This window comes from Streptomyces sp. NPDC036822 (genome assembly GCF_055609145.1).
Window position 1 is genome coordinate 225,863 of record NZ_JBVJPY010000006.1, and the last position, 54,491, is coordinate 280,353.

Genomic DNA, 54,491 nt, shown 5'->3' on the forward strand with positions numbered 1-54,491 from the left:
CATGATCGTGGTGGCGCCCAGCTCCATGCCGCCGGTGGCGATGCACACCAGGTGGGAGGAGAGCCGGTTGAGCTCCATCAGCAGGACGCGGATGACCTCGGCCCGGTCCGGGATCTGGTCGGTGATGCCGAGGAGCCTCTCGACGCCGAGGCAGTACGCCGTCTCGTTGAAGAACGAGGTGAGGTAGTCCATGCGCGTGACGAAGGTGGTGCCCTGCGTCCAGGTCCGGAATTCGAGGTTCTTCTCGATGCCGGTGTGGAGGTAGCCGATGCCGCAGCGGGCCTCGGTGACGGTCTCGCCGTCGATCTCCAGGATCAGCCGGAGCACCCCGTGCGTGGACGGGTGCTGGGGACCCATGTTGACGATGATCCGCTCGTCGTCCGCCTTGGCGGCGGACGCGACGACCTCTTCCCAGTCGCCACCGGTGACGGTGTAGACGGTGCCCTCGGTGGTCTCCCGGGCGGAGGCGGAGGATGGGGGCGTCCCGAAGGGAGTCGACGAGGGGCGGTGGCCGGGTGACGGGAGGGCGTGTTCGGTACTCATCAGCTGTACGACCTCCGCTGGTCAGGAGCCGGGATCTGGGCGCCCTTGTATTCGACGGGGATGCCGCCGAGGGGGTAGTCCTTGCGCTGCGGGTGGCCCTGCCAGTCGTCCGGCATCATGATCCGGGTGAGGGCGGGGTGGCCGTCGAAGACGATGCCGAAGAAGTCGTACGCCTCCCGCTCGTGCCAGTCGTTGGTCGGGTAGACCGCGACGAGCGACGGGATGTGCGGGTCGGCGTCCGGGGCCGTGACCTCCAGGCGGATCAGCCGGCCGTGGGTCAGCGAGCGCAGGTGGTAGACGGCGTGCAGCTCGCGGCCCTTGTCCCCGAGGTAGTGGACGCCGGAGACGCCCGTGCACAGCTCGAAGCGGAGCGCGGGGTCGTCCCGCAGGGTGCGGGCGACCCGGACGAGGTGCTCACGGGCGATGTGGAAAGTGATCTCGCCGCGGTCCACGACCGTCTTCTCGATGGCGTTGGCGGGGAGGAGCCCCTGTTCGTCGAGGGCGCCCTCGAGCTCGTCGGCCACCTCGTCGAACCAGCCGCCGTAGGGACGCGTGGCCGGCCCCGGCAGGCGTACGGAGCGGACGAGGCCGCCGTAGCCGCTGGTGTCGGCCCCGCTCTGGGCGCCGAACATCCCGCGCTGGACCCGGACCTCCTCGCCGTGGTCCCCGCGCTGACCCGGCAGGTTCTGCGCGCTGAGTTCCTTGTCGGGGTTGGGTGTCTCGTCACTCAACGGAGCAGACCCTTCATCTCAATGGTCGGCAGGGCCTTGAGCGCCGCCTCCTCCGCCTCGCGGGCAGCTTCCTCCGCGTTGACGCCGAGCTTGGAGGTCTGGATCTTCTGGTGGAGCTTGAGAATCGCGTCCATCAGCATTTCCGGGCGCGGCGGGCAGCCCGGCAGATAGATGTCGACCGGCACGATGTGGTCGACGCCCTGCACGATCGCGTAGTTGTTGAACATTCCGCCCGAAGACGCGCAGACCCCCATGGAGATGACCCACTTGGGGTTGGGCATCTGGTCATAGACCTGCCGCAGGACGGGCGCCATCTTCTGGCTGACCCGGCCCGCCACGATCATCAGGTCGGCCTGGCGCGGCGAGCCGCGGAAGACCTCCATGCCGAAGCGCGCCAGGTCGTACCGGCCCGCTCCGGTCGTCATCATCTCGATGGCGCAGCAGGCCAGGCCGAAGGTCGCCGGGAAGACGGACGACTTACGCACCCAGCCCGCGGCCTGCTCGACCGTCGTCAGCAGAAAACCGCTCGGCAGCTTCTCTTCGAGTCCCATGAGTGTGCTCCCAGCCCCTCAGTCCCATTCCAGGCCGCCGCGCCGCCACACGTAGGCGTAGGCGACGAAGACGGTGAGCACGAAGAGCAGCATCTCCACGAGCCCGAAAAGCCCCAGGGCGTCGAAGGTGACCGCCCAGGGGTAGAGGAAGACGATCTCGATGTCGAAGACGATGAAGAGCATCGCCGTCAGGTAGTACTTGATCGGGAAGCGGCCTCCTCCGGCGGGAGTGGGCGTCGGCTCGATGCCGCACTCGTACGCCTCAAGTTTTGCCCTGTTGTACCGCTTTGGGCCGATTAGCGTGGCCATGACCACGGAGAAGATCGCAAACCCTGCCCCGAGGGCGCCGAGCACGAGGATGGGCGCGTACGCATTCACGCTCCTCGCTCCTTCCAGTCGTCCTTGACCGTTGGACCGCAGCGGGCATCCGGATCGCCGCCTCGAAGATCGCGTACATGTGAGGCAGTTCACAAGCCCGATTGACTCGCATCTTATGCCTGTCGCTCTGTGATCTGCGACACGGGGTACGGCAAGGACTTTGTGATCTCCACCACGAGTCGAAGGATCATGAATTCGGATGAACGGTGATCTTCATACGAGAAGTAGCCAAGTGAGCACGAGACGTGACATCAGCGGGGATTGCCGCTGGTCGGAGCCGCCGCGCTCTATCAAACGATGGCGACTACAGGCAAATTCGCGATGGACTCGCACGGGTGATAGAGGGCTCACCCCACCCGGCCGAGCGGTCCCGCGGAGCGAAGTGGACGCGCGCCGGCCGTCACGAAGGGCCCGCGTCGCCCGGGAGTTGCCCGCTTGTGACCTGCGTCACGTTACCTACACCCCGTCAACTACAGGGCTTGGCCAACCGCGTGAAGAGGTGGTAAGCGCCGGTCAATTCGGACGTTTCGCGGAAAACACGTGATCACGGGCCTGAAAGCCTGTGCCCGATTTGCCCGTTACGGCGTCAATAAGGGCGCCAGGGAAGCGGATTGGGTAGTTCCGGTCGTAACTGTGGCGCAACACACGTTTCTTGATGGGAACCGTGAACCCCTGATAGCGGTTGTTCTCATGTCCCAGACCGCTCACATACCCAGCCACCGGAAGCCCCGCCGCAGCGCGTCCAAGCTCGCGCTCCGTGCCGGAGTTGCCGGTGGCGTCCTCAGCACCATCGCGGTGGCGGGTGCTGCCGGGCCGGCGAATGCCGAGCCGGTGACCGAGACCATCGAGATGCCCACGCTCGGCGCCCTCGACACCGACCTGGCGAGCGCCGTCTCCGCCTCGGCCGAGGCGTCCCAGCAGGAGGCCCTCGACCTGAGCCTGCGCGCCCAGGAAGAGGCCGCCCACCGCAAGGCCGCCCAGGAGGCCAAGAAGGCCAAGGCCGAGGCCGACCGCAAGGCCGAGGCCGAGCGCGCCGAGAAGGCCCGTGAGGAGGCCCGTCAGCGCGCCTCCCGGACCGCGGAGCGCACCACGCTCTCGGCGTCCTCCTCCGACGACTCCGCCGGCAGCTCCTCCTCCAGCACCGAGAGCCAGGTGGCCACCGGCTCCGCCGCGGCGATCGTGGCCTTCGCCCGCGCCCAGGTCGGCGACGCCTACGTCTCCGGCGGCACCGGACCCAACTCGTGGGACTGCTCCGGACTGGTCCAGGCCGCCTACCGCCAGGCCGGCATCGACCTTCCCCGCGTCTCCAGCTCGCAGTCGAGCATGGGCACCTCCGTCTCGCTGAGCAACCTCCAGCCGGGCGACATCCTGTACTGGGGCAGCCGCAGCGGCTCGTACCACGTGGCGATCTACGTGGGCGGCGGCAACTACGTCGGCGCGCAGAACCCGTCCACCGGCGTGGTCGAGCGCTCCCTGGACTGGGACACCCCCTCCGGCGCCGTGCGCATCCTCTGATCGTCGCGCCAGCGGACACGCGAAGGCCGTCACTCCTCGGGAGTGACGGCCTTCTCTCATGCCCGCCGATCCGGCGGTCCGTAGAGGACGCCTCCCGCGCCGGGTTCCTTCCTCACTTCCGGAAGGCGTCGATGAGCCGGGCGTAGCTGTCGCCGCCGTGCCCCGCCTCGACCGCGCCCCGCATCAGCTCCTGGTGCAGCCGCGGCAGCCGCCCGTCCACGCCCCGCGCCTCCCCCGCGTGCAGCAGATGCCCGATCGCCGCCACCTGGACGTCGATGGTGGCGTCCGCGCCCGGGTACTCGCCCGCGTCGATCTGCTCCGCGTACCCGCTCATGAACCAGGCGACCGTCCGCAGCCAGCGGTCGGCGACCCTCGTGAAGTCCCGGGCCGTCACCCCGTCGGCGCCGGTGAGGGCAGTGGCGTGCAGCCAGCCGCCGAAGACCGACCACATGAGCCCGAGCAGTCCCGCGTCGTAGAGCGAGGCGAGTCCGGCGTCCCGGCCGAGATCGACCGGGTCGCCCAGCACCGCCAGCGTCGAGCGGTACCGGGCGAACGGCTCGGGCTCCCCGGCGTACAGGATCATGTGGGCGCTGTCGCCGATCCCGGGCGGTGTCGTCATGATGCCGCCGTCCAGATAGCCGATCCCGTGCTCCGCCGCCCACTCCGCCTCCGCGCGGGCCTGCTCGGGCGAACCCGTCGTGAGGTTCACGACCGTCCTCCCGCGCAGCGCCGGCGCCACGGGGCCGAGGAGGGCGCGCACGGCGGGGTGGTCCAGGACGCAGACGACGATCAGCTCGCTCGCCGCGACCGCCTCGGCGACGGTGGCGGCGCGTACGGCGCCGCGGGCGACGAGGGGGTCCGCCTTGGCAGGGGTGCGGTTCCAGACGGTGGTCGGGTGGCCCGCGGCCAGGAAGGCGCCGGCGAGGGCGGCGCCCATCTGCCCGAGTCCGACGACGGAGACGGTGGTGGTGTGGGTGGTGTCGTTCATGCCCTCACCGTTCCAGCGGCGGAAACCGGCCGACAGTGGCAGGACTGACGACGTCCGCACCATTCCCGCCATAGGCTCGGGGCATGAACGCCGGAAGCGCCGGAACCGTCGCCCTCGCCGTCGTGCCGGACCCCCGGGTCGGGACGACCCTGTGGGAGATGTACGAACTCTCCATCGCCGCCACGGTCTTCGGCATCCCGCACCCGGACCTCGCCGACCCCTGGTACGAGCTGCGGCTGTGCGGGGACGGCGACCCGGGCGGTGTCCTGTCGCTCCGTACGACCCACGGCCTCGACGGGCTCGTGGACGCGGACACCGTCATCGTGCCGTCCGTGCCCGACGCGGTCGTGGAGGACGGCGAGGAGGTCCCGGCCGGTCTCGTGGAGGCGCTGCGCGCGGCCGCCGCCTCCGGCGCCCGGATGGTCTCGCTGTGCACCGGCGCCTTCGCCCTCGCCGCCGCCGGTCTGCTCGACGGCCGCCGGGCCACCGCCCACTGGCAGCACACCGCGCAGCTCGCGGCCCGCCACCCGGACGTCGTCGTCGACGACTCGGTGCTCTACACGGACGAGGGCTCCGTGCTGACCAGCGCGGGGGCCACCGCCGCGCTCGACCTCTGTCTGCACCTCGTCCGCAAGGACCTCGGGGCGACGGTCGCCGGGCAGCTGGCCCGCCGGCTGGTCGTGCCCCCGCACCGCGCGGGCGGGCAGGCCCAGTTCATCGAGGCGCCGGTACCGCCCCGCGACGACGACGGGCTCGGGGACGTGCTCCAGTGGGCGGCCGAGCGGCTCGCCGAGCCGCTGACCGTCGAGGACCTGGCGCGGCGGGCCCGGATGAGCCCGCGCACCTTCCACCGCAGGCTCCAGGACGCCTGCGGCACCACGCCCTTGCAGTGGCTGCTGCAGCAGCGCGTGGCCCGCGCCCAGACGCTCCTGGAGTCGACCGACCTGCCCGTGGAACAGATCGGCGGCCGCAGCGGCCTGGGCACGGCGGCGAACCTGCGCCGTCACTTCCTGCGGACGGTCGGGGTCTCACCGAGCGACTACCGCCGGGCGTTCAGGCCTTCGGGGCCACCTTCGAGAGACCGTTGATGATGCGGTCCATCGCGTCGCCGCCCGTCGGGTCGGTGAGGTTGGCCAGCATCTTCAGCGTGAACTTCATCAGGACCGGGTGGGTCAGGCCCCGCTGCGTGGCGATCTTCATGATCTTCGGGTTGCCGATGATCTTCACGAACGCGCGGCCGAGGGTGTAGTACCCGCCGTACGTCTCCTTGAGGATCTTCGGGTAGTTGTGCAGCGCCAGTTCGCGCTGGGCCGGAGTCGCCCGCGCGTGCGCCTGGACGATGACGTCCGCCGCGATCTGGCCGGACTCCATGGCGTACGCGATGCCCTCGCCGTTGAAGGGGTTGACCAGGCCGCCCGCGTCACCGACGAGCAGCAGGCCCTTGGTGTAGTGCGGCTGCCGGTTGAAGGCCATCGGCAGGGCGGCGCCGCGGATCGGCGTCGTCATGTTCTCCGGGGTGAACCCCCAGTCCTCCGGCATGGAGGCGCACCACGCCTTGAGGACCTCGCGCCAGTCCAGCTCCTTGAAGGCGGAGGAGGAGTTCAGGATGCCGAGGCCGACGTTGGACGTGCCGTCGCCCATGCCGAAGATCCAGCCGTATCCGGGCAGCAGCCGGTCCTGGGGACCGCGCCGGTCCCAGAGCTCCAGCCAGGACTCCAGGTAGTCGTCGTCGTGGCGGGGGCTGGTGAAGTACGTCCGCACGGCCACGCCCATCGGACGGTCCTCGCGCCGGTGCAGGCCCATGGCGAGCGACAGGCGGGTGGAGTTGCCGTCGGCGGCCACGACGAGCGGCGCGTGGAAGGTGACCTCGCGCTTCTCCTCGCCGAGCTTGGCGGTCACGCCGGTGATCCGGCCGGTCCGGTCGTCCACGACCGGGGCGCCGACGTTGCACCGCTCGTACAGCCGCGCGCCGGCCTTCTGCGCCTGCCGGGCGAGCTGCTCGTCGAAGTCGTCGCGCTTGCGGACGAGTCCGTAGTCCGGGTACGAGGCGAGGTCCGGCCAGTCGAGCTGGAGCCGGGAGCCGCCGCCGATGATCCGCAGGCCCTTGTTGCGCAGCCAGCCGGCCTCTTCCGAGATGTCGATGCCCATGGCGACGAGCTGCTTGGTGGCGCGGGGGGTGAGCCCGTCACCGCACACCTTCTCGCGCGGGAAGGCGGTCTTCTCCAGGAGCAGGACGTCGAGGCCGGCCTTGGCCAGGTAGTACGCGGTCGTGGAACCGGCCGGGCCTGCCCCGACGACGATCACATCTGCGCTGTGCTCGGAGAGGGGCTCGGTCACGGCGGGGTCTCCCGAAGGGTCGAGGGAAGGTCGGTTGCAGTCTATTGCGGGGTGTTACGGCTTGAAGCCCCGGTGCATGGCCACGATGCCGCCCGAGAGGTTCCGCCAGGCGACCTTCGACCAGCCGGACTTCTGCAGGAGCCCCGCGAGGGTCGGCTGGTCCGGCCAGGACTGGATGGACTCGGCGAGGTACACGTACGCGTCGGGGTTGGAGGACACCGCGCGGGCCACCGGCGGCAGCGCGCGCATCAGGTACTCCTCGTACACCGTGCGGAAGGGCGCCCAGGTCGGGTGCGAGAACTCGCAGATCACGACCCGGCCGCCCGGCTTCGTCACCCGGTACAGCTCGCGGAGCGCCGCCTCGGTGTCCTGGATGTTGCGCAGGCCGAAGGAGATCGTCACCGCGTCGAAGACGTCGTCGCGGAAGGGGAGCCGCGTCCCGTCACCGGCCGTCAGCGGCAGCCAGCCGTGGCGCTTCTTGCCCTCCCGGAGCATGCCAAGCGAGAAGTCGCAGGGCACGACGAAGGCGCCGGTCGCGGCGAACGGCAGGGACGACGTGCCGGTCCCGGCGGCCAGGTCGAGGATCCTCTGCGCGGGCCGGGCGTCGACCGCCTTGGCGACCTCCTTGCGCCAGCGCCGGTCCTGACCGAGCGAGAGCACGTCGTTGGTCAGGTCGTAGTTCGCCGCCACGTCGTCGAACATCGAGGCGACTTCGTGCGGCTGCTTGTCCAGGGAGGCTCGGGTCACGTTCCCATTCAAGCAGCCCGCCCCCGGCCCTCACGCGGTGGCCCGCGGGGGCTTCGCGGGGACGTCCCTCAGCGGCGCCGGAAGACGAGCCGGCCGTCGAGGACGGTGGCGACGCAGGTGGCCGCGCCCCGGCGGGCGAGCTCCGGCTCCGACGGGACGTCGAAGACGGCGAACCGCGCCGGGCCGCCCTCGCGCGGCGGGTGCAGGTGGACCGGGGGGCCGCCCGTCGCGTACGGGTCGAGGGACGGAACGCCGTCGGGCCGCGCGGCCCGCCCCGCCAGGATCAGCCCCGAGCGGCGCACCGCGTCGACGACGGACGGCCGGGACAGCTGTCCCGCCACGGCCACCGTCCCGTGCGCCAGCATCCGCTGGAGGCCGCGCCGGGCGCTGGCGCCCCAGCGGGCCTCGTCCATCTCCAGCCGGTCGAGCGCCGCGCCGGTGAGCGGCTCGGTGCCGAGCTCGGCGGCCTCCCGCGGGTCCGGGTGGTAGCTCTGCTCCAGGAGCTCCGGACCGTAGGGGTTGAGCAGCGGCGGGGTGAGGACGCCCGGCCAGCGGCGCACCCGCGCCGACGGGTACGCGGCGGCCAGCTCGTCGAGGCCGCCCACGGCGAGCAGGGACCGCCCCTCGACCACGACCGTGACGTCCGGCGACGCCTCGGCCGTGTGGATGGTCGGCACGGACGCGTCAGTTGGCGTCGAGGAGCTTCAGCTCCGGGTGCGCCGTGCCGCCCTCGATCGCGATGGACGAGATGTGCGAGACGACCCGCTCGTCGACCGGGTCGTTCGCCGGGTCGTCGTGGACGACGAGGTGCTCGTACGTGGTCGCGCGCTGCGCCGGGACGCGGCCCGCCTTGCGGATCAGGTCGATGATCTCCATGCGGTTGGAGCGGTGCTTGGCGCCGGCCGAGGAGACGACGTTCTCCTCCAGCATGATCGAGCCCAGGTCGTCCGCGCCGTAGTGCAGCGACAGCTGGCCCGCCTCCTTGCCCACCGTCAGCCAGGAGCCCTGGATGTGGGCGATGTTGTCCATGAAGAGCCGGGCGATCGCGATCATCCGCAGGTACTCGAAGATCGTCGCCTGGGTGCGGCCCTTGAGGTGGTTGTTCTCGGGCTGGTACGTGTACGGGATGAAGGCCCGGAAGCCGCCCGTCCGGTCCTGCACGTCCCGGATCATCCGCAGGTGCTCGATCCGCTCGGCGTTCGTCTCGCCGGTGCCCATCAGCATCGTGGAGGTGGACTCCACGCCGAGGCCGTGGGCGATCTCCATGATCTCCAGCCACCGCTCGCCGCTCTCCTTGAGCGGGGCGATCGCCTTGCGGGGCCGGGCCGGGAGCAGCTCGGCGCCCGCGCCGGCGAAGGAGTCGAGGCCGGCGGCGTGGATGCGCTGGACGGCCTCCTCCACCGACACCTTGGAGATGCGGGCCATGTGCTCGACCTCGGACGCGCCGAGGGAGTGGATGACCAGCTGCGGGAACGCCTTCTTGATGGCGGAGAAGTGCTCCTCGTAGTACTCGACGCCGTAGTCCGGGTGGTGCCCGCCCTGGAACATGATCTGGGTGCCGCCGAGTTCGACGGTCTCCGCGCAGCGGCGCAGGATGTCGTCGAGGTCGCGGGTCCAGCCCTTCGCCTTGTCCTTGGGCGCGGCGTAGAAGGCACAGAACTTGCACGCCGTGACGCACACGTTCGTGTAGTTGATGTTCCGCTCGATGATGTACGTCGCGATGTGCTCCGTACCGGCGTACCGGCGGCGGCGCACCGCGTCGGCGGCCGCGCCGAGCGCGTGCAGCGGCGCGGAGCGGTACAGGTCGAGCGCCTCTTCGGGGGTGATCCGGCCACCCTCTGCGGCGCGGTCGAGGACGGACTGAAGGTCGGCCTTCTCGGTCACCGGGTGGTCCCTTTCGGAGGGTGCGATCTGACGGCGTGACGCCGTGGCGCCTCGGTCGCGTGGGTGCTGGGAGGCGGGGCGGGCGGACCGAACCAGCCTACGCCAGCGTCTCTCAGCGCTTGTGCAGGGTGCCGGTCGGGCGGCCCGCCGCCTCCTCGTCGGAGCGGTAGGCGAGGGTGCCGTCCGCGCCGAGGGTGAGGGTGAACGACGAGGTGCCTCCGGTGCACAGGCCCGCGGTGCCGGGGCGGTCCGGGTCGGTGCGGTCGGCGACGCGCAGTTCGGTGGCGGAGGCGGAGGTGAGCCGCCCGATGCCGTGGCACCGCACGGTGGTCCCGAGGACGCTGATGACGTGGCTGGTGCGGACGACGTCCTCGCCGGTCCGGCCCTGGGTGACGACGGCGGTGAAGTCGCCGTGCGGGGAGCCGTTGCGCTCGGTGGTGGGGCCGGTCCAGGTGCCGAGGAAGGCGGTGGGCACGGAGCCGGCGGGCGGCGCGGTGGCGGCCGGCGGCCTGGAGGGGGTCGCGTCCGTCCCGTCGGCGCCGGCGTCGCGGTCGCCGCCCGGCATCAGATCGAGGAGGTAGCCGGCCCCGAGGGTGACGGCGGCGAGTGCCGCGGTGACGGTGAGGGCGACGGTGCAGCCGACGCGGCGGCCTGCGGCGAGGGAGAGCGACAGCTTCCGCACGCCGGCCGGCCCGGCTCCCGTGTCCTCGTCGGGCGTACGGGTACGGGGGCGGGGCACGCCGGTCACGGTGTCCGGTCCGGAAGCGGGGGCGGCGGGGTGGGACGTGGCACCGCCGGGGCCGGCCTCCGTGGTGCCGGGGCCGGGCCAGAGGGCGTGCGGCGGTTCCACCGGCGGGCCGAAGGCGCCGGCGGGGGACACCGAGGGCGCGGTGAAGGGGACGGGTCCCGAGGCGTGCGGGTCGGACGGGCCGTCCGTACCGGCGCCGACGGGGAAGGGGACGGGCCCCGCGCCGACCGGGAAGGGGGCGGGCCCCGGTGAGTGCGGGGCCGGGTCCGCACCCGGCCCCGTGGCGGCCGTGCCCGCGTCGAGTTCCAGGAGGCGGACCGCCGTGCGGCTCACCTCCTCGACGAGGGGGCCGGGGAGCCAGCCGGTCGCCACCAGGCCCGCCGGACCGGCCGGGGCGAGCCGGGCCGCGACGGCGGCCGGGGCGGGGCGGGACGCCGGGTCCTTGGCGAGGCAGCCGGCCACCAGCTCCCGCAGCTCTCCGGAGAGCGCGCCCAGTTCGGGTTCCTCGTGGACGACCTTGTAGAGCAGGGTGGCGGAGGAGTCGCCGGGGAAGGGCGGGGCGCCGGCCGCCGCGTAGGCGAGGACCGCCCCGAGCGAGAAGACGTCGGAGGCGCCGGTCGTCCCCTGGCCGAGGATCTGCTCGGGCGCCATGTAGCCCGGCGAGCCGATGGAGACGCCCGTCGCGGTGAGCGAGGCCGTGCCGTCCGAGGCGCGGGCGATGCCGAAGTCGATGAGCCGGGGCCCGTCGAGGGTGAGGAGCACGTTGGACGGCTTCACGTCGCGGTGGACGAGCCGCAGCGCGTGCACGCCCGCCAGCGCCTCGGCGAGGCCGGCGCCCAGGGTCCGTACCGTGTGCTCCGGCAGCGGGCCGAGGGTCTCGACGGCCCGGGCGAGCGTCGGCCCGGCGACGTATCCGGTCGCCACCCAGGGCACGGGTGCCTCCGCGTCGGCGTCGAGGACCGGGGCGGTCCACCGTCCGCCCACCAGCCGGGCCGCCTCCACCTCGCGCCGGAACCGGGCCCGGAACTGCTCGTCGAGGGCGAAGTGCGGGTGCACGATCTTCACGGCGACGGTCCTGCCGCCTTCGTTGCGGGCGAGGTAGACGCGCCCCATACCGCCGGAACCGAGTCTTCCGAGGATGCGGTAGCCGCCGATGGTCCTCGGTTCCCCTGCTTCGAGCGGCTGCATGTCTCCCCTTCTAGCAGCGCGAAGGCCCCCGTGGGCCGGATCACGGCGATTCGAAACGGTATCGAGCCAACCGATCGCCCCTCCCGTCCCTCCTCCCTTGCGTCATCACCGTCGTGTCGACACGCACCGGAGCCGCACCATGAATCGCCAGCCGACGCGTCCGCCGAAGCGCCTGCCCAGGATCGCCGCCGCCGCCCTCGCCCTCGGCTGCGCGGCCGTTCTGGTCACCGGCTGTTCCGACGAGGGCGACCCGGTCAGCTTCGACACCCCCCGTTCGACGGCGCAGGCGCGCACCCCGGACCATCCCCCGAAGGCACAGGGAAAGCCCGGGCCGAAGGTCCCCGAGACGCTTCTGCCCACCGGCCCGAAGGCGAGCTTCACCACCGCCAACACCCTGGAGGACGGCACCAGGATCGGGGTCACCACCCTGCGGGGCGGGAAGTCCGGTTTCACGGGCAAGGTGTGGGTGTGGGCTCCGAAGCAGTATTTCGACCCGCAGTACGCGGACAGCGGCTTCCCGGTCCTCGTGGCCCTTCCCGGGAGGGAACGGCTATCCGACGAATTACTGGATGGGGACGGACCTCAAACTCCAGTCGAGCATCAGCGCGTGGTCGCGGACCGGAAAGAGCCTTCCGTTCATCGTCGTGATGCCGGTCCTCAACCCGGACGACACGTACTACTACGACGGCAGCGATATTCCGGGGCAGCCCCGAATGGGCACCTGGCTGACCGAGGACGTGCCCGATTTCGTCCGCGCCAATTTCCGCACGTTCGCGTCCCGGGACGGCTGGGCGTTCATGGGCTCGTCGTCGGGCGGCTTCGTCGGGCTGAAATCCGTTCTCCGGCACCCGGAGAAGTTCAAGGCCGTGATCGCGTCCGGTCCCGACACCGTCCCGGACTCGCCGCTGTGGGCCGGCCACGAGGCCGAGCGGCAGGCGAACAATCCGGAAAGGCTCGCCAAGGCGCTCGGCGCGAAGCCGGACACCCGGGCGAACGAGGTGTACCTGGCGTTCCAGATCGGCACCGAGGAATCCGGCATGGCCCGGATCAAGGCGTTCATGAAGAGCTACACCAAGGGGCCGGTGAAGACCCGCCTCCAGGTCATCCAGGGAGGCGGGCACAACGCCAAGAGCTATGTGCGCGGCATGGGGGACGGCTCGATCGCCTGGATCAGCCGGCACATGCAGGGTCCCGTCGCCGCGCCGTAGCGGAACCGGGACCGGGGCCCACGGCGGGAAGCGACCGATGGCCTCCCGCGCGGGAAGCTCCGGGGGCCTCCCGCGGGCCGGGCGCGATCACCGGGCGCCGAGCAGCTCCACCCGGACGTCGGGGGGGAAGCCGGTCGTCGGGCCGGTCCTGCGGGCGAACTCGCGGACGCCCGCCAGCTGCTCAGGACCGAACCGGAAGTCCAGCGTCCGGAAGTACCGCTCCAGCAGCGTCGCGTCGAAGGACTCCCAGCGTGCGGCCTGCTCGGCCACCTTCGCGACCTCCACCAGAGAGAGATCGCGCGAGGCCAGGAACGCCTCGTGCACCTCGCGGACCGTCTCCGGCTCCCGGGCGAGGAAGTCCTTGCGCGCCGCCCACACCGCGAAGACGAACGGCAGCTCCGTCCACTCCTTCCACATCAGCCCCAGGTCGTGGACCTGGAGGCCCAGGCGCGGAGCGTCGTGCAGCGAGGCCCGCAGGGCGGCGTCACCGATCAGGACGGCGGCGTCCGCCTCCTGCATCATCAGCCCGAGATCGGGCGGGCACGTGTAGTACTCCGGCCGGACGCCGTACCGCTCGGCGAGCAGCAGCTGCGCCAGGCGTACGGAGGTGCGGGAGGTGGAACCGAGCGCGACCCGCGCTCCGTCCAGCCGCTCCAGCGGGAGCTGGGAGACGATCACGCAGGACATCACGGGGCCGTCGCATCCCACGGCGATGTCCGGCAGGGCGACGAGGTCGTCGGCGTTGCGGAGGTACTCGACGAGCGTGATCGGCCCGATGTCGAGATCGCCCCGCACCAGACGCTCACTGAGCTTCTCCGGGGTGTCCTTCGTGAGCTCCAGGTCGAGGAGCGTTCCGGTGCGCGCGAGGCCCCAGTAGAGGGGCAGGCAGTTCAGGAACTGGATGTGCCCGACGCGGGGCCGGCTGCGCTGGTGGTCATCGGTTGCTTTGTCCACAACGCGAGGCTAGACCCGTCTCGTACGGTGGACATCGCCGGGGGCCCGACGGCGGCGCGCCAGCCCGTCGGAGGCGTGATTCAAACGTGCGAGTGACGTGATCTTTCCCTCTAGTGCGCACCGCACCCTGCGTGCTAGGCTCGTCCGCAAGTTGCAGTTTGGTTTCCCTTGCAGTACAGAGCCTGCGGAGCATGTGACCCGCAGGCTTTTGTAGTTTTCAGACTTCTTTGCAGGTTCTGGAGCAGGGCAACCCTTTGGCCCAAGGAGGGCTTATGGCTACCGGAACCGTCAAGTGGTTCAACGCTGAAAAGGGCTTCGGCTTCATCGCCCAGGACGGCGGCGGCCCGGATGTCTTCGTCCACTACTCCGCGATCAACGCGTCTGGCTTCCGCTCCCTCGAGGAGAACCAGCTCGTGAACTTCGACGTCACGCAGGGTCCGAAGGGCCCGCAGGCGGAGAACGTCACCCCGGCCTAAGTTGCCCGGGTCGGCGATCGCGCACGGCTAGAGAAGTACCCAAGGAGCCCTGCTCCGTGTCTTCGGGCACGAAGCGGGGCTCCTGCCTTTTCCCTCCCGCCCCTCCCCGTCGCCCCACCGGGCTTCGTACGCTGGAGCCATGACCGAACGCAAACCCCCCGGCGTCAGCTTCGAGTCATTCGTGGACAAGCAGATCCGCGAGGCGGCGGAGCGGGGCGAGTTCCAGCGCCTGGCCGGCTTCGGACGGCCGCTGGACGACGACCGCGCGCCGTACGACGAGCTGTGGTGGATCAAGGGCAAGCTGCACCGCGAGGGCGGCTCCGTCCTCCCGCCCTCCCTCGCCTTGCGCAAGGAGGCAGAGGACGCGGTGGAGGCCGTCGGCCGGGCCGTCTCCGAGTCCCAGGTCCGCCGGATCCTCCACGAGATCAACAAGAAGATCGCCGAGGCGCTGAAGCGTCCCCCGGCGGGCCCTCCCCTGAACCTGAAGCCGTTCGACGTCGACGCGATGATCGAGGAGTGGCGGGAGGGCCGGCCTGACGGGCCGGCTCCGAGGAGCGCCTGACCGGCACGGCGCCCCCCTCCCCCGCCCAGGTGAAACTCGCCCGCCCCGACGCCGTCCCCGGCCGTTCGGCACGGGAGCGGCGCCTCTTCGGTGGCCCACTGGGAAGAGAACACAGCGGCGGCCCGGCCGGGCCGCGCGCGCCCACCGCGGAGGAGTGACCCAGATGAAGAGTGCGGACCTGCTGCTGGACCTGTTCGAGCGGGTGAGGGAAGCCGTGCACGGGGCCGTCGAGGGGCTGTCGGAGGAGGAGCTCGCGACCCGCGTCGACGAGGACGCGAACTCCATCGCCTGGCTCGTCTGGCACCTGACCCGCATCCAGGACGACCACATCGCCGGTGTCTTCGACACCGAGCAGGTGTGGACCGAGGACGACTGGCAGTCCCGCTTCGGCCTCCCCTTCGGCAAGAACGCGACCGGCTACGGCCACTCCAGCAAGGAGGTCGGCCAGGTCCGCGCCTCGGCGGACCTGCTGCTCGGCTACTACGACGCCGTGCACGCGCGCACCCTGGAGCACGTCCGGTCCGTGTCCGACGCCGACCTCGACCGCGTGGTGGACGACTCCTGGGACCCGCCGGTCACCCTGGGCGTCCGCCTGGTCAGCGTGGTGGCGGAGGACAACCAGCACGCGGGCCAGGCGGCGTACGTACGGGGCGTGGTGGAGCGCCGGGCCACGTGAGCGGCTCCGCGCCGGTCACCGCGGGCCCCCGCCGCCGTGGCCGGCGAGGGCGACGACGGCCCAGACCGTCTTGCCGACGCAGCGGCTCCTGACACCCCAGGCGCCGGCGAGGGCCGAGACCAGCAGCAGCCCGTAGCCCCCTTCGTCCGGTACGGAGACGGGCTCGGGCTCCCGCTCGGCACGGGCGTCGGACACCTCGACGCGCACGTGGTCCCCGGCGAGGACCAGCCGCACCTCGAAGTCACGGCCGGGCACGCGGCCGTGGGTGACGGCGTTGGCGGCCAGCTCGGCGACGACGAGCTCCACGGCGTCGGTGGCGGTGACGCCCCAGTCCCGGAGCTGCTGCACGGCGAGGAGCCGGGCGAGACGGGCGCCACGGCGGGTGGCCGACAGACGCTGTGCGAACTCGGCGGGGTGCTCACCGGCCGGAGTGGCGATTTCGGACTTCATGCCCCCGAGCCTGGCCCGGTGGCCCTACGCTGACCAGCAGCGACGCCACGACGCTGAGTAACTGTACGGGTACGCCAAGAAGGCGGTACGCATGTCGGGGAACGAGGAGGAGCGGCCGGAACGGCCCTCCGAAATCGACGGTACGGCGCACTTGTTCCGTGCGCTCGGAAAGATCGTCAAGGCCCTGCGCAAGAACGCGGGCATGAGCCAGGCGGAACTGGCGGACGCCACGCACTGCAGCGAGGACCTCGTCTCGTCGGTCGAGCGCGGGGTACGGACGCCCCAGCCCGACTTCCTCCTCCGGGCGGACCACGCGCTGGGAGCCCGGGGCGTCCTGACGGCGGCGGTCGACGACGTCCGCGAGGCGCTGGCGCGGTCACGGACGCGGCACCCGGACTGGTTCCGGGACTTCGCGAAGGCGGAGGCGGAGGCGGTGGCGTTGCACTATTACGCCGTGCAGGCCGTGCCGGGGATTCTGCAAACGGAGGCGTACGCGCGGTCGCTCTTCGCCCACCGCCGGCCGATGCTGGATGAGGAGACCGTCGAGAAGCGAGTGGCCGACCGTCTGGCCCGGCAGGTCATCCTCGACACGTGGCCCGCGCCGACGATGAGCTTCGTCCTGGAGGCAGCGGTACTCCTCCGCCCCTTCGGCGGGCCGGACGTCCATCGGGAGCAATTGCACCGCATCAGGAACGTGGCCATGCGGCGTACGATCGACCTCCAGGTGATGCCGCAGGACCGGCACGAACACCCCTACCTGGACGGCGCCTTCACGTTGCTGACCCCCCGGGGGCGGCGGGAGGTGGCGTACACCGAGATCTACGGACACGCGCGGCTGATCACCGCCCCGGAAGAGACGCGCACCTACGCCGAGCGCTATGGGATCATCCGGGCGCAGGCACTCACGCCCCATGAGTCCCTGGTCTGGATCGAGAAACTGCTGGGAGAGCGATGAACACCGCGGAACTGGCCTGGTTCAAGAGCAGCTACAGCAGCGCCGAAGGCGGCGAGTGCATCGAGGTCGCCTACGACTGGCGCAAGTCCACCTACAGCGGTGGCGAGGGCGGAGAGTGCGTCGAGGTCGCCGCCCACCCCACCACCGTCCATGTCCGCGACTCCAAGAACCCCGACGGCCCTCAGCTCGCCGTCGCCCCCTCCGCCTGGGCGGCGTTCGTGGTCGTCGCCTCTGCCGTGTAACCGCCGACTTCGCGAGCCCGTCGGCTCCGGCGGAACACCGGCACCGTGAACTCCCCCTCCGCCCGGAAGCCGAGCTCCAGCTCCATGCCGATGCCGAGGTCGGCCTCCGGGACGTCCACGACCTCCGTCATCATGCGGGGGCCCTCGGCGAGGTCCACCACCGCGGCGACGTACGGGACCCGTTCGCCGAACGGCGGGAGGTCGTTGCGGTGGACGACCGACCAGGTGTGGAGCGTGGCCCGGCCGCTCGCGGGCTCCCACTCCACGTCCTCGCTCCAGCAGTGCGGGCAGAACTCGCGCGGGTAGTGGTGGGCCCGGCCGCAGGAGGCGCACCGGCGCAGCAGGAGGCGCCCGTCGGCGGCCGCTTCCCAGTAGGCGCGGGTGAAGGGGTCGGGTTCCGGGGTGGCGGCGGTCATCGGAAGAGTCCGATCGCGTGGTCGAGCGAGACGGTCTGCCACGACATGGCGAAGAGGGCGACGAGGGAGATCAGCGCCATCATCGCGTTCTGTCCCTGCTCGGCCCAGTCGTGGATCATCAGGACCAGGTAGAGGAGATTCAGGAGCAGGCCGCCCACCAACGCGACGGGTGTCAGGAATCCGAGGACGAGACCGAGGCCCACGGCGAGTTCGGCGTACACGACGACGTACGCCATGACCTTCGGACGCGGGGCGACGATCCGGTCGAAGCCCGTGCGCACGGCGCGCCAGCGGTGCTCGGCCGCGACGTCCGCGGCCCAGGCGATGCCCGTGCCGCGCTCGAACCACGCCTTCCTGTCCTTGTGGCGCCAGCTCTCCAGCCACCACAGGCCGAGGCCGATCCGGAGGACAGCGAGCCATTCCGCGCCGGTGAGCCAGATGGTCTGCATCGCTTCCGGTCCCTCCCGAACGGCTTATCTGACGGCACGTCAGTTCAGCGGACTTCACACCGTCCGCGCAAGCCCCTTGCACGCGTGACCGTTTCGCAACCGAACCCCCTCTTGACCGAGACCCAACAAGTGAGCACGTCATTACGCTCAGCGTTCATGGACCACACCCCCCACGACCGCTCGACCGGCCACCCCGTCTACGTCATCGGCGGTGGCCCCGGCGGACTCGCCGTCGCCGCCACCCTGCGCGAGCAGGGCGTACGGGCCGTCGTCCTGGAGAAGTCCGACGCCGTCGGCGCCTCCTGGCGCTCCCACTACGACCGGCTGCGGCTGCACACCACCCGCCGGCTCTCCGCGCTGCCCGGACTCCCCATACCCCGCTCCTTCGGACGGTGGGTCGCCCGCGCGGACGTGGTGCGCTACCTGGAGAAGTACGCCGACGTCCACGCCCTGGAGATCGTGACGGGCGTCGAGGTCTTCCGGGTCGAGCGCGCCGAGGACGGCGAGAGCTGGCTCCTGCACGCGACCGGCGGGCGCCGGCTGACCGGCAGCGCGGTGGTCGTGGCGACCGGCTACAACCACACCCCGCGCCTGCCCGACTGGCCCGGCCTCGACGCCTACACGGGCGACCTCGCGCACGCGAGCGCGTACCGGGACCCGGCCCCCTACGCCGGCCGGGACGTGCTCGTCGTCGGCGCGGGAAACACCGGTGCCGAGATCGCGGCCGACCTCGCCGAGGGGGGCGCGGCGCGGGTGCGGCTCGCGGTGCGCACCGTGCCGCACATCGTGCGCCGCTCCACGGCCGGCTGGCCGGCGCAGCGCACGGGCATCCTGGTGCGGCGGCTGCCGGTGGGCCTGGTGGACCGGATGGGTGCCGTGATGTGCCGGATCTCCGTGCCCGACCTGTCGGAGCGCGGCCTTCCGCGTCCCGACACGGGCCTGTACTCCCGGGTCCGCGAGGGGGCGGTCCCGGTGCAGGACGTCGGCCTGATCGACGCCGTGCGGACCGGGAAGGTGGAGATCGTCGCCGCGGTCGATTCCTTCGACGGTGACGGGGTCGTCCTCGCGGACGGGTCCCGGATCACCCCGGACGCCGTCGTCGCCGCGACCGGCTACCACCGGGGCCTGGAGCCCCTCGTCGGCCACCTGGGGGTGCTCGACGAGCGGGGACGGCCCGTGGCGCGGGGGGCGCGGACGCCGCACGAGGCGCCCGGTCTGTACTTCACGGGCTACACGAACCCGATCAGCGGCATGCTCAGGGAGTTGGCGATCGACGCCAGGAAGATCGCCCGCCGGATCGCCAAGACGGCCGCGCGGTAGGGCCCTGCCCGCCCCGCCCGGGCTCCCTCACACGCTCGTCGGTGCACGACTGTTCCTGACAGGCCGTCAGACTTGTAATCTGACTGTGCGTCAGGTCAGGACGAGGGACGGGCGGAACGATGCTTGGATCGACTCACGGCACCTTCACCACCGATCTCCGCGCCCGCGTGGTCGCCTGCGGGGAGCACGCCGGGACACCCGGCATCGCCGTCCACGGTGTCACCGCCGTGGACGGCGACCGGGACGTCAGCGGACGGCCGCTGCACGCCCCCGTCCCCGATCTCGACCGGTTCTTCCGGCCCCGGTCCGTCGCCGTCGTCGGGGCCTCCGACGCCGAGGGGCGGCCCAACACCGGGATCACCCGGCAGCTCATCGCCTGGGCGGAACGGGTCGGCGCCGATCTGGTGCCCGTGCACCCCACCCGCACGGCCGTCTTCGGGATCCCCTGCGTGCCGTCCGTCGGCGCGCTCGCCGCGACGCTCGCCGAACCCGTCGACCTCGCCGTGCTCCTCGTGGCCGACCCGCTTCCCGTGATCGAGGAGCTGGCGGAGGCGAAGGTGCGGTTCGCGGTCGCGTTCGCGTCCGGCTTCGCCGAGACCGGGCGGGAGGGCGCCGACGCGCAGGAACGGCTCGCCGAGGCCGTACGGCGCTCGGGGATCCGGTTGCTCGGTCCCAACACCAACCTCAACGCCTTCGAGCGCTTCCGCGAGGACCTCGACGGCCCGGCGATCGCGCTGATCACCCAGTCCGGGCACCAGGGCCGGCCGGTCCACACCCTCCAGGAGCTGGGGATACGGCTCTCCCACTGGGCGCCCACCGGCAACGAGGCCGATCTGGAGACCGCCGACTTCATCTCGTACTTCTCCCAGCTGCCCGAGGTCGGGGCCATCGCCTGCTACGTCGAGGGCCTCAAGGACGGGCGCGCCTTCCTGCTCGCCGCCGACCGGGCCGCGCGCCGGGGGGTGCCGGTCGTGGCAGTCAAGGTCGGGCGCACCGAGGCCGGGGCGCGCACGGCCGCCTCGCACACCGGCAAGCTGACCGGCGCGGACCGGGTCGTCGACGCCGCCATGCGCCAGTTCGGGGTGATCCGGGTCGACGGGCTGGACGAGCTCCAGGACACCGCGGCCCTCCTGGCCCGGGCCCGCAAGCCCGTCGCGGACGGGGTCGTCGTCTACTCCATCTCCGGCGGCACCGGGGCGCACTTCTCCGATCTGGCCACGGCCGCCGGGCTGCGGCTGCCGGCCCTGGCGGAGGCGAAGCAGGCCGAGCTGCACCAGTGGATACCGGACTACCTGAACGTGGCGAACCCGGTCGACAACGGCGGCCACCCGGTGGGCGACTGGCGAGGCCGGAAGATCATCGACGCGATCCTGGCGGACCCGTCGGTCGGCGTCCTCGTCTGTCCGATCACCGGGCCCTTCCCGCCGATGAGCGACCGGCTGGCGCGGGACCTGGTGGACGCGGCCGAGGCCACGGACAAGCTGGTGTGCGTGGTGTGGGGCTCGCCGGTGGGGACCGAGGCGGCCTACCGCGAGATCCTCCTCGGCTCGTCGCGCGTCGCCACCTTCCGTACGTTCGGCAACTGCATCGGGGCCGTGAAGGCGTACCTCGACCACCACCGCTTCACCACCGCGTACCGCTCCCCCTTCGACGAGGCCCCGCGCACCCCCTCTCCCTCCTTCCGCAAGGCTCAGGCGCTGATGCGGCCGGGCCGGCGGCTGAGCGAGCACGCGGCGAAGCAGCTGCTGCGGGCGTACGGGATCCGGGTGCCGCGCGAGCAGCTGGTGACCAGCGCCGCGGCGGCGGTCCGGGCCGCCGGGCAGGTCGGCTATCCGGTGGTGATGAAGGCGTCCGGCGCCCAGATCGCCCACAAGACGGAGCTGGGGCTTGTGAAGGTCGGGCTGACCTCGGCGAGCCAGGTCCGGGACGCCTACCGCGAGCTGACCGACATCGCCCGCTACGAGGGCGTCGACCTCGACGGCATCCTGGTGTGCCAGATGGTCGGGCGCGGGGTCGAGATGGTGGTGGGGGTGACCCGGGACCCGCTGTTCGGGCCGACCGTCACGGTCGGTCTGGGCGGGGTCCTGGTCGAGGTGCTGCGGGACACGGCCGTGCGCGTGCCGCCGTTCGGGGAGCGGGAGGCGCGGGACATGCTCGGCGAGCTGCGCGGGCGGGCGCTGCTCGACGGGGTGCGGGGGGCACCGGCGGCGGACGTGGACGCGCTGGTGGAGGTGGTGCTGCGGGTGCAGCGGATGGCGCTCGAACTCGACGGCGATCTCGCCGAACTGGACATCAACCCGCTGATGGTGCTGCCGCGCGGGCAGGGCGCGGTGGCCCTGGACGCGCTCGCGGTGTGCCGGGAGGAGGCGTGACGCGGCGGGAGGAGGTGATGCACCGGGTGGCGCACGGCGTCTCGTGGATCACGCTCAACCGGCCCGAGGCGATGAACGCGGTCACCCGGGACCAGCGGGAGCGGATCATCGCGCTGCTCGGGGACGCCTCCGCCGGCCCGGACGTCCGCGCGGTCGTGCTGACGGCGACCGGGAGGGGGTTCTGCGCGGGCGCGGACCTGCGCGGGGGGCCGGCCGCCGGGGAGCGCGTACCGGGGGATGTGGCGCGGACGATCCGGCAGGGGGCGCAGCGGCTGATCGGGGCCGTACTGGACTGCGAGAAGCCGGTGATCGCGGCGGTGAACGGGACGGCGGCGGGCATCGGGGCGCATCTGGCGTTCGCCTGCGATCTGGTCCTCGCGGCGGAGTCGGCGACGTTCATCGAGGTGTTCGCGCGGAGGGGTCTGGTGCCGGACGGGGGCGGGGCGTACCTGCTGACCCGGCTGATCGGCCCGCAGCGGGCGAAGGAGCTGATGTTCTTCGGCGACGCGGTCCCGGCACACGAGGCGCGGAGCATCGGGCTCGTGAACCGGGTCGTCCCCGCGGAGGAGCTGGAGAAGACGGCGCGGGAGTGGGCCGAACGGCTCGCCCAGGGCCCGACGCGGGCGCTGGCGCTGACCAAGCAGCTGGTGAACGCCTCCCTGGACGGCGACCGGGCGGCGGCCTTCGCGGCGGAGGCGGCCGCGCAGGAGATCAACATGACGACGCGGGACGCGAACGAAGGGGTGTCGAGCTTCGTGGAGCGGCGGCCCGCGCGGTACGAGGGCCGGTAGGCCGTCGCGGTCCGGCCGAGACGTCACCGCCGCGGCCCAGCGGGTTACGTTGTCCCCTCAACGTCCTTTCCACGAGGGGAACATGATGAGCACGTTCGGTACGGGGCCGGTCAGCCGGCGAGGGCTCATACGGCTCGGCGGGGGCGCCGCCGCCGGCCTGGTCCTGGGGGGTGCCACGGCGGCGTCGGCGCAGGCGCGGCCACCGCTGGGGGCCGTGACCGCGGAGGCCGGGGCCCTGGCCCTGCCCGTGTCGCCGGCGTTCGACCTCGGCGACTCCTCGGACGCCCTCTTCATGCACAAGCAGGCGTGGTGTCCGACGGTGATGCAGTGCGCGGGATACGACCACATCAACAAGCACTGGTACGTCGCCCAGGTCATGTACAACCCGGGCGACGGGGTGTCCTACGCGACGCGCAAGCGTGAGGGCGACATCGCCATCACCAAGCTCAGCGCGGACGGTTCGACCAAGCTGGGGCGGATGTACCTGCGCGGGTTCGGGCACGGCGCCCAGATCGGCGTCGAGCCGACGGCGGCGGGCTCGGCTCCGTACATCTGGATCGAGTACGACTCGCAGCCGAACTCGGAGGACACCGGCTTCGGCACGAAGATCTGCCGCATCAAGTACCTGGGCCCGGCCGCCGACCAGCCGCCGCGCAGCTTCCACTGGGACGACGCGGCCGACCGTACGGCGATGAACTTCAAGGACCGCACGCCCGACCCGCTGAAGCTGCCGGGAGCGGGCGCCACGCTGAGCGCGCCGCGGCCGGTCGTCGACATGCAGCACCGCCGGCTCCTCGTCCGCTTCAACCGCAACGGGCAGCTGCAGTGCGCGGTCTGGGACCTGGACACGGCGGTCGCCGCGCCGCTGGGAGCGCCGCTGCACCACTTCGCGGACCTGCCCCGGCCCGTCTACGACGCGCAGGGGTTCTGCCTCTACGGCTCGTACCTGTACATGTACGAGGGCGAGGCGTACGCGGGCGGCGGTCCGACGAACACGGAGGACGTGGGCACCACCCACATCACCCGGGTCGACCTGAACACCGGGGTCTCGGAGCGCGCTCTGACCCGGGCCCTGAAGAGCCTCGTCTTCCGGGAGCCCGAGGGCATCAACATCATGCTCGTCCCCGACGCGGCCCGGCCCGGCGCGTTCCTGCCCCGGCTGGCCTTCGGCTTCGCTTCGGGCGAGTCCGGCGACCGCCGGGTGAACATCGCGTTCAAGGACGCGCTGATCTGACCTGGGGGGGCGCCTCGACCGGGGCGCCCCCGAGGGTTCCCATCTGACGACTCGTCAGTTTCAATGGACGGTGTGATGGGACACGCGGGGATGGCGGCCACCGCCGTCCGGTACCTCAGGTCGGCAGGGACGCCCACGGCCGTCGGGCCCCGCCCCGGGCCACGGCTCCGGGCGGTACGGGACGACGAACGGCTCCCGGTCGATCCGGGAGAGTTCCGGCGCGTGCTGGGCCACTTCGCGAGCGGGGTCACGGTCGTGACGGCCCTCGGCCCCGAAGGGCCGGCCGGCTTCGCCTGCCAGTCCTTCGCCTCGCTGTCCCTGGACCCGCCGCTGATCGCCTTCATGGTCGCCCGCACGTCGACGACCTGGCCGCGGATCGCCCGGGCCGGCGCCTTCTGCGTCAACGTCCTCGGCGCGGACCAGGGCGAGCTGTGCCTGGGCTTCGCGAGGAGCGGCACGGACAAGTTCGCCGGCGTGGCCCACACCCCCGCGCCGGTGACGGGCTCCCCGCGCCTGGCGGGAGCCCCGGCCTGGATCGACTGCGCGATCGCCCAGGTCCACACCGGCGGCGATCACCTGATCGTGGTGGGCCGGGTCGAGGCGCTGGGGGCGGCGGACGAGGGGGCCCCGCTGCTCTTCCACCGGGGGCGGTTCGGACGCTTCACGCCGTGACGGCCCCGTCCCACCGCCGCTCCCCGAGGACGCCGGTGCGGGCGCCTCACACCGCGACGCCGGGCGTCGCCGCCGGCCTGCGGCGGATGACCAGGGCCATCAGGGCCGCCGCCGCGCAGAGGGCGCCGGAGGTGTACCAGACCACGTCGTACGAGCCGAAGAGATCGCGGGCCGCGCCGGCCGCGGAGGCGATCAGGGCCGCTCCGACCTGGTGGGACGCGAGGACCCAGCCGAAGACGATCGCGCTGTCCTCGCCGTAGTGCTCCCGGCACAGGGCCATCGTCGGCGGGACGGTGGCGACCCAGTCCAGGCCGTAGAAGACGATGAAGAAGAGGATCGGCGGCTGGACCGCCGGGGCCAGCAGCAGGGGCAGGAAGAGGAGCGACACCCCGCGCAGCGCGTAGTACACCGCGAGCAGCCGCCGGGACTCGAAGCGGTCCGTGAACCAGCCCGACGCGATCGTGCCGACGACGTCGAAGACGCCGATGACGGCGAGCAGCGAGGCCGCCGCGACGATGGGCATGCCGTGGTCGTGGGCCGCGGGCACGAAGTGCGTCCTGACCAGCCCGTTCGTGGTGGCCCCGCAGATCGCGAAGGTGCCCGCGAGGAGCCAGAACGGGCCGGTGCGGGCGGCCTTGAGGAGGACGGTCACGGCCCGGCGCGCCGCGCCCACGGCCGGGGCGGGCTTCTCGGCGAACACGCCGCCGTACGGCGCGAGGCCCACGTCCGCCGGGTGGTCGCGCAGCAGGAGCCAGACGAAGGGGACGACCGCCAGGGCGGAGAGGGCGACCGTCACGGAGGCGGGGCGCCAGCCGTGGTGCTCGACCAGCCAGGCGAGCAGCGGCAGGAAGACGAGCTGCCCCGAGGCGCCGGCCGCCGTGAGGACGCCGGTCACCAGGCCGCGCCGGGCCACGAACCACCGGTTCGTCACCGTCGCCGCGAACGCCAGGGCCATCGAGCCGCTGCCCAGGCCGACCAGGACGCCCCAGAAGAGGACGAGCTGCCAGGCCGCCGTCATCCACACCGTCAGCAGGGAGCCGACGGCGATCACGCTCAGCGCGACGGCGACGACCCGGCGGATGCCGAAACGGTCCATCAGGGCCGCGGCGAACGGCGCCGTCAGGCCGTACAGCGCGAGGTTCACCGACACCGCGAAGCCGATCGTGCCGCGCGACCAGCCGAACTGCTCGTGCAGCGGCTCGATCAGCAGTCCGGGCAGCGAGGCGAAGGCCGCGGCGCCGATGATCGTGACGAAGGTGACGGTCGCGACGGACCAGGCGCGGTGCACGCGCGGGGTACGGCGCTGGGCGGGCGGCGCGGGGGCCCCGGGCGAGGAGGTCTCGGTTGTCTGGGTCACGTCACACAGCTTCGTGACCCGCCGCCGTCCCCACCATTGGCCCGAATGACAGCTTTCGCAAAGATCGGGCCATCCCGCGGAGGCAGGCGCGAGAGGATCCGGCTCCACCCGGGCCGTCTCACGGAGGCCGCCGCCCGGCTACAGCCGGGGCAGGGTCCTGATCGGCCGAACCACCAGCAACGCCCCCACCACGAGCACCGCGATCCCCGCCCCCGCCAGCAGGACCTCCTCCGTCCCCACCGCCTCCGCCGCCGGGCCCGCGAGCGCCCGCCCGGCCGCCATCATCAGCAGCGATCCGGCCACGTCGTAGGCGTGCATGCGGTTCAGGGCGTCCTGCGGCACATGCGTCTGGACCGAGGTCGACCACATCACCAGCCAGAACGCGAACGCCGCCCCGCCCAGGAACTGGCCCACGCCGAGCACCTGCACCGACGCGCCCGAGCCGAGCAGGACGAGGTTCACCGGGAGGCCGAGCAGGGCCACCGCGCCCGCCGCCAGGGGCCGGCGCGGGCGCAACCGCAGGGCGAGCAGACCGCCGGCCGCGCTCCCCGCGCCGTTGACCGCCATCAGCACGCCGTACGCCGCCGAGCCGTGGTCCCCGGTGACGAGGGTCGCGGTGAGCGGGACCATCGGCCCCGCGACCGTCAGTCCGTACACCGTCCAGATCGCGATGACCCCCCACAGCCAGCTGCGGGCCCGGAACTCCCGCCATCCGACGATCATCTCGGAGCCGAGCGAACCGCGCGCCGCCGTGTCGGCCGGGGCGGCCGGGATCCGCATGAGGAAGAGGCAGAAGGCGCTGACCGCGAAGGTCGAACCGTTGGCGGCGAAGGCCGCGCCCGCGCCGGAGAGCGCGACGAGAAGCCCGGCGACGGCCGGGCCCGCCATGGTCATCAGGGACTCGACGACCCGCAGGACGGCGTTGGCACGCTGCACGTCCGGAGCGATGCGCGGGATAGTGGAGGCGACCCCGGGCTGGAAGAGCGCCGCGCCGACCCCGCTGACGGCCGAGAGCGCGTAGACGCTCCACAGCGGCGGGCTGCCGGAGACGAAGGAGACGGCGAGGACGGCCGCGCCGGGCAGCCGCACCAGATCCGCGATGATCATCATCCGGCGGGCGGTGAAGCGGTCCGCGAGCACGCCGCCGACGACGACGAAGAGCGCGAAGGGGCCGATCCAGGCGCCGAGGGCGTAGCCGACGGAGGAACCGGAGTGCCCGGCGCCGAGCAGTCCGGCCGCGAGGGCGACGGGCACCATGCCCTCGCCGAAGACGGCGGCGGCCCGGGCCACGAAGAAGAGGCGGAAGTTTCGGTTCCATAGGGCCGGCGCCCCGGCCGGTACGGGAATGGCGTCCCGGACCGCAGACTTGTACGGGTAGTGCTCCGATTGCTTGTCCGTCACGGACCCGACTTCTAGCAGCAACTGGTCTGGACCACAAAGGGAATTCTTCGTGCCGCACCGCATCGCCGTCCTGGCCCTGCCCGGCCTGCTCCCCTTCGAGCTGGGCATACCGCACCGCATCTTCGGCCGAGCGAAGGACTCCGGGGGCCGGCCGCTCTACACGATCGTGACCTGCGCCCCGGTCGCCGGGCCGGTCCCGACGGACGCGGACTTCTCCATCCACGTGGCGCACGGACCCGAAGCGCTCGCGACGGCGGACACCGTCGTCGTCCCGGCCTCCTACGAACTCGGGCCGGTCCACGAAGAGGGCCGGCTCACCGACGAGCTGGCCGCCGCGCTCGCCCACATCCGGCCCGGCACGCGGCTGGTCTCCATCTGCACCGGCGGCTACGTCCTCGCCGCCGCCGGCTACCTCGACGGCCGGCCGGCCACCACGCACTGGGCGTCGGCCGCGCACTTCCAGCGGCTGTTCCCGAGCGTACGGGTCGACGCCGACGTCCTCTTCGTCGACGACGGCGACGTGCTGACGTCGGCGGGCGTCGCCGCCGGGATCGACCTGTGCCTGCACATCGTGCGCCGCGACCACGGCACGGCCGTCGCCAACGATGTCGCGCGCAGGACCGTCGTACCGCCCCATCGGGACGGCGGCCAGGCGCAGTACATCGAGCGCCCCCTCCCGGCGCCGGGCACGGCGACGACGACGGGGGCGCGGGCCTGGGCCCTCGCGCACCTGCACGAGCCGATCCAGCTGCGCGACCTGGCGGCCCGTGAGTCGATGAGCGTCCGGACGTTCACCCGCCGCTTCCGGGAGGAGGTGGGCGTCAGCCCCGGGCAGTGGCTGACGCGCCAGCGGGTCGAGCACGCCCGGCACCTCCTGGAGTCCACCGACCTCCCGGTCGACCGGATCGCGCACAGCGCCGGTTTCGGCACGCCCCAGTCGCTGCGCTCCCATCTCCAGGCGGCGATCGGGGTGACCCCCACGGCCTACCGCCGCACCTTCCGCGCGGGCGCGCGGGACTGAAACGGCGGCGGACCGGACGGGGGCCGTCCCGGCGGCGGACCAGGCAGGTGAGCCAGGACCGGGCAGGCGGCGGACCGGACGGGACCCTCCCGGACGGAAACGTCCGACCGGTCAGCGGAAGGTGAGCACCCCCCGGGCGACCCTCCCCTGTTCGGCGTCCTCCGCCGCCTTGGCGAAGTCCTCCACCGGGTACGTCTCGGTGACCAGCTCGTCGAGGAGGAGGCGGCCCCGGCGGTACAGCTCGGCGTAGAGGGCGATGTCCTTCTGCGGCCGGGAGGAGCCGTAGCGGCAGCCGAGGATCGACTTGTCCAGGAACATCGCGGCGGGCGGGAAGCTCGCCTCGGCCGTGGGGGCCGTCATGCCGAGCAGGACCGCCTGGCCGTGCCGGTCGAGCAGGTCGATCGCCGTGCGCACGAGGCCGACGTGCCCGACGCACTCGAAGACGTGGTCGGCGCCGGTGGGAAGGACCTCCCGCACACCGTCCGCCGAGGTCAGGAAGTGGGTGGCGCCGAAGCGGCGGGCCGTCTCCTCCTTCGCGGGGTTGGTGTCCACGGCGACGACGGTGAGCGCGCCCGCGATCCGGGCGCCCTGGAGGACGTTGAGCCCGATCCCTCCGGCGCCGATGACGACGACGCTCTCGCCGCGGTCGACCCTGGCCCGGTTGAGCACGGCGCCGACGCCGGTGAGGACGCCGCAGCCCATGAGCGCGGCGGAGGTCAGGGGGATGTCGGAGGGGATCCGCACGGCCTGGACGGCCTTGACGACGGTCTTCTCGGCGAAGGAGGAGTTCGAGGCGAACTGGAAGACCGGCCGCCCCGACCGGGAGAAGGGCTGCCCGGGCCTGCCGATCGCCTTGCGGCACATGGTGGGCCGGCCGCGGTCGCAGTCGGCGCAGGCCCCGCAGTTGGCGAGGGTGGAGAGGGCGACGTGATCACCGGGGACGACATGGGCGACGCCGGGACCCACCGCCTCGACGACGCCGGCGCCCTCGTGGCCGAGGACGACGGGGGCGGGGAAGGGGATCGTGCCGTCGATGACGGACAGGTCGCTGTGGCAGAGCCCGGCGGCGGCGACGGCGACGAGCACCTCGCCGGGGCCGGGGGCCCGGACCTCCAGGTCGTCGACGACCTCGGCCCGCGTGCCGTCGAACACGACTCCCCTCATGACGTCCGCTCCGTCCCGGCGTTGGGGCGGCCGCCTTGCGCCGCCGCCCGGGCCATCTCCTCCAGGAGCGCCAGCATCGGCATGGGGTCCGTCCCCACCGTGCCCGGCAGGAAGTCGGCGATCCGCTCCGGCGTCCACGCCCCGCCCTCGGCGTAGCCGGCGCGCAGCTCCCTCGGCTGGGCCCAGACCGCGATCTTGGGACCGGCGATCGTGTACACCTGGCCGGTGATGCCCTCCTGCCGGGCCCGGTCGGAGAGGAGGTAGACGACGAGGGCGGCCACGTCCTCCGGTTCGCCGATCTCCTTCAGCTCCATGGGGACGTTGGCCGACATCCGGGTGCGGGCGACGGGGGCGACCGCGTTGGCGGTGACCCCGTACTTGTGCAGGCCGAGCGCCGCGCTCCGTACGAGCGAGATGATCCCGCCCTTGGCCGCGGAGTAGTTGGCCTGGGCGACCGAACCCTGGTGGTTGCCGCTGGTGAAGCCGATCAGCGTGCCGGTCCCCTGCTTGCGCATGACCGCGGAGGCGGCCCGGAAGACGGTGAAGGTGCCCTTCAGATGGGTGGCGACGACCGGGTCCCACTCCTCCTCGGACATGTTGAAGAGCATCCGCTCGCGCAGGATGCCGGCCAGGCAGACGACCCCGTCGATCCGGCCGAACTCCGCGAGCGCCACGTCCACGATCCGCTGCCCGCCGGCCATCGTGGAGATGTCGTCGGCGACCGCGACCGCCGCGCCGCCCGCCGCCTCGATCTCCTTGACGACGCCGAGGGCGACCTCCGAGGTCGGCTCCCCGCCCTCGACGGAGACGCCGTAGTCGTTGACGACGACCCGCGCGCCCTCGGCCGCGCAGGCGAGGGCGACCGCACGGCCGATGCCCCGCCCCGCGCCCGTGACGGCGATGACCTTGCCTGCCAAGAAGTTCCCCACGCCCGGCCCCTTCCCGCACTTTCTGACGGTCCGTTAGATTCGTTCGTCAGCTGGATTCTACGGCCCGTCAGATACCGGAGAACAAGACCCGCGGAGGCCCGGATGTCACTTCCCGACGAATTCCACGACATCGCCAAGCGCGTGAACAACTGGGGGCGTTGGGGACGGGACGACGAGGTGGGGACGCTCAACCTGATCACCGACGCGGTGGTGCGGGAGGCGGCCCTGGCGGTCCGCTCGGGGCGGCGGATACCGCTGGCCCTCGACCTGAAGCAGGACGGCGTGCAGACCGGCATGATCGCCGGCCGGGTCAATCCGCTGCACGTGATGGTCCAGATCAACCAGGAGCTCTTCGGCCCGGGGACGGTCGCCACCAGCGACGACGCGGTGACCTTCGGGCTCCAGGCGGCCACCCACTGGGACGCGCTCACCCACGTCTCGCACTCGGGCAGGATCTACAACGGCCGCCCGGCCGCCACCATCACGCCGCACGGCCGCTCGGAGTTCAGCGGGATCCACACGGCCCGGCACGTCGTCAGCCGGGGCGTCCTCCTCGACGTGGCCGCCGCGAAGGGGCTCGACCGGCTGCCCGGGGACCACGCCGTGACGCCGGAGGACCTGGACGAGGCGGCGGAGTTCGGCCGGGTGACCGTACGGTCGGGGGACATCGTCCTCGTCCGGACGGGGCAGATGCGCTCGTACCTGGCCGGGGACAAGCACGGGTACGCCTTCCCGTCGCCGGGGCTCTCGATCCGTACGCCCGAGTGGTTCCACGCGCGCGAGGTCGCCGCCGTCGCCAACGACACGCTCACCTTCGAGATCTTCCCGCCGGAGATCGAGGACCTCTGGCTGCCCGTGCACGCGCTCGACCTCGTCGAGATGGGGATGCTCCAGGGACAGAACTGGAATCTGGAAAGTCTGTCCACAGCCTGTGCACAGAGCGGGCGGTACGCCTTCCTGCTCTCCGCGATGCCCGAACCCTTCGTGGGCGGCACGGGCACACCGGTGGCCCCGGTCGCGATCCTCTGACGACACAGGAGGGAACGCCCGGGCGCGACGTCACGGGCACGACGTCACGGCAGGACGGCGCGGGACGACGGCACGGGTACGACGCCGCGCACAGGGGGCCGTCACGGCCGGGGTGCGACGACCCGCTCACCTCGAGGCGAGCGCCCCACCGCGAGCCGTCAGTAGTGCGCCACGGAGACCGAGGCGGTCGGGCCGGCGGGGGGCGTGACGACCGGGGCGGCCGTGGGTGCCCCGCGGTCCACCTCGCACCAGATGCTCTTGCCGACGCCTTCGCGCTGCCAGCCCCACCGGTCGGCCAGGCCGTCCACCAGCTCCAGGCCGCGTCCGTTGGTGTCCTCGCCCTCGGCGTGGCGGGGGCGAGGCGGCCGGTCGCTCCTGTCGGCGACCTCCACCCGCACCGTCCCGGCCTCCGGACAGCCCGCGCCGAACAGCATCCGCAGCACCGCCGGGCAGCCGGTGTGCACCACGGCGTTGGTCACGAGTTCGGAGATGAGCAGCACCAGCGTCTCCGCCAGCGGCTCGTCGTCCCCTATGCCCGATCCGGCGAGCCTCGAACGGGCCCATCGCCGGGCGCGTCCCACCTCGGCCGGGTCGGGCCCGACCTCCAACTGAACCTGGAGCACCTGCACCGCTCACACCATCCGAACCGGCGGACACATCGCCTCGCGCCTCACAGCAGCCATCGACGTCCTTACGGAACGTGAATCCCTTGCGAGACAGCATGGTTGACGTACAGTCACCGCAACAAGCGCTTCGGGCATATTCCAGCGCGAAGGAGTACGCATGGCCCATACTGTGCGACGCACGCTGCGGGTAGTCGAACAGGGGCGCGTACGGCGCCTCCATAGGGCGCGAGCGGCGGGCATTCCGGGCGCCGGAGCCGCCGCACGGGCAACACCGGGACGAACCGGGCACACAACCACTCGCATCCCACGGAGGGTACCGGAGCGGGGCCCCGACTCCGGGCCGTGACGGCCCGCTCGAAGGACACAACCCGATATCGACGCTCCGTGAGCGCGCAGCGTCACGACGGCGACAGACGAGCCGCCTCCGCCTCCTCCGCGAGGGCCCTGGGCATCCACCGCTCGGCCCGGACCCAGGCCCGCTTCAGATGCAGATGAACGTCGGACTCCCAGGTGAAGCCCATCCCGCCGTGCACCTGGAGGCAGTCCCGGGCGCAGTCGACGGCCGCCTCGTCGGCGAGCAGCTTGGCCCCGGCGATCTCGACGGGGTCACCGGTCACGGCGGCGGCGTAGACGGCGGCGCGGGCGACCTCAGTTCGTACGAGCATTCCGGCGCACAGGTGCTTGACGGCCTGGAAGCTCCCGATCGGCCGGCCGAACTGCTCCCTGGTCCCGGCGTACGCGACGGCCGCCTCGGTGGTCCGCCCGGCGCTCCCCACCTGCTCGGCGGCGCTGAGGAGCGCGGCGGTCAGGCGCCGGCTCCCCGCCCGGCCGATCTCCTCCGCGGCCGTACGGACGGCGGGGGCGGGCAGCCGGTGCAGGGGCGTCAGCGGGTCCAGCGACCGGATCGGCACGGCGCCCGTCACGTCTCCCACGACCACGTCGGCCTCGTCCAGCCACTCGACGAGCGGCCCGTCGGGCGCCGTCACCACGGCCTCCCCCTCGGCCGCTCCCGCCACCTCCCCCGCCGCCAGGTGCGTCGCGATCAGCGGCCCCGGGAGCAGCACCCGCCCGGCCTCCTCGAAGGCGAGCACCGCCTCCGGCAGCCCGAGCCCCACGCCCCCCGCCGCCTCCGGCAGCCCCAGCGCGAAGAACCCCGCCGCGCCCAGCTCCCGCCACAGCCCGCGGTCCAGGGCCGCCGGGCCCGCGGCGGCCGCCCGGAGCGCGTCGCGGTCGAAGCGGCGCTCCAGAAGCTCCCGTACGCCCTTCTTGAGGGCCTGCTGGTCGTCCGTCAGCCGGAAGTCCACGTCGGCTCTCACCGCCCCTTCGGCAGGCCGAGGATGCGCTCGGCGACGATGTTGCGCTGGATCTGGGAGGTGCCGGCGGCGATCGTGTAGGAGAGCGAGGACAGCCGGTCGCCGTTCCACTCGCGCCCCAGGTCGAGGGCGTCGGGGCCGAGGACGGCGGCGGCCGCATCGTACAGCTCCTGGCGGGCGTGGGAGTACCGCAGCTTGAAGACGGAGCCTCCGACGCCGGGCACGCCTCCGGTCGCCTCCGCCTCGCTGACGTTCCACTGGGTGAGCCGCCACAGGGCGCGGAACTCGGCCGCGAGCCTGCCGAGCCTCCGGCGGTTCGCCGGGTCGTCCCAGCCGCCGTTGGCGCGCGCCTCGCGGGCGAGTTCGCCGAGGACGCGGCGGCAGGCCACGACCTCACCGACGAAGGCGGTGCCGCGCTCGAAGGAGAGGGTCACCATCGTCACGCGCCAGCCGTCGTCCTCCTCGCCGATGCGGTGGGACACCGGGATCCGCACCTCGTCGAGGAACATCTCGGCGAACTCGGCCGACCCGGCGAGGGTGCGCAGCGGCCGGACGGTGATCCCGGGCGTGTCCATGGGCATCGCGAGCCAGCTGAGGCCCCGGTGCCTGCCCGCGCCCGGGTCCGCGGTGGTCCGCACCAGCAGCTCGCACCAGTCGGCGACCTCCGCGTGCGAGGTCCAGATCTTGGATCCGGAGACGACGTAGTGGTCGCCGTCCCGGACGGCCCGGGTCCGCAGGGAGGCCAGGTCGGAGCCCGCGTCGGGCTCGCTGAAGCCCTGGCACCACACCTCGTCGCCGCGCAGGACGGGCGGGAGCCAGCGCGCGCGCTGTTCCGGCGTGCCCTCGGCGGCGATCGTGGGTCCGGCGTGCAGCAGTCCGACGAAGTTGGCGCCGACGTAGGGGGCGCCGGCCCGCTCGGTCTCCTCCAGGAAGATCAGCCGCCGGGTGGGCGAGGCGTCCCAGTGCACGTCCGCGTACCCCGCCTCGTACAGCCTGCGCTGCCAGCCGCAGTCGTAGGCGCGCCGGCCGGGCCAGTCCAGCGGGTCGGGCCTCGGCGGAAGGGCGGGCAGGGCGGCGGCGAGCCAGTCCCGCAGCCGGGCCCGGAACTCCTCCTCCTCGGCGGTGTACGTCAGGTCCATCAGACGAGGTCCAGGCCCAGCATCCGGATGGCGTTGCCGCGCATCAGCTTGTACACCGTCTCGTCGTCGAGCCCCTTGACGTGATCGAGGGCGACCTCCTTGGTGTGCGGGAAGGTGGAGTCGACGTGGGGGTAGTCGGTCTCGAAGGTGGCGTTGTCGCGGCCCACCACGTCCAGCGAGGCGATGCCGTGCTTGTCGCGGAAGAAGCAGCAGAAGATCTGCCGGTAGTAGTAGGTGGAGGGCGGCTCGGGGACCAGGTCGCGCACCCCGCCCCAGGCCCGGTGCTCCTCCCAGACGTCGTCGGCGCGTTCGAGGGCGTAGGGGATCCAGCCCATCTGGCCCTCGCTGTAGGCGAGCTTGAGCGTGGGGAACTTCACCAGGACCCCGCTGAAGAGGAAGTCCATCATCGACGCCATGGCGTTGTTGAAGCTCAGGGACGCCTGGACGGCGGGCGGGGCGTCGGGCGAGGCGGCGGGCATCTGGGACGACGAGCCGATGTGCATGTTGACCACCGTGCCGGTCTCCTGGCAGACCGCGAAGAAGGGGTCCCAGTAGCCGGAGTGGATCGAGGGGAGCCCGAGGTGGGTCGGGATCTCCGAGAAGGTGACCGCCCTGACGCCTCTCGCCGCGTTCCGGCGGACCTCGGCGACGGCCAGGCCGATGTCCCAGAGCGGGATGATGCAGAGCGGGACGAGCCGGCCGCCGCTGTCGCCGCACCACTCCTCGACCATCCAGTCGTTGTAGGCGCGCACGCAGGCGAGGGCGACCTCCTTGTCGTGGGCCTCGGCGAAGGTCTGGCCGCAGAAGCGCGGGAAGGTGGGGAAGCACAGGGACGCCTCGACGTGGTTGAGGTCCATGTCCTTCAGCCGCTCGGCGGGGTCCCAGCAGCCGGGGCGCATCTCGGCGCGGGTGATGCCCTCCAGAGTCATGTCGTCGCGGTCGAAGCCGACGGCGGCGATGTTGCGCTTGTACGGGAACCGCAGGTCCTCGTAGATCCACCAGTCGGTCGGCGGCCCTTCCGGGTCCATGGTGATCCGGTACTTCCCGCCGACGTAGGCCAGCTCCCCGATGCCAGCCGTCAGGGGCTTGGGTCCGCGGTCGCGGTACTGGGCGGGGAGCCAGGTCTCGAAGAGGTGAGCGGGCTCGATCACGTGGTCGTCGACGCTGATGATGCGGGGCAGTTCGGTCATGGACCCACTCCCATTTCTGATGACCCGTCAGATTCCGTCGGCTCTCAGGCTAGCCCCGCACCCCTGGACCGACAAGGAGCGGGCCTCTACGCTCTGCGCACTACCTGACGGACCGTCAGGTGACGTCGTGACCGAGGAGGCGCCGTGACCGACACCGCACACGACCTGGGCGGGTCCCGCACCCTCTGGGAGCTGGTCGGCCGCCGCGCCGCCCTCACCCCCGACCGGCCCGTCCTCCTCCAGGGCGACCGGACGCTCACCTTCGGCGAGCTGCGCGAGCGCGCCGAGCGGTGCGCCGCCGGCCTGTACGACCTGGGCGTCCGCCCCGGCACCGTCGTCGCCTGGCAGCTGCCCACCCGGATCGAGACCGCGGTCCTCACCTTCGCCCTGGCCCGCCTCGGCGCCGTGCAGTCACCGGTCATCCCCTTCTACCGCGACCGCGAGGTGGGCTTCGCGCTGCGCGCGTCGAAGGCCGAGTTCTTCGTCGTGCCCGGCGTCTTGCGCGGCTTCGACCACACCGAGATGGCCCGCCGGCTCGGCGCGCGCGGGATCTTCGAGGCGTACGACTCCCTGCCCGACGGCGACCCCGCCGTCCTGCCGCCCCCGCCCGCCGAGGGCACGTCGGTCCGCTGGATCTACTGGACCTCGGGCACGACCTCCGACCCCAAGGGCGTCCTGCACACCGACCGTTCCCTGATCGCGGGCGGCTCCTGCCTCGCCCACGCGCTGCGCCTCACCCCCGACGACGTGGGCTCGATGGCCTTCCCGTACGCCCACATCGCCGGACCCGACTACACCGTGATGCTGCTGCTGTACGGCTTCCCCGCGGTGATGTTCGAGCAGTTCGCGCTCCCCGGCGCGCTGGAGGAGTACCGCAAGCACGGCGTGACCGTGGCGGGCGGGTCCACCGCCTTCTACTCGATGTTCCTGGCCGAGCAGCGCAAGCGACCCGGGGAGCCGATCATCCCGACCCTGCGGCTCCTCGCGGGCGGCGGGGCGCCGAAGCCGCCGGAGATCTACCACGCGGTGGTGCGCGAGATGGGCTGCGGGCTCACCCACGGGTACGGCATGACCGAGGTCCCGATGATCACCATGGGGTCGCCGGACGACACCGAGGAGAACCTGGCGACGACGGAGGGGCGGCCCCCCGCCGGCATGGAGATCCGCATAGCCGACGGCGGAGAGGTCCGGCTCCGGGGCGAGGCCGTGTGCCAGGGCTATCTCGACCCGGCGCAGACCGCGGCGGCCTTCGACGAGGACGGGTTCCTGATGACCGGCGACGTGGGGCACCTGACGCCGAGCGGCCACCTCGTCCTCACCGGCCGGATCAAGGACATCATCATCCGCAAGGGGGAGAACATCTCCGCCAAGGAGATCGAGGACCTCCTCCACCGGCACCCGGGGGTCGGTGACGCCGCCGTGGTCGGCCTCCCGGACGCCGAGCGCGGCGAACGGGTCTGCGCGGTGATCGAACAGCCGCCGGGGACGCCTGCCCTGACCCTCGCGTCGGTCACGGACTTCCTGCGCGAGCAGGGCCTCTCCGTCCACAAGCTGCCGGAGCAGCTGGAGGTGGTGGAGGCCCTGCCCCGCAACGACGCCCTGCGCAAGGTCCTCAAGTACAAGCTGCGGGAGCGGTACGCCTGACCCCGCGCCCGGGAGAGGTCGGACACTCCCTAGGGAGTCCGGTCCTCCGTCATGAAGTAGCGGGCGAAGGCGGTCACGGCCGCCTCCTCGTCGACCCTTTCCTCCTCGTCGACCGACAGCGCCCGGGCGCTCAGTGCCGCCGCCGACTCCTCGATGCCGAGCGCGCGCAGGGCCCGCTCCACGTCGTCCCGGGTCGGGGCGATGGCCAGCAGGGCGTGCAGGAAGGGGCGGGCGATCTCCGCGAACCGGTCGGGGTGGTCGTGCAGGCGCTTGATCGCCCCGCCGACGAACTCCTGCTGGCTGACCCGCTGGTCGCCGTCGACGTCGGCGATCCCCGCCATGCCCTGCCAGAACGCCTCGGCGCCGGTGACCAGCGCCTGTCCCTTGTCACAGCGGAAGGAGGTGTCGAACTCCGTCAGGAGGCGTTTCGCCGCCGTGCTGAAGTCCTCGCGCGAGATGGTCCCGTCGCCGTCCTGGTCGAACGCGGCGAAGCGGGAGGCGATACGGCGCTGGTAGAGCTGCTCGGGTTCCATGGGCTCCATGTGCGGACCTTACGACGCGAAGGCCCCCTATGCCGAGAGGGGCGGAGCGGTGAGGCGCCGCGCCGGGGACGACTGCGGAGGGACGGACGCGGTCTGTCCGGCGAGGGTGTCCACCGGAAGGGGCCGCGCCCGCTCGTCGACCGCGTCGCCGGCGTCGGCGTACACGTCGAAGAGCCGCCGGACGCCGAGGGCGGCCAGGACCCGGTTGACGTGCGAGCCGTCCAGATCGCCGCGGGCCGGGAGCACCATGCGCAGCCGGCCGCCGCAGGAACGCATCAGCCGGCGGGAGGCGATCAGGACGCCGACCCCGCTGGAGTCGCAGAACTGGACGCCGGACAGGTCGAGGACGACGTGATGCCGGCCGACCGCGACCGCCGCGTGCACGCGTCTGCGGAGCACGGGGGAGGTCACCAGGTCGAGTTCCCCCTGGACACGCAGCACGATCCAGGGGCCCTGCTCGTCTTCGTCGACGTGGAGCGTCACGTGTCGCGCCCTTCAAGCGGAGGGAGTCGTTCCTGTGCCCTCCCGCTGCCCGGCCTGGGCGCGCCGAAACCCCCCGTTCTCAGGATGACGCTTTCCTTACCATCCGGACCCCGGCTGGGGGCGCACTTGTCGCAAAGGGGGGTGTGCGTCGGTGCGGCGCATTACTTTGGACGGTGAACTCGGGTCGGGAGGGCCGCCGAAGAGCTCCGGAGGGCTTCGTATGGCGAAGGACACACCACCGCGCTGGGACCGCAGGATGCAGCAGCGGCTTGCGCGCGGCGAGGCGGCCGCCCTCGGCGAGCTGTACGACCGTTTCGCCTCCCTGGTGCACAGCCTGGCCCACCGCGTGCTCGACGACGACGACGCCGCCGACCAGGTCACCCGGGAGGTCTTCGGCTACATCTGGGAGAACCCCGACGCGTACGACCCCAAGCAGGGCAATCTCCGCTCCTGGGTGGCCCGGCTGACCCAGCGGCAGGCCGTGCACCGCCTGCGGCAGACCGAGGCGACGGCGTTCGCGGAGACCGGCGAGGGCTCGGCGGAGGAGCTGGAACAGAAGGTCCGGCGGGCCTCGGTGGCGGCCCGCGCCGACTACATCGTCACGTCGATGCCCGCGCCGTTGCGGGCCGCGCTGGAACTGGCCTATTTCCAGCGGCGCGACTACCGCCAGACGGCGGCCGACCTCGGCGTCACGGAGGACGAGGCACGGCGCCGGCTGCGCCTCGGGCTCCAGTTGCTGTCGACGGCGAACACCCGACCCCTGGAGAACACCTCGCCGCCCGGTTACGGACGCCGGCTGTGAACGAGGCGAACGGCGACCCGGACGGGGTCGCACGCGCTCCGCGCATACCGGGCCCGCGCCGGGCGGCCGACGACCACGCGGACCTGACGGCCCTGCCGGCACCGGCGCCCACGAGCGACCCGGAGTCCGACCCGGAGTCCGACCCGGAGTCCGGCTCCGCTCCGGCCCAAGGGCCTGCTTCCGGCTCCCACTCCGGCTCCGGCTCCGAGGCGGCAGCGCCGCAGCCCGGGCCGCCACCGCCCGTCCTGCCGCCCGCGCCCCCGTCGCACGCCGTGCTCAAGTCCCTCCTCGGGGCCTGGGCGCTGTCCGCGTGTTCCCCGGAGGAGACCCAGGCCGTCGAGGACCACCTGACCGCGTGCGCCCCGTGCGCGGACGAGGCGCTGCGGCTGCGGGACGCCGTCGGCCTGCTGCACGCCGAGCGGGACCTGGACCTCGATCCGCTCCTGCGCTCCCGGGTCCTGGAGAACTGCCTGGGCCGACGCCCCGCCCGTATCCCGGTGCCCGCCTGGGCGAGTCCGTACGACGCGGAGACCGCCCGGCTCGACGCGCTGCTGCGTGACATCGGCGAGTCGGAGTGGCACGCCCCGGTGCGGCTGAAGTGGTTCGACGGAGAACGCCCGGCCCGCCGCAAGACGACCGTGGCCGGGGTGATCGGACATCTGCTCACGGTGGACGGTCTGGTCTCGACGGCGCTGGGACTGGACGACCCGCTGGGCTCGGGGGCGCCGGAGGTGGCGCCGACCGAGCGCACGGAGGCGTACTGGCAGGGCTCGTACCACCCGCCGACGCGCGGGGTCCGCGAGCCGTGGCGCGAGCAGAGTCACACACTGATCCGCACGGTCTCGTTCGCCGGGCGGGGCGTCGCGGACCTGACGGTCACGTACGGCGACTTCGCGCTGCCCCTGCGGGACTCGCTGCTGGAGCGGGCCTTCGAGTGCTGGGTGCACGCCGACGACATCGCCAACGCGGTGGCGTATCCGTACGATCCGCCCAGCGGCGTGCATCTGCACGACATGATCGACCTGGCGGCCCGGCTGCTTCCGGCGGCCCTGGCCGGCCGCCGCCGGGCCGGTCTGGCGGCGCCGCCGCGCCATCTGGTCACGGCGGGGGCGCCCGGCCGCTCGCTCCATCTGGAGGTCGAGGGCGCGGGCGGCGGTCACTGGTACATAGCCCTGGACTCGCCCGCGGCCGTCGGCTCCCCGGACCACGCGGTGGCCCAGGTGGCGATGGACGGCGTCGAGTTCTGCCAGCTGGTGGCGGGCCACGTCCCACCCGAGGAGGCGGCCGCGGGCCAGGACGGCGACCGCGAGGCGATCCGGGACGTCCTCTTCGCCGCGGCGTCGCTGAGCCGGCTGTAGCTCCGGATCAGGACGCGCCCGCGCCCCGGGGCGTCAGGCGAAGACGACCGTGCGGCGGCCGTTGAGGAGGATGCGCCGTTCGGCGTGCCACTTCACCGCACGGGCCAGGGCCTGGCACTCCACGTCGCGACCGACGGCCACCAGCTGGTCAGGGGTGACCTCGTGGCCGACCCGCTCGACCTCCTGCTCGATGATCGGGCCCTCGTCGAGGTCGGCCGTCACGTAGTGCGCGGTCGCACCGATCAGCTTCACCCCGCGCGCGTGCGCCTGGTGGTAGGGCTTCGCGCCCTTGAAGCTCGGCAGGAAGGAGTGGTGGATGTTGATGATCCGGCCCGACAGCTGCTTGCACAGGTCGTCGGAGAGCACCTGCATGTAGCGGGCGAGCACGACCAGCTCCACCCCCTCGGAGCGGACCAGCTCCAGAAGTTCCGCCTCCGCTTCCGGCTTGTTCTCCTTGGTGACCGGAATGTGGCGGAACGGGATGTCGTACGACTTCACCAGCTCGGCGAACTCGGTGTGGTTGGAGACGACCGCCACGATCTCGACGGGCAGCGCCCCGATCCGCGAGCGGAACAGCAGGTCGTTGAGGCAGTGGCCGAACTTCGACACCATCAGCACGACCCGCATGCGCTCGTCGGCCCGGTTGATCTGCCAGTCCATCGCGAACGAGTCGCCCACCGCCGCGAAGCTCGCCCGCAGCTTGTCCACCGTGACCGGCGCCTCGGCCGAGAAGTGGACCCGCATGAAGAAGAGACCCGTGTCCCGGTCTCCGAACTGCTGACTGTCCTCGATGTTGCAGCCGGTGATGAAGAGGTAGCTCGACACGGCGTGCACGATGCCCTGTTTGTCGGGGCAGGAAAGAGTGAGGACGTACTGGTCGGTCATCCCGCTAGCCTGCCACACGGCGCGGGCCCGCCAGGGACGACGTCCGTCAGGCGGACCGCGTCATGATGCGCAGGACGTCCAGGGAGCGGGGCGGCGCGTCCGGGTCCTCGCCGTCCGCCGACGCCATCCGTACGTGTGCCTCGCGGGCGGCGCGTACCGCCTCCGGCCAGCCGTGGTGCTCCATGTAGGCGGAGACGGGGGCGTCCGGTCCCACCTGGTGCATGATCCGCAGCACCCGCAGCACGGCCACGTCCACGAGGGCAGCCTCGCCCGAGTCGCGGAAGATCGTCCCGACGTACTTCTCGGCGGACCAGTTGTCGAGCCAGGTGTCCTCGACCAGGCGGTAGACGGCGTCGGTGACGTCGCCGTACCCGTCGTGGCCGGCCAGCCAGGTCGTCTCGTGGAACGCGGGATCGGAGAGCATGTGCAGCGCCGAGCGCACGTTGATGCGCCAGCGCCACCAGGGCATGTCATTGAGCGGCATGCCGCCCATGGTGGGGGAGCGACGGCCGCGACGGGAAGAGTTCACCGAACCGGAGACGGGACTGGACACGTTTCGATCGTACGTTCCCCGCGCCGGGCCGCCGACCGGCCCCCGTAATTCACCTTGACGTCACCCATCGTTGAACCATGCTCACTCCCGCGTTACCCGTGAGGCGGAAATGTGCATGCCCATGACCGGTAGGCGACTGACCTCACTCCTCGCGTATGTCACGGCAGCGGCGGCGGGCACGTCGCTGCTCGCCGGCTGCGGCGTGATCCCTGGAGCCACGGGGGGCTCCAGGGAGCCCGTCACCGTGATGACCTGGGCACCCGACGGCACCCGTGCCACCAACATGCCCGGGATGCCCGCCATGGCCCAGGCCTACGCCCGCTGGATCAACTCCACGGGCGGCATCGACGGCCACGAACTGCGCATCCTCACCTGCAACGAGCAGAACACCTCCGCCGGCGCCGCGGCCTGCGCGCGCCGCGCCGTCCGCGAGGACGTCGTCGCCGTCGTCGGCTCCTACAGCCAGAACGGCCGCGGGTTCATGGCCCCCCTGGAGGCCGCGGGCATCCCGTACATCGGCGGCTACGGCATCTCCGACGACGAGTTCACCAGCCCGATCTCCTACCCGGTCAACGGCGGCCAGGCCTCCCTGATGGCCGGCCACGGCATGCAGCTCGCCGAGTCCTGCCGCAAGGTCTCCCTCGTCCGGCCCGACACCATCGCCGGCGACAGGCTGCCCGCCCTCCTCAACTCCGGCCTCCGGAAGTCCCGGCACAGCGGCGCCACCGACATCCCGGCCCTGGAGGACGCCGCCGAGTACACCCAGCAGGCCGGACGGGCCCGCAGCAAGGCCGGGCAGGACGACGGCTGCGTGGCCGCCGTGCTCGGCGAGCGGACCCAGACGTTCTTCGACTCCTTCCGCCGTCTGCCGGCCGGAGAGGGCGACACGGGCGGCACGGAGGCGGCGGGCGGCCGGGGCACGGCGGACGGCGACGGCGCGGAGTCGCCCGCCGTGCGGATCTCCTCGGTGCTCGGCAGCGTCAGCCAGCCGGTCATCGACCGCACGGGAGGCGCCCGCAGCCCCTTCGAGGGCGCGTACGTCACCGGCTGGTACCCGGAGGCGAACGACCCGCGCTGGGAACCGATGCGCAAGGTGATCCAGGAGCACGCCTTCGCCGACAACCGCGTGGACCCCTCCGACGCGGGCGTGCAGACGACCTGGATCGCGTACACCGTCCTGAAGCAGGTGATCGAGTCCCTCGACAGCGACTCGATCACCGCGCCCGCCGTCTCGCACGCCCTGGACCAGGGGGTGCGGATCGACACCGGCGGCCTCACGCCCGAACTGCGCTGGCACTACGAGGACATGCTCGGCGCCCCCGGCTTCCCCCGGATCGTCAACCACGAGGTGACGTTCCAAGTGGTCCGCCAGGGGCGGCTCGTGGCGCAGAAGCCCGGCTTCGTCGACGTCGGCGAGACGGTCCTCAGCGCCCCGTGACCGGCGGCCCGCCGCCCGGCCCGGCTCCTGGAGCCGGGTCGGGCCCCGGCTCCTAGAGCTGGGTCGGCGTCCGCTGCGACAGTCCGTACTTCTTGGCGGTCGGGTTCCACAGCCCGGCCGCCTCGCGCTTGGCGGTCGTGGCCTCGCCGCTCTTCTTGGTCGCCTCGACCGTCTGGCTGGTGCTCCGGGCCTTGCCGCCCTTGCACACCTTCTTGCTCTTGGCCTGCACGGCCCAGGCGGCGTAGTGGTCGTCGGCGGACGCCGACGCCTGCCACGCCTTGGTGAGGGCCGCGGTCAGCGCCGCGTTGTCCGGCAGCTTGTCGACGGACAGGCCCTCCAGGCGCGTCACCAGGTCCCGGCGCTGCGCGGCGGCGCCCTTCAGGTCGGTGGCCGCCTGGTCGAGGTTCTTGCACTGCTTGATCGACTCGACCGAGCGGATCACCGCGTCCCGGCTGTTGTTGCTGTCCGCGAGCAGCTTGTCGAGCGCCTGGGCCTGCGGTTCGGCGGGGTCGGCCGGCTTGTCGGACGGCCCGGTGGACGGTGCGCCCGAACTGGCGGCCACGTTCTGGCCGGGCTTCTTGTCCTTGTCGTCGTCCCCGCCGCTGAGCAGCGCCCCTGCGCCCAGCCCGACGATCGCGCAGCCGACGACGACGGCGGCGATCAGCCCGACCGGCGACTTCCGGCGCGGCGCGGGCTCGTCGTCACCGTCGTAGTAGGCGTCCTGGAAGCCGTAGGGCTGCGGGGGCTGCGGCCCCTGGGGGGCCGGCGGCTGGTTTCCGTACGGCGGCTGGTGCTGGTGCTGCGGCGGCTGCTGGGCCTGGTGGTGCTGCGGCGGCTGCGGCAGGTGCTGCGTCGCGTCGCTGCGGAAGAGGTTGTCGAACTCGGCCGGCGGCTGACGCTCACCGGGCATCGAGGGCACGGGAGCGATGTACTGCGTCGCGTCGGAGGCCCCGGCCGGCTGCTGGTGCAGCGGCCCCGTTCCGAGGAACTGCGTGTCCGACCCGCCCCCCTGGGAGGCGACCGGCGGGATGTGCTGGGTCGCCTGCATGTCCGCGGCGTGCCCGGGAGCGGCCTGCGGATAGCCGTAGCCACCCTGCAGCGGAAGGGGAGACGACGCCTGCTGCCCCCGCCCCTCGGTCCCGGGCCCCGCACCCGCCTGCGGATAGCCGTAGCCACCCTGCGGCGGCAGAGGCGACGACGGCTGCTGTCCCCGCCCCTCGGTCCCGGGCCCCGCACCCGCCTGCGGATAGCCGTAGCCACCCTGCGGCGGAAGGGGAGACGACGGCTGCTGCGGGTGGGCCCCCGGTATCGCCCCGGGCATGGCTCCCGGCGCGGAACCCGGCCCGTACCCCGCGGCCTGTCCCGGCGAGGCGCCCGGCATCGGGCCCGGCTGTCCGGCCTGCGGCGGGACCGGGGCGATGTACTGGGTGGCCTGCATGTCCGCGCCCCCGCCCGGCACCGTCTCCGGCGGCAGCGGCTGCGCGGGCGGCAGGGGCTGCCCGCCGCCCTGCCGGCCGCCACCGGGGCCCCAGGAGCCGCCCCACGGCTGACCGCCGGCCGGACCCGCGGCCGGCCCACCGTCCGTGCTGCCTTCTGCGGGCAGCACGACACCTTCGTGCGCGGGCCGTACCGCCGGCGGATACTGCGGCTCCGGACCCTGTCCGCTTTGCGTCACCGGGACTCCTACTGATGGACCTACGGAATCGTCGGCCCACGCTACCGGGTACGCCCGGCGGTCCGCACACGCGTGTGAGACCCGCTACAAAGCCCCCACGCTCCCCGCGCGCCCCGGCGCCCCCTCCCCCGTCATACCGCGGGCGTCACGCCGCGAGCATCTCCAGGCGCGCCCCGAACTCCCGTACCGCGGGCTCCCGGGCGAACGGCTCGAAGCGGTCCTTGAGGTCGTCCAGATAGTCCGCGCCCCGCGAGGACCGCAGCGTGGCCAGCAGCTCGACCGCCCGCGAGCCCGTGTCGCACGCCTGCTCCACCTCCCGGTGCTGGAGCTGCGCCGACGCCAGCAGCACCAGGCCGATCGCCCGCCGCCGCGCCCGCGTCTCCGGGTGCCCGCTCAGCGAGTCCTCCGCCGCCCTGGCCGCCTCCGTCGGCCGGTCCAGATCCCGGTAGCAGTGCGCCAGTTCGTCCGAGAGGTAGGCGTGGTCGAAGTGCGCGATCCAGGCAGGGTCGTCCCCCGACTCCGGATCGCACTGCTCCAGCGCGCGCACCGCCCGCCCCGCCACCACCTCGAAGGAACGGACGTCCCCGAGCAGGGCGTGCCCGCGCGCCTCCGCCGCGTAGAACATCGCCTCCGCCCTCGGCGTCACGCGCCCCCGCGTGCCCTCCTGCGCCGCCCGTGCCAACTGCGCGATCTCGCGCGGCGTCCCGAGCTGCGCCGCCAGGTGGCTCATCGAGGCCGCCAGCACATAGCCGCCGTAACCGCGGTCCCCCGCGGCCTGCGCGAGCCGCAGCGCCTGGATGTAGTACCGCTGGGCCAGACCCGGCTGCCCGGTGTCCACGGCCATGTACCCGGCCAGCTCCGTCAGCCGCGCGACCGCCCCGAACAGCTCCCGCCCCACCGCTTCCTTGTACGACCCCGAAAGCAGTCCCGACACCACGCTGTTGAGGTAGTGCACCACCACCGGCCGCACGTGCCCGCTGCCGAACCGGCGGTCCAGGTCGACCAGGGCGCTCGTCATGGCACGGACCGCCGCCACGTCCGCGGCACCGACCCGGCCCCCGCCCGACCGGGCCACCTGCGCGTCCGCGACGCTGATCAGCCAGTCCCTGCTCGGCTCCACCAGCGCGGAGGCCGCCACCGTCGAACCCGACAGGAAGTCCCTGCGGCCCACGTCACTGCGCCACAGCTCGCAGACCTGCTCGATCGCGCCGAGGACGGTCGGCGCGAACTGGAGCCCCACGCCGCCCGCCAGGTTCCTGCCGTTCGCCATCCCGATCTCGTCGATCGTGACCGTCCGCCCCAGCTTGCGGCCCAGCGCCTCGGCGATGACTCCCGGTGCCCGGCCGCGCGGCTGCTGGCCGCGCAACCAGCGCGCCACGGACGTCTTGTCGTACCGCAGGTCCAGGCCGCGTTCGGCCCCGACCATGTTCACTCTGCGGGCGAGGCCGGCGTTGGAGCACCCGGCTTCCTGGATGAGCGCCTGCAGCCGTTCGTTCGGCTGACGGGCAACGAGTGGCCTGGCTGCCATGACAAACCCCCTGAGGCCGGTCGTGATCGGTGGATCCAGTCGGTGATCGGTCGAGCCCGACTGAAGTGAACTGATCACTGCCCGACGGATATCCGGTCAATGCCGATGTGAACACGCGAAACCGGACGCATCGGTTGCTCGCGCCGACACCCCCGATGCTGGCTACCCCGCCACCGCTCCCCGGCCCCACGCGCGCCCCCGCCCGTGCACCCATGCGCCCCGTATGCAGGATCGATGCTCCACACCGCTCTTCCGTGCTGCCCGTAACTCCAGGTGACGGCGGCAGTTGAGTTCACCGTGGAAGAGACCATCGGAGTCACGGAAGCCGCACACATCCCCAAGCAGCGAGGCGAGCAGCTGCTGGACTGCGCCGTGCGGTACGCGGAAGAGCGGCACTGGGACGTGTTCCCCGGGACCTGGCTGGAAGCCGCGGAGGGCAGGGAGCGCTGCTCCTGCGGCGTCGAGAGCTGCGTCTCGCCGGGCGCCCACCCGGCACGGCCCGACTGGTCGACCCAGGCGACCGGCAGCGCCGTCGGGGCGCGGCGGATGTGGTCGAAGCAGCCCAAGGCGTCGATCCTGCTGCCGACCGGCCGCACCTTCGACGCGATCGACGTGCCCGAGGCGGCCGGTTTCCTGGCGCTGGCCCGGATGGAGCGCATGGAGCTGACGCTCGGCCCGGTGACCTGCACCCCGGACCGCCGGATGTACTTCTTCGTCCTGCCCGGGGCCGCCACGAAGGTGCCGGACCTGGTCCGCAAGCTGGGCTGGGCCCCGGCCTCGATCGACCTGGTCACGCGCGGCGAAGGGCACTACGTGGCGGCGCCGCCCACCCGCGTCGGCGGGCACGGCGCCGTGCAGTGGGCGCGGCGGCCCACTCCGGCCAACCGCTGGCTTCCCGACGCGGAGGAGCTGATCAGCCCGCTCGCCTACGCGTGCGGCCGGGAAGCGGCGGCGGCGAGGGCCCGTCACTCGTGACGGGCCGGCCGTAGAGCCGCCCCCGTAAGGTTGTCCCCCCTATCGCACGGGGACGACCGAGGGGTTGAAGAAAGATGCCTGACCAGGCATGTGACGAAGCGTTCGAAGAGGCGGGCAGCGCACCGGACAGCGGTGCGACGCCCGCCGTTCGCGTCGAGGGGCTGTGGAAGCGTTTCGGCCCGCAGATCGCGGTGAACGGCGTCGACCTCGTTCTCCCCGCGGGCAGGTTCATCGGTCTCGTCGGGCCGAACGGCGCCGGCAAGACGACCACGCTCTCCATGATCACCGGGTTGCTGCGGCCCGACCAGGGGCGGGTCCTCGTCGGTGGGCACGACGTCTGGGCCGACCCGGAGTCGGTGGCCCGGGTCAAGGCGCGGATCGGCATCCTGCCGGAGGGGCTGCGCCTCTTCGAGCGGCTCTCGGGCCGTGAACTCCTCGCGTACACCGGCCGGCTGCGGGGGCTGCCCGGCGCGGAGGTGGACAAGCGGGCCACTCAGCTGCTCGACGTCCTGGATCTGGCGGGCGCCCAGCACAAGCTGGTCGTGGACTACTCCACCGGTATGCGCAAGAAGATCGGCCTCGCGGCGGCCCTGCTGCACAACCCCGAGGTGCTCTTCCTCGACGAGCCGTTCGAGGGGGTCGACCCGGTCTCCGCGCGAACCATTCGGGGTGTCCTGGAGCGGTACACCGCGTCGGGCGCGACCGTCGTCTTCTCCAGCCATGTGATGGAACTGGTGGAGTCGCTCTGCGACTGGGTCGCCGTCATGGCCGCCGGCCGGATCCGCGCGCAGGGTCCGCTCGCGGACGTACGGGGCGAGGCGCCGTCCCTGCAGGCCGCGTTCCTGGAACTGGTCGGGGCGCACGGGCGGGACACCGGCGAGTCGCTGGACTGGCTGGGCGGCGGCGGTCACGGCAGCGGTGGTCACAGCGGCGGTGGTACGGCCCGATGACCACCACCGCCGCTCCGGCACCCTCCTCCCCCTCCTCCTCGGCCGTGCCCTCCCTCACGGCCGTCCTCGTCCGGCTCAAGTGGGCACTGCTGCGCAACGGGCTGCGGCAGTCGGCGGGCCGGACCGCCGCGTACATCGCCTCGATGGTCTGCGCCGCCGTCGTGGCCGCGGTGATACTCCTGGCCTTCGTGCTGATGCGGGGCAGCGCGGACGCCGACCTCGTCGCCGTGCTGCTGATCGGCGTCCTGGCCCTCTCCTGGGCGGTGATGCCGCTGTTCGCGTCGGGTGGTGACGAGACCCTCGACCCCTCGCGGCTCGTGATGCTGCCGCTGCGGCCCCGGCCGCTGGTGCGGGCACTGCTCGTCGCCTCGCTGATCGGCATCGGCCCCGCGTTCACCCTGTGCATGGCGGTCGGCGCCGCCCTCGCCCTGGCGCGGGGCGCGGCGGGCGTGGTGGTGGCGGTGGTGGCCGTGCCGCTGACGGTGCTGGTGTGCGTGGCGCTGTCGCGGGCGGTCGCGGCGGCCAACGTACGGATGCTGACCTCGCGCAAGGGCCGCGATCTCGCGGTGCTGAGCGGTCTGCTGATCGCTGTCGGGATCCAGTTCGTCAACTTCGGCGCGCAGCGGCTGGGGCAGGCCGGCGGCCTGTCCTCGCTCGAACCGGCCGCCGCCGTCGTCGGCTGGCTGCCGCCGGCCTCGGCGATCGCGGCCGTCGACGCGGCGAGCGAGGGCGATCACGGCGTGGCCGCGGGGCAGTTGGGGGTGACGCTGCTCGTCCTCGGCGCGCTCCTCCTCTGGTGGCAGCGGAGCCTGGTCACGCTGATGACGGCGCCTGACGGGTCGACGATCGGCGCGGCGGGCGGCGCGACCGCGGGCGACACGGGCGGCAGGGGCCGGCTGGCGCGGCTGCTGCCGGGCGGCCGTACGGGCACGGTGATGGAGCGCGGCCTGCGCTACATGTGGCGGGACCCGAAGACGAAGGCGGCCTGGGTGTCCTCGCTGGCGGTCGGGGCGATCGTGCCGCTGTTCAACGCCGTCCAGGGAACGGGCTCGGTCTACCTGGCGTGCTTCGCCTCCGGGATGCTCGGCCTCCAGATGTACAACCAGTTCGGGCAGGACACCTCGGCGTTCTGGATGGTCGCCCAGACGATCTCGACGCCGGCGGACGCCTACGCCGAACTCCGGGCGCGGGCGCTGGCACTGCTGCTGGTCACCCTCCCGTTCACGGTCCTGGTGACGGTGGCGACGGTGGCGGTGCTCGGCGACTGGCCGGCGCTGCCGGAGGTCCTGGGGCTGGCTCTGGCCCTGCTGGGCGCGATGACCGGGACCGGGGCGGTGACGTCGGCGGTCTTCCCGTACTCGATCCCGCAGGACGGCGCCTTCAAGAACGTGGCCCCGGGGCAGGGCGGCCTCGCCTGGCTGTCGATCTTCGGCGGCATGTTCGCGGGAGCGCTGCTGTGCGCCCCGCTGATCGGGGCGACGATCTACCTCCACGCCGCCGGCCCGCATTCCCTGCTCTGGCTCCTGCTCCCGGTCGGCGCGCTCTACGGCGCGCTGCTCGTCCGGGTCGGCGTGAGGCTGGCGGCCTCGCGGACGGCGGCGCGGCTGCCGGAGATCCTCACAGCGGTCAGCAGGGCCTGATCCCCCATACGGTGCGGGGTCGAACGGAATGTTCCGGTCGACCCCGCACCGTCACAAGTGCTGCAAAGACGAACCAATTTCGCGTTGCCGCAGGCCAGAGGGTCGTTCGCGGTTGTACCACTGAGCGCTCCGCCCCTCCCCGCCCCCGCTCGAACGACTGTCGCACCCCTTTCGAACTGCCCGAACGACCGATCGTTCAGTCGGTGATACGTGTACACGGCCGTATACGGCCGGAAAGGGACGGGCGATGTGCGATCACCCACCGCGTCGACAAGACTCCGGAACGCAATCGCACCAACCCAAACCCTCCGAAGGGATACATCCCGTGCGTTACCTCCGTAAAGCCGCTCTCCCCGCCGCCGTCGTCACCGGCCTCGCCCTCGTCGGCACGGCGTCCACCGGCGCCGCCCAGGCCGCGCCCGCCGCGCCCGCGGGCCTGTACGCGCCGTCGGCGCTGGTGCTGACGGTCGGTCACGGCGAGGACGCCGCAACGGCGTCGATCGCGAGGGCGGTGACCCTGAACTGCGCCCCGCGCGCCGGCGGCACCCACCCCGCGCCCAAGGCGGCCTGCGCGGAGCTGGAGACCGTCGACGGCGACCTGGCCCGGCTGACCACCATGTGGGCCGGCAGCGCCCCCTGTACGCGCATCTGGGACCCGGTCACGGTGACCGGTGACGGCGTCTGGAAGGGCAAGCGGGTCAGCTGGTCCGCCACCTACGGCAACGAGTGCGAGATGAACGTCGGCATGGCCCGGGGCACGGTCTTCTCGTTCTGACCCCGGCCACGCCGCGAGCCCTCCAACACGGCCCGGCCTCGTGCGCGCGCCGCCGCCGCCCCGACGAGCGCCCCGCGGGCGCCCGGGGCGGCCGCCCGCGGGGCCGGGAAACCGCCGGCCCGCGCGACCGTCAGGACGTCAGCACGCCGTTGAGGAACGGCTCGATCGCGTCCCGCCAGGCCTCGGGGTGGTCGTAGTGCAGGAGGTGGCCGGCGTCCGGGATCTCGGCATAGGCGCCGTGGGGCAGGACGCGGACCATTTCCTGGGCCTCCGCGCGGCCCAGTTCGCCGTCCAGGCCGCGCACCACGAGGGTCGGGCAGCGGACCTGGGCGAGCGACTCCCAGTGGGCGTCGTGGACCCAGGTCTCGCGGGAGATCAGCATCTGGGCCGGATCGAAGACCGGATACCAGCCGTCGGGGCGCTCGGTCATCACCTCGGCGAAGAACTCGCCGCGACCGGGGTTCGGGCGCTCGACCCACGGATCGTCCTCGCCGAACCACTGGCGCACGGCGGCGAGCGAGGCGAAGGGGAGCGGCCAGCGGCGGAACCAGTCCTGCCACTCCCGCTGCGAGGCGGCCCCGAGGGCCGAGGCCCGCATGTCACAGATGATCAGGGCGCGGACCAGCTCGGGGTGTTCGGCGGCGACCTGCCAGGCGGTGAGGGCGCCCATGGAGTGGCCGATGAGGGTCACGGGACCGAGGTCGAGCTGCTCGACGGCGGCGACCGCGTCGGCGACGTACGCCTCGCGCGTGTAGGGGCCCGCCGGGGGCCTGTCGCTGGCGCCGTGGCCCCGCTGGTCGAGGGCGACGGCGCGGTGCCGGCCCGCGAGCCAGCCGGCGGTGGGCGCCCAGTGGGAGGCACGGCCCATCAGGCCGTGGAGGAGTAACACTCCGGACGCGGCGGCGCCCGGCGCGCGTTCCCGCCTGACCCCCGGCACCCGCTCCTCCGTGAACTCCCAGGCAGCCAGGCGTACGCCGGCGGCTCCGGTGACGTCGAGACGTCGCACCATGTTCCTGGCACCCCCTTCTTTCCCATCGAGCGTGTCGAACCCCGCCAGAGTATCGAACCTATATTCGAAAATGAGGGTCTGCCGCGTAACACCCCTCGTTCGAGTGACGGCACTCAAGGATTGACGCGCGCCGCCGAGGGGAGATCTTCAGCGGGAGGCGGACCGCTCGGGGAAAACGGTCCGAGGGGAATGACCCTGGGAGCTCGGGGCTCCGGGTCAGCACAGGGGAGGACAGGCCCCGGCGCCCATGGGCGCCGGGGCCCTCTGTCTTTCGTCGCACCGCCCCCGGCACCCTCATCCGCACACCCCTCCCGGCCTCGCACGGCTGAACCCAGCGTGGCACGCCGAAGGAGCGGGCGTGGCGAATCCGACGTAAATCGGATGACGGGATCGGGAAGGCGCTCGGACGGCCACTCGTCGGGCGCGGGCCGAGAGGCCGTCGGGTGCCGGGCGGTTCGGGTTCGGTCGGTCGTGGCGGGCGTCGGGCGGGACCCTGCCGGGCCCGAGGCCCGCCAGGCCTCGGGCCCGGCGGGGCGGCCGGCAGGCGGCCGGAGCGGTCCGGCCGCTCGGTCCGGCTACCTCTTGGCGACGAAGACGTGCGCCGCGACGTCCGCGTCCAGCTCGGCCGCCTCACCGCTGCTGCCGACCAGGACCCCGCCGGCGGACTCCGTCACGCTGACCACCGAACCGGGCTGCACGCCCGCCCGGCGCAACGTGTACATCAGCTGGGCGTCCGTCTGGATCGGCTCGCCGATCCGGCGGACGATCACCGTCTTGCCCTCCAGGCCCGCGTCCAGGTCGGCCAGCGAGACCATCGAGTCGTCCAGGAAGGCCTCCGCCTCGGCCTTCTCGCCCAGCTCCTCGAGGCCCGGGATGGGGTTGCCGTACGGCGACTCCGTCGGGTGCCGCAGGAGCTCCAGGACGCGCCGCTCCACGGCCTCGCTCATCACGTGCTCCCAGCGGCACGCCTCGGCGTGCACCTGCTCCCACTCCAGGCCGATCACGTCGACGAGCAGGCACTCGGCGAGGCGGTGCTTGCGCATCACGCGCGTCGCCAGGCGGCGGCCCTCCTCCGTCAGCTCCAGGTGACGGTCGCCGGCGACGGTCACCAGACCGTCGCGCTCCATCCGGGCCACCGTCTGGCTCACCGTCGGGCCGCTCTGGTCGAGCCGCTCGGCGATCCGGGCGCGCATAGGGACCACACCTTCCTCCTCAAGCTCGAGGATGGTGCGGAGATACATCTCCGTTGTGTCGATCAGTCCGGACATACGTGCCCCTCGATGAGTCGTGCGCTGGCCCTGCACCAATTCTGACGCATCGCGCCGACAACCGTGCCTCGCCGAGGGCAGGCGGTATTGACAGCGCAATGGTCCAGACCGCAACGTGATCCGCGACACGACGACAAGGAGCTTCGGGAATGGGCGACAGCGCGGGCGAGAGCAAGCTGGCCGGACAGTTCTTCGACGCCGCGATCGGCCTCCTCCAGCGGGTCCGCGACGAGGACGCCGGGGAGATCGCCGCGGCCGGCACCGCCATCGCCGAGGCCGTCGCCGCGGGCGGGCGCCTCTTCGCCTTCGGCGCGGGCCACTCCTCGCTGGCCGCCCAGGACGTCGTCTACCGCGCGGGCGGCCTCGCCCTGATGAACCTGCTGGCGGTGCCCGGCGTCGTCGGCGTCGACGTCATGCCCGCCACCCTCGGCTCGGCCCTGGAGCGCGTGGACGGCCTCGCCGGCGCGGTCCTCGACTCCTCCCCCGCCAGGGCGGGCGACGTCCTGATCATCGTCTCCCTCTCCGGCCGCAACGCCCTGCCCGTCGAGATGGCGATGAACGCGCGGGCGCTCGGCCTGACGGTGATCGGCGTGACCTCGGTGGCGTACGCGACGGAGACGAAGTCGCGGCACGTCTCGGGGACGTACCTCAAGGACCACTGCGACATCGTCCTCGACTCGAAGATCGCCATCGGCGACGCCGAGCTGACCCACCCCGCCATCGAGGCCCCCTTCGCCCCGGCGTCCACGGTCGTCACGAGCGCCCTGATGCAGGCCACGATGGCCGCGGCGGCCGAGGAGCTGGTCCGCCTGGGCATCGAGCCGCCGCTCCTGCGCTCGGGGAACGTGGACGGCGGGCACGAATGGAACGGACGCGTGATGACGGAGTACGGGGACCGGATCTTCTTCCGTCACTAGGACGTGTCCGTCACCTCTCGCCTGGGCCGCGACGCCCCGCACGCACGCTCGTGCGTCCTTCGACGGCCGGCCGGGCCCCGGCGGGCGTGGCGGGTCAGGGGTGCGGGCGGGAGTTGAGCCGGGCGGCCTGACGCGTCAGGTGGTCGCGCTCGGCGAGGCTGGTCGCCTTCCGGGCGGCCTCGGCGTAGAGCCGCGCCGCCGTCACCGGGTCGCCGTCGCGCTCGTGGAGGAACGCCGCCGCCGCGGCGTGGCGGGGCAGGGAGTCGTCCAGCGCCGCGAGCGCCGCCAGACCCGCCCGCGGTCCGTCGGCCTCGCCGACGGCCACGGCGCGGTTGAGCCGGACGACCGGGCTGTCGGTCAGGCGCGCGAGCTCGTCGTACCACTCGACGATCTGCACCCAGTCGGTCTCCTCCGCGGTGGGCGCGTCGGCGTGGAGCGCAGCGATGGCGGCCTGGGCCTGGAACTCGCCCAGTCGGTCGCGGGCCAGGGCCGC

The 54,491-nt window shown here is 72.6% G+C and carries 53 protein-coding genes and 2 pseudogenes (2 of these 55 running past the window's edge); 24 read left to right on the forward strand and 31 right to left on the reverse strand.

The genetic code is table 11. From position 1 onward, the window contains the following. The 4 genes in view from ACZ68P_RS16805 to ACZ68P_RS16820 are tightly spaced (at most 18 nt apart) and all read right to left on the reverse strand, a layout consistent with a single transcriptional unit that may run on beyond the window. A protein-coding gene (locus tag ACZ68P_RS16805) for an NADH-quinone oxidoreductase subunit D (RefSeq protein WP_471006731.1) crosses the window boundary here: on the reverse strand, nt 1-543 show its start. It extends 840 nt beyond the left edge of the window; only the first 543 of its 1,383 coding nucleotides appear in the window; its start codon is at nt 541-543; its stop codon lies beyond the left edge, outside the window. Beyond that, on the reverse strand, nt 543-1,274 hold the full coding sequence (locus ACZ68P_RS16810) for an NADH-quinone oxidoreductase subunit C (RefSeq protein ID WP_365715519.1): 732 nt from the start codon (nt 1,272-1,274) through the stop codon (nt 543-545). The genes ACZ68P_RS16805 and ACZ68P_RS16810 overlap by 1 nt, the downstream gene beginning before the upstream one ends. After that, complete coding sequence (locus ACZ68P_RS16815) at nt 1,271-1,825, reverse strand: NuoB/complex I 20 kDa subunit family protein (RefSeq protein WP_010041554.1); 555 nt, start codon at nt 1,823-1,825, stop codon at nt 1,271-1,273. The genes ACZ68P_RS16810 and ACZ68P_RS16815 overlap by 4 nt, the downstream gene beginning before the upstream one ends. An 18-nt stretch (nt 1,826-1,843) precedes the next feature. Beyond that, the gene (locus ACZ68P_RS16820) at nt 1,844-2,203 is read right to left on the reverse strand and encodes an NADH-quinone oxidoreductase subunit A (protein WP_030494815.1); all 360 of its coding nucleotides are present in this window, start codon (nt 2,201-2,203) and stop codon (nt 1,844-1,846) included. A gap of 690 nt (nt 2,204-2,893) precedes the next feature. On the opposite strand from ACZ68P_RS16820, the gene ACZ68P_RS16825 reads away from it, so the two are divergent. Further along, on the forward strand, nt 2,894-3,718 hold the full coding sequence (locus ACZ68P_RS16825; RefSeq protein ID WP_471006734.1) for a C40 family peptidase: 825 nt from the start codon (nt 2,894-2,896) through the stop codon (nt 3,716-3,718). Nucleotides 3,719-3,830: 112 nt separating this feature from the next. Here ACZ68P_RS16825 and ACZ68P_RS16830 read toward each other — a convergent pair whose 3' ends face one another. After that, entirely contained in the window at nt 3,831-4,778 is a 948-nt protein-coding gene (locus tag ACZ68P_RS16830; RefSeq protein ID WP_471006736.1) for an NAD(P)-dependent oxidoreductase, read from the reverse strand. Between the two features lie 11 nt (nt 4,779-4,789). Between ACZ68P_RS16830 and ACZ68P_RS16835 the strand changes: the two genes are divergently transcribed. Then, on the forward strand, nt 4,790-5,794 hold the full coding sequence (locus ACZ68P_RS16835) for a helix-turn-helix domain-containing protein (RefSeq protein ID WP_471006737.1): 1,005 nt from the start codon (nt 4,790-4,792) through the stop codon (nt 5,792-5,794). On the opposite strand, the gene ACZ68P_RS16840 is transcribed toward ACZ68P_RS16835, so the two are convergent. The 5 genes from ACZ68P_RS16840 to ACZ68P_RS16860 form a co-directional block, all read right to left on the reverse strand. Then, entirely contained in the window at nt 5,760-7,043 is a 1,284-nt protein-coding gene (locus tag ACZ68P_RS16840) for a geranylgeranyl reductase family protein (RefSeq protein ID WP_471006740.1), read from the reverse strand. The genes ACZ68P_RS16835 and ACZ68P_RS16840 overlap by 35 nt on opposite strands. A 54-nt stretch (nt 7,044-7,097) precedes the next feature. Beyond that, the gene (locus ACZ68P_RS16845; RefSeq protein ID WP_471006741.1) at nt 7,098-7,790 is read right to left on the reverse strand and encodes a demethylmenaquinone methyltransferase; all 693 of its coding nucleotides are present in this window, start codon (nt 7,788-7,790) and stop codon (nt 7,098-7,100) included. 68 nt (nt 7,791-7,858) lie between these two features. Next, nucleotides 7,859-8,467, reverse strand: a complete 609-nt coding sequence (locus tag ACZ68P_RS16850; RefSeq protein WP_471006744.1) for a hypothetical protein — start codon at nt 8,465-8,467, stop codon at nt 7,859-7,861. Between the two features lie 7 nt (nt 8,468-8,474). Then, a complete protein-coding gene (gene mqnC / locus ACZ68P_RS16855; protein ID WP_471006745.1) occupies nt 8,475-9,674 on the reverse strand; it encodes a cyclic dehypoxanthinyl futalosine synthase in 1,200 nt (399 codons plus the stop codon). Between the two features lie 112 nt (nt 9,675-9,786). Beyond that, nucleotides 9,787-11,610 (reverse strand): serine/threonine-protein kinase, encoded by a 1,824-nt coding sequence (locus ACZ68P_RS16860; RefSeq protein ID WP_471006748.1) that lies wholly within the window; start codon nt 11,608-11,610, stop codon nt 9,787-9,789. Between the two features lie 139 nt (nt 11,611-11,749). Here ACZ68P_RS16860 and ACZ68P_RS16865 point away from each other — a divergent pair. Then, nucleotides 11,750-12,818 (forward strand): annotated as a pseudogene (locus ACZ68P_RS16865) (alpha/beta hydrolase). Between the two features lie 87 nt (nt 12,819-12,905). Here the strand turns inward: ACZ68P_RS16865 and ACZ68P_RS16870 are convergent. Continuing rightward, entirely contained in the window at nt 12,906-13,772 is an 867-nt protein-coding gene (locus tag ACZ68P_RS16870) for a menaquinone biosynthetic enzyme MqnA/MqnD family protein (protein ID WP_471006751.1), read from the reverse strand. A 272-nt stretch (nt 13,773-14,044) separates the two neighbouring features. On the opposite strand from ACZ68P_RS16870, the gene ACZ68P_RS16875 reads away from it, so the two are divergent. The 3 genes from ACZ68P_RS16875 to ACZ68P_RS16885 all read left to right on the forward strand — a co-directional run bounded on the left by ACZ68P_RS16875 (nt 14,045) and on the right by ACZ68P_RS16885 (nt 15,486). Further along, complete coding sequence (locus ACZ68P_RS16875; protein WP_008738468.1) at nt 14,045-14,248, forward strand: cold-shock protein; 204 nt, start codon at nt 14,045-14,047, stop codon at nt 14,246-14,248. Between the two features lie 139 nt (nt 14,249-14,387). Continuing rightward, nucleotides 14,388-14,810 (forward strand): DnaJ family domain-containing protein, encoded by a 423-nt coding sequence (locus tag ACZ68P_RS16880; RefSeq protein ID WP_471006754.1) that lies wholly within the window; start codon nt 14,388-14,390, stop codon nt 14,808-14,810. 163 nt (nt 14,811-14,973) lie between these two features. After that, nucleotides 14,974-15,486: a mycothiol transferase gene (locus tag ACZ68P_RS16885; RefSeq protein ID WP_471006756.1), complete on the forward strand. Its 513-nt coding sequence runs from the start codon at nt 14,974-14,976 to the stop codon at nt 15,484-15,486. Between the two features lie 15 nt (nt 15,487-15,501). On the opposite strand, the gene ACZ68P_RS16890 is transcribed toward ACZ68P_RS16885, so the two are convergent. After that, on the reverse strand, nt 15,502-15,936 hold the full coding sequence (locus tag ACZ68P_RS16890; protein ID WP_471006758.1) for an ATP-binding protein: 435 nt from the start codon (nt 15,934-15,936) through the stop codon (nt 15,502-15,504). A gap of 91 nt (nt 15,937-16,027) precedes the next feature. Here ACZ68P_RS16890 and ACZ68P_RS16895 point away from each other — a divergent pair, with 91 nt between their 5' ends. Together ACZ68P_RS16895 and ACZ68P_RS16900 are read left to right on the forward strand one after the other, a co-directional pair. Further along, the gene (locus ACZ68P_RS16895; protein ID WP_471006760.1) at nt 16,028-16,891 is read left to right on the forward strand and encodes a helix-turn-helix domain-containing protein; all 864 of its coding nucleotides are present in this window, start codon (nt 16,028-16,030) and stop codon (nt 16,889-16,891) included. Further along, nucleotides 16,888-17,133 carry a DUF397 domain-containing protein gene (locus ACZ68P_RS16900; protein ID WP_471006763.1) on the forward strand — a complete coding sequence of 82 codons (246 nt, stop codon included), beginning with the start codon at nt 16,888-16,890 and terminating at the stop codon, nt 17,131-17,133. The genes ACZ68P_RS16895 and ACZ68P_RS16900 overlap by 4 nt, the downstream gene beginning before the upstream one ends. Here the strand turns inward: ACZ68P_RS16900 and ACZ68P_RS16905 are convergent. Further along, a complete protein-coding gene (locus ACZ68P_RS16905) occupies nt 17,073-17,549 on the reverse strand; it encodes a Zn-ribbon domain-containing OB-fold protein (protein WP_471006765.1) in 477 nt (158 codons plus the stop codon). The genes ACZ68P_RS16900 and ACZ68P_RS16905 overlap by 61 nt on opposite strands. Then, a complete protein-coding gene (locus ACZ68P_RS16910; protein ID WP_471006766.1) occupies nt 17,546-17,998 on the reverse strand; it encodes a DoxX family membrane protein in 453 nt (150 codons plus the stop codon). The genes ACZ68P_RS16905 and ACZ68P_RS16910 overlap by 4 nt, the downstream gene beginning before the upstream one ends. A gap of 156 nt (nt 17,999-18,154) precedes the next feature. Here ACZ68P_RS16910 and ACZ68P_RS16915 point away from each other — a divergent pair, with 156 nt between their 5' ends. From ACZ68P_RS16915 to ACZ68P_RS16935, 5 genes are all read left to right on the forward strand, one after another. Next, nucleotides 18,155-19,318: a flavin-containing monooxygenase gene (locus tag ACZ68P_RS16915; RefSeq protein WP_471006768.1), complete on the forward strand. Its 1,164-nt coding sequence runs from the start codon at nt 18,155-18,157 to the stop codon at nt 19,316-19,318. A gap of 119 nt (nt 19,319-19,437) precedes the next feature. Continuing rightward, nucleotides 19,438-21,690 carry an acetate--CoA ligase family protein gene (locus ACZ68P_RS16920; RefSeq protein WP_471006770.1) on the forward strand — a complete coding sequence of 751 codons (2,253 nt, stop codon included), beginning with the start codon at nt 19,438-19,440 and terminating at the stop codon, nt 21,688-21,690. Nucleotides 21,691-21,707: 17 nt separating this feature from the next. Then, nucleotides 21,708-22,481, forward strand: coding sequence for an enoyl-CoA hydratase/isomerase family protein (locus ACZ68P_RS16925; protein WP_471007151.1), 774 nt, complete (start codon nt 21,708-21,710; stop codon nt 22,479-22,481). Between the two features lie 82 nt (nt 22,482-22,563). Then, complete coding sequence (locus ACZ68P_RS16930) at nt 22,564-23,715, forward strand: hypothetical protein (RefSeq protein ID WP_471006772.1); 1,152 nt, start codon at nt 22,564-22,566, stop codon at nt 23,713-23,715. A 90-nt stretch (nt 23,716-23,805) separates the two neighbouring features. Further along, nucleotides 23,806-24,387, forward strand: coding sequence for a flavin reductase family protein (locus ACZ68P_RS16935; protein WP_471007153.1), 582 nt, complete (start codon nt 23,806-23,808; stop codon nt 24,385-24,387). Between the two features lie 46 nt (nt 24,388-24,433). On the opposite strand, the gene ACZ68P_RS16940 is transcribed toward ACZ68P_RS16935, so the two are convergent. Both ACZ68P_RS16940 and ACZ68P_RS16945 read right to left on the reverse strand, forming a co-directional pair. After that, entirely contained in the window at nt 24,434-25,744 is a 1,311-nt protein-coding gene (locus ACZ68P_RS16940; RefSeq protein ID WP_471006773.1) for an MFS transporter, read from the reverse strand. Between the two features lie 138 nt (nt 25,745-25,882). Continuing rightward, nucleotides 25,883-27,145, reverse strand: coding sequence for an MFS transporter (locus tag ACZ68P_RS16945; protein WP_471006775.1), 1,263 nt, complete (start codon nt 27,143-27,145; stop codon nt 25,883-25,885). A gap of 49 nt (nt 27,146-27,194) precedes the next feature. Between ACZ68P_RS16945 and ACZ68P_RS16950 the strand changes: the two genes are divergently transcribed. Continuing rightward, nucleotides 27,195-28,166: a GlxA family transcriptional regulator gene (locus tag ACZ68P_RS16950; protein ID WP_471006777.1), complete on the forward strand. Its 972-nt coding sequence runs from the start codon at nt 27,195-27,197 to the stop codon at nt 28,164-28,166. 111 nt (nt 28,167-28,277) lie between these two features. Here ACZ68P_RS16950 and ACZ68P_RS16955 read toward each other — a convergent pair whose 3' ends face one another. Next, entirely contained in the window at nt 28,278-29,330 is a 1,053-nt protein-coding gene (locus ACZ68P_RS16955; protein ID WP_471006779.1) for a Zn-dependent alcohol dehydrogenase, read from the reverse strand. After that, the gene (locus tag ACZ68P_RS16960; protein WP_471006781.1) at nt 29,327-30,259 is read right to left on the reverse strand and encodes an SDR family oxidoreductase; all 933 of its coding nucleotides are present in this window, start codon (nt 30,257-30,259) and stop codon (nt 29,327-29,329) included. Before ACZ68P_RS16960 ends, ACZ68P_RS16955 begins: the two co-directional genes overlap by 4 nt. 102 nt (nt 30,260-30,361) lie before the next feature. Between ACZ68P_RS16960 and ACZ68P_RS16965 the strand changes: the two genes are divergently transcribed. Beyond that, nucleotides 30,362-31,288, forward strand: a complete 927-nt coding sequence (locus ACZ68P_RS16965) for a cyclase family protein (protein ID WP_471006784.1) — start codon at nt 30,362-30,364, stop codon at nt 31,286-31,288. A 158-nt stretch (nt 31,289-31,446) separates the two neighbouring features. On the opposite strand, the gene ACZ68P_RS16970 is transcribed toward ACZ68P_RS16965, so the two are convergent. The 4 genes from ACZ68P_RS16970 to ACZ68P_RS16985 all read right to left on the reverse strand — a co-directional run bounded on the left by ACZ68P_RS16970 (nt 31,447) and on the right by ACZ68P_RS16985 (nt 35,556). After that, nucleotides 31,447-31,917 (reverse strand): ATP-binding protein, encoded by a 471-nt coding sequence (locus ACZ68P_RS16970; RefSeq protein WP_471006786.1) that lies wholly within the window; start codon nt 31,915-31,917, stop codon nt 31,447-31,449. Between the two features lie 395 nt (nt 31,918-32,312). Beyond that, nucleotides 32,313-33,218, reverse strand: a complete 906-nt coding sequence (locus ACZ68P_RS16975) for an acyl-CoA dehydrogenase family protein (protein ID WP_471007155.1) — start codon at nt 33,216-33,218, stop codon at nt 32,313-32,315. A gap of 8 nt (nt 33,219-33,226) precedes the next feature. Next, on the reverse strand, nt 33,227-34,366 hold the full coding sequence (locus tag ACZ68P_RS16980; protein WP_471006788.1) for an acyl-CoA dehydrogenase family protein: 1,140 nt from the start codon (nt 34,364-34,366) through the stop codon (nt 33,227-33,229). After that, the gene (locus ACZ68P_RS16985) at nt 34,366-35,556 is read right to left on the reverse strand and encodes an amidohydrolase family protein (protein ID WP_471006791.1); all 1,191 of its coding nucleotides are present in this window, start codon (nt 35,554-35,556) and stop codon (nt 34,366-34,368) included. The genes ACZ68P_RS16980 and ACZ68P_RS16985 overlap by 1 nt, the downstream gene beginning before the upstream one ends. Before the next feature lie 144 nt (nt 35,557-35,700). Here ACZ68P_RS16985 and ACZ68P_RS16990 point away from each other — a divergent pair, with 144 nt between their 5' ends. Continuing rightward, nucleotides 35,701-37,200 carry a class I adenylate-forming enzyme family protein gene (locus ACZ68P_RS16990; RefSeq protein ID WP_471006792.1) on the forward strand — a complete coding sequence of 500 codons (1,500 nt, stop codon included), beginning with the start codon at nt 35,701-35,703 and terminating at the stop codon, nt 37,198-37,200. A gap of 29 nt (nt 37,201-37,229) precedes the next feature. On the opposite strand, the gene ACZ68P_RS16995 is transcribed toward ACZ68P_RS16990, so the two are convergent. Continuing rightward, the gene (locus tag ACZ68P_RS16995) at nt 37,230-37,742 is read right to left on the reverse strand and encodes an EF-hand domain-containing protein (RefSeq protein WP_471006793.1); all 513 of its coding nucleotides are present in this window, start codon (nt 37,740-37,742) and stop codon (nt 37,230-37,232) included. A gap of 117 nt (nt 37,743-37,859) precedes the next feature. After that, a pseudogene (locus tag ACZ68P_RS17000) lies at nt 37,860-38,225 on the reverse strand (STAS domain-containing protein); the annotation flags it as partial. Between the two features lie 220 nt (nt 38,226-38,445). Between ACZ68P_RS17000 and ACZ68P_RS17005 the strand changes: the two are divergent. Together ACZ68P_RS17005 and ACZ68P_RS17010 are read left to right on the forward strand one after the other, a co-directional pair. Beyond that, the gene (locus ACZ68P_RS17005) at nt 38,446-39,027 is read left to right on the forward strand and encodes a sigma-70 family RNA polymerase sigma factor (RefSeq protein WP_471006796.1); all 582 of its coding nucleotides are present in this window, start codon (nt 38,446-38,448) and stop codon (nt 39,025-39,027) included. Next, nucleotides 39,024-40,385: a zf-HC2 domain-containing protein gene (locus ACZ68P_RS17010; RefSeq protein ID WP_471006797.1), complete on the forward strand. Its 1,362-nt coding sequence runs from the start codon at nt 39,024-39,026 to the stop codon at nt 40,383-40,385. The genes ACZ68P_RS17005 and ACZ68P_RS17010 overlap by 4 nt, the downstream gene beginning before the upstream one ends. A 33-nt stretch (nt 40,386-40,418) precedes the next feature. Here the strand turns inward: ACZ68P_RS17010 and purU are convergent, their stop codons facing one another. Both purU and ACZ68P_RS17020 read right to left on the reverse strand, forming a co-directional pair. Next, a complete protein-coding gene (gene purU / locus ACZ68P_RS17015) occupies nt 40,419-41,270 on the reverse strand; it encodes a formyltetrahydrofolate deformylase (protein ID WP_471006799.1) in 852 nt (283 codons plus the stop codon). Nucleotides 41,271-41,316: 46 nt separating this feature from the next. Next, nucleotides 41,317-41,763, reverse strand: coding sequence for an SCO4402 family protein (locus ACZ68P_RS17020; protein ID WP_471007156.1), 447 nt, complete (start codon nt 41,761-41,763; stop codon nt 41,317-41,319). A gap of 181 nt (nt 41,764-41,944) precedes the next feature. On the opposite strand from ACZ68P_RS17020, the gene ACZ68P_RS17025 reads away from it, so the two are divergent. Beyond that, nucleotides 41,945-43,261, forward strand: a complete 1,317-nt coding sequence (locus ACZ68P_RS17025) for an ABC transporter substrate-binding protein (RefSeq protein WP_471006801.1) — start codon at nt 41,945-41,947, stop codon at nt 43,259-43,261. A gap of 52 nt (nt 43,262-43,313) precedes the next feature. Here ACZ68P_RS17025 and ACZ68P_RS17030 read toward each other — a convergent pair whose 3' ends face one another. Then, a complete protein-coding gene (locus tag ACZ68P_RS17030) occupies nt 43,314-44,699 on the reverse strand; it encodes a hypothetical protein (protein ID WP_471007159.1) in 1,386 nt (461 codons plus the stop codon). Between the two features lie 382 nt (nt 44,700-45,081). Then, the gene (locus tag ACZ68P_RS17035) at nt 45,082-46,464 is read right to left on the reverse strand and encodes a transcriptional regulator (RefSeq protein ID WP_471006803.1); all 1,383 of its coding nucleotides are present in this window, start codon (nt 46,462-46,464) and stop codon (nt 45,082-45,084) included. 297 nt (nt 46,465-46,761) lie between these two features. On the opposite strand from ACZ68P_RS17035, the gene ACZ68P_RS17040 reads away from it, so the two are divergent. From ACZ68P_RS17040 to ACZ68P_RS17055, 4 genes are all read left to right on the forward strand, one after another. Beyond that, nucleotides 46,762-47,439 carry a bifunctional DNA primase/polymerase gene (locus ACZ68P_RS17040; RefSeq protein ID WP_471006805.1) on the forward strand — a complete coding sequence of 226 codons (678 nt, stop codon included), beginning with the start codon at nt 46,762-46,764 and terminating at the stop codon, nt 47,437-47,439. A 74-nt stretch (nt 47,440-47,513) separates the two neighbouring features. Beyond that, a complete protein-coding gene (locus ACZ68P_RS17045) occupies nt 47,514-48,389 on the forward strand; it encodes an ABC transporter ATP-binding protein (protein ID WP_471006807.1) in 876 nt (291 codons plus the stop codon). Next, entirely contained in the window at nt 48,386-50,029 is a 1,644-nt protein-coding gene (locus ACZ68P_RS17050; RefSeq protein WP_471006808.1) for a transporter, read from the forward strand. Before ACZ68P_RS17045 ends, ACZ68P_RS17050 begins: the two co-directional genes overlap by 4 nt. Before the next feature lie 325 nt (nt 50,030-50,354). Then, nucleotides 50,355-50,804, forward strand: a complete 450-nt coding sequence (locus ACZ68P_RS17055; RefSeq protein ID WP_471006810.1) for a subtilase-type protease inhibitor — start codon at nt 50,355-50,357, stop codon at nt 50,802-50,804. A 130-nt stretch (nt 50,805-50,934) separates the two neighbouring features. Here the strand turns inward: ACZ68P_RS17055 and ACZ68P_RS17060 are convergent, their stop codons facing one another. Both ACZ68P_RS17060 and ACZ68P_RS17065 read right to left on the reverse strand, forming a co-directional pair. Beyond that, the gene (locus ACZ68P_RS17060; protein WP_471006812.1) at nt 50,935-51,813 is read right to left on the reverse strand and encodes an alpha/beta fold hydrolase; all 879 of its coding nucleotides are present in this window, start codon (nt 51,811-51,813) and stop codon (nt 50,935-50,937) included. Between the two features lie 575 nt (nt 51,814-52,388). Next, complete coding sequence (locus tag ACZ68P_RS17065; RefSeq protein ID WP_365715558.1) at nt 52,389-53,081, reverse strand: metal-dependent transcriptional regulator; 693 nt, start codon at nt 53,079-53,081, stop codon at nt 52,389-52,391. Between the two features lie 149 nt (nt 53,082-53,230). Between ACZ68P_RS17065 and ACZ68P_RS17070 the strand changes: the two genes are divergently transcribed. Continuing rightward, nucleotides 53,231-53,998 carry an SIS domain-containing protein gene (locus ACZ68P_RS17070; RefSeq protein WP_471006815.1) on the forward strand — a complete coding sequence of 256 codons (768 nt, stop codon included), beginning with the start codon at nt 53,231-53,233 and terminating at the stop codon, nt 53,996-53,998. 94 nt (nt 53,999-54,092) lie between these two features. Here ACZ68P_RS17070 and ACZ68P_RS17075 read toward each other — a convergent pair whose 3' ends face one another. Further along, nucleotides 54,093-54,491: the 3' end of an RNA polymerase sigma factor gene (locus ACZ68P_RS17075; protein WP_471007160.1), read on the reverse strand. The gene runs 747 nt beyond the window's last position; only the last 399 of its 1,146 coding nucleotides appear in the window; the start codon falls outside the window, past its right edge; its stop codon occupies nt 54,093-54,095.

What these genes read in the sequence shown, in the direction of transcription:
- ACZ68P_RS16995 (WP_471006793.1), bottom strand. Translation starts at nt 37,742, where the DNA reads ATGGAGCCCATGGAACCCGAGCAGCTCTACCAGCGCCGTATCGCCTCC.
- ACZ68P_RS16930 (WP_471006772.1), top strand. Translation starts at nt 22,564, where the DNA reads ATGATGAGCACGTTCGGTACGGGGCCGGTCAGCCGGCGAGGGCTCATA.
- ACZ68P_RS16955 (WP_471006779.1), bottom strand. Translation starts at nt 29,330, where the DNA reads ATGAGGGGAGTCGTGTTCGACGGCACGCGGGCCGAGGTCGTCGACGAC.
- ACZ68P_RS16825 (WP_471006734.1), top strand. Translation starts at nt 2,894, where the DNA reads ATGTCCCAGACCGCTCACATACCCAGCCACCGGAAGCCCCGCCGCAGC.
- ACZ68P_RS17060 (WP_471006812.1), bottom strand. Translation starts at nt 51,813, where the DNA reads ATGGTGCGACGTCTCGACGTCACCGGAGCCGCCGGCGTACGCCTGGCT.
- ACZ68P_RS16910 (WP_471006766.1), bottom strand. Translation starts at nt 17,998, where the DNA reads ATGCAGACCATCTGGCTCACCGGCGCGGAATGGCTCGCTGTCCTCCGG.
- ACZ68P_RS16835 (WP_471006737.1), top strand. Translation starts at nt 4,790, where the DNA reads ATGAACGCCGGAAGCGCCGGAACCGTCGCCCTCGCCGTCGTGCCGGAC.
- ACZ68P_RS17035 (WP_471006803.1), bottom strand. Translation starts at nt 46,464, where the DNA reads ATGGCAGCCAGGCCACTCGTTGCCCGTCAGCCGAACGAACGGCTGCAG.
- ACZ68P_RS16905 (WP_471006765.1), bottom strand. Translation starts at nt 17,549, where the DNA reads ATGACCGCCGCCACCCCGGAACCCGACCCCTTCACCCGCGCCTACTGG.
- ACZ68P_RS16920 (WP_471006770.1), top strand. Translation starts at nt 19,438, where the DNA reads ATGCTTGGATCGACTCACGGCACCTTCACCACCGATCTCCGCGCCCGC.
- ACZ68P_RS17050 (WP_471006808.1), top strand. Translation starts at nt 48,386, where the DNA reads ATGACCACCACCGCCGCTCCGGCACCCTCCTCCCCCTCCTCCTCGGCC.
- ACZ68P_RS16885 (WP_471006756.1), top strand. Translation starts at nt 14,974, where the DNA reads ATGAAGAGTGCGGACCTGCTGCTGGACCTGTTCGAGCGGGTGAGGGAA.
- ACZ68P_RS16875 (WP_008738468.1), top strand. Translation starts at nt 14,045, where the DNA reads ATGGCTACCGGAACCGTCAAGTGGTTCAACGCTGAAAAGGGCTTCGGC.
- ACZ68P_RS17065 (WP_365715558.1), bottom strand. Translation starts at nt 53,081, where the DNA reads ATGTCCGGACTGATCGACACAACGGAGATGTATCTCCGCACCATCCTC.
- ACZ68P_RS16985 (WP_471006791.1), bottom strand. Translation starts at nt 35,556, where the DNA reads ATGACCGAACTGCCCCGCATCATCAGCGTCGACGACCACGTGATCGAG.
- ACZ68P_RS16860 (WP_471006748.1), bottom strand. Translation starts at nt 11,610, where the DNA reads ATGCAGCCGCTCGAAGCAGGGGAACCGAGGACCATCGGCGGCTACCGC.
- ACZ68P_RS16935 (WP_471007153.1), top strand. Translation starts at nt 23,806, where the DNA reads ATGGCGGCCACCGCCGTCCGGTACCTCAGGTCGGCAGGGACGCCCACG.
- ACZ68P_RS17020 (WP_471007156.1), bottom strand. Translation starts at nt 41,763, where the DNA reads ATGGGCGGCATGCCGCTCAATGACATGCCCTGGTGGCGCTGGCGCATC.
- ACZ68P_RS17005 (WP_471006796.1), top strand. Translation starts at nt 38,446, where the DNA reads ATGGCGAAGGACACACCACCGCGCTGGGACCGCAGGATGCAGCAGCGG.
- ACZ68P_RS17025 (WP_471006801.1), top strand. Translation starts at nt 41,945, where the DNA reads ATGACCGGTAGGCGACTGACCTCACTCCTCGCGTATGTCACGGCAGCG.
- ACZ68P_RS17070 (WP_471006815.1), top strand. Translation starts at nt 53,231, where the DNA reads ATGGGCGACAGCGCGGGCGAGAGCAAGCTGGCCGGACAGTTCTTCGAC.
- ACZ68P_RS16965 (WP_471006784.1), top strand. Translation starts at nt 30,362, where the DNA reads ATGTCACTTCCCGACGAATTCCACGACATCGCCAAGCGCGTGAACAAC.
- ACZ68P_RS16925 (WP_471007151.1), top strand. Translation starts at nt 21,708, where the DNA reads ATGCACCGGGTGGCGCACGGCGTCTCGTGGATCACGCTCAACCGGCCC.
- ACZ68P_RS16880 (WP_471006754.1), top strand. Translation starts at nt 14,388, where the DNA reads ATGACCGAACGCAAACCCCCCGGCGTCAGCTTCGAGTCATTCGTGGAC.
- ACZ68P_RS16980 (WP_471006788.1), bottom strand. Translation starts at nt 34,366, where the DNA reads ATGGACCTGACGTACACCGCCGAGGAGGAGGAGTTCCGGGCCCGGCTG.
- ACZ68P_RS16900 (WP_471006763.1), top strand. Translation starts at nt 16,888, where the DNA reads ATGAACACCGCGGAACTGGCCTGGTTCAAGAGCAGCTACAGCAGCGCC.
- ACZ68P_RS16815 (WP_010041554.1), bottom strand. Translation starts at nt 1,825, where the DNA reads ATGGGACTCGAAGAGAAGCTGCCGAGCGGTTTTCTGCTGACGACGGTC.
- ACZ68P_RS16895 (WP_471006760.1), top strand. Translation starts at nt 16,028, where the DNA reads ATGTCGGGGAACGAGGAGGAGCGGCCGGAACGGCCCTCCGAAATCGAC.
- ACZ68P_RS16830 (WP_471006736.1), bottom strand. Translation starts at nt 4,778, where the DNA reads ATGGCGGGAATGGTGCGGACGTCGTCAGTCCTGCCACTGTCGGCCGGT.
- purU (WP_471006799.1), bottom strand. Translation starts at nt 41,270, where the DNA reads ATGACCGACCAGTACGTCCTCACTCTTTCCTGCCCCGACAAACAGGGC.
- ACZ68P_RS16915 (WP_471006768.1), top strand. Translation starts at nt 18,155, where the DNA reads ATGGACCACACCCCCCACGACCGCTCGACCGGCCACCCCGTCTACGTC.
- ACZ68P_RS17030 (WP_471007159.1), bottom strand. Translation starts at nt 44,699, where the DNA reads ATGCAGGCCACCCAGTACATCGCCCCGGTCCCGCCGCAGGCCGGACAG.
- ACZ68P_RS16890 (WP_471006758.1), bottom strand. Translation starts at nt 15,936, where the DNA reads ATGAAGTCCGAAATCGCCACTCCGGCCGGTGAGCACCCCGCCGAGTTC.
- ACZ68P_RS17045 (WP_471006807.1), top strand. Translation starts at nt 47,514, where the DNA reads ATGCCTGACCAGGCATGTGACGAAGCGTTCGAAGAGGCGGGCAGCGCA.